Raw genomic sequence first — 57,671 nt, forward strand, 5'->3', positions numbered from 1 at the left:
TCATATACTCCTGTTGAATACTCGTCAGAGTTGTTGTAAAGAACAGCAACACTCTCATATCCCTGATCTACAACAAAATCTGCAATCATCTTTCCCTGAAGAGGATCTGTAAAGCAAAGTCTGAAAACATTAGGATTCTCAGTGATTGCCTTAGCTGAACCTGAAGGTGTAATCTGTAAAATATTATCCTTTGCTGTTAAATCTGTAAGTGCAAGTGATGAACCGCTTGTTACAGCTCCCATAAATACATTGATTCCGCTGTCCATAAGATTGTTATATGCGTTAACAGCCTTATCTTCTTTAGCTTCATCATCCTGGAAATTAAGTGCAAGCTTATATGTCTTATCTCCGACCTTTACTCCGCCTGCCGCATTAATCTCATCAATAGCTATAGTAGCACCGTTCTTAACCGAATTGCCGTAAGATGCCGCACTACCTGTAAGTGGTCCTGTAGTTCCTATTGTAAATACATCACCGTCAACTTTTGCAGCAGCTTCAGTCTCAGCCTTTGATCCTGAATCTGCAGCTTTATCCGAACCTGCGTTTCCGCAAGCTGTCAATGCCAATCCGAATGTCAATGCCATTGCTGACAATAATACTCTTTTCTTCATAATGCCTCCATAAATTAAATTTTATAAAACTCATCTCATTATATTTATTTCATATAATTCTGTCAATAAACACATTTGAAATGCATATATATTTTTTTCATGGCAGGTATAACAAATAGATATAACAAAGCCTTTATAACCGTTAATTTTTACTAATTACGACTATAAAGGCTTCAAATTATTTATATTATTTTATATTTATTTTTCTGAGAGATATTCATGTATTCCTCTTGCTCCGGCTCTTCCGGCCTCCATAGCAAGAATAACCGTAGCGGCACCTGTTACGGCATCGCCGCCTGCGAAAACTCCCTTTCTTGAAGTTTGTCCTGTCTTTTCATCAGCTTCAATACATTTCCATTTGTTGATATCAAGACCTTCTGTTGTTCTTGCAATAAGAGGATTAGGTGAAGTACCGAGTGACATGATAACAGTATCACAGTCAATAACAAATTCGCTACCCTTTACCTCTACAGGTCTTCTTCTACCGCTGGCATCAGGCTCTCCAAGTTCCATTCTGATAACTTTCATTCCCTTTACCCATCCCTTTTCATCTTCAAGGATCTCAACAGGGTTTGTCAAAATATCAAATATGATACCTTCCTGCTTCGCATGATGAACTTCTTCAGCTCTTGCAGGTAATTCGGCTTCACTTCTTCTATATATAACATGTACTTCGGCACCAAGTCTTAGGGCGGTTCTTGCAGCATCCATAGCCACGTTTCCTCCACCTACAATACATACCTTTTTACTCTTTATAATAGGTGTGTGATAGTCGTCTCTGAATGCCTTCATAAGGTTATTTCTTGTAAGATACTCGTTTGCTGAAAATACTCCGTTTGCATTTTCACCCGGAATACCCATAAACATAGGAAGACCTGCACCTGAGCCGATAAATACGGCATCAAATCCCTCTTCTTCCAAAAGTTCATCTATTGTAACGGTTTTTCCGATAATAACGTCTGTCTCAATCTTTACACCAAGGTCTATAACGTTTTGAATTTCAGGTAAAACAACTTCATCCTTAGGTAATCTGAACTCAGGAATTCCGTAAATCAAAACTCCGCCCGGCTCATGCAATGCTTCAAATATAGTAACTTCATATCCGAGTTTTGCAAGGTCACCTGCACAGCTGAGTCCTGCAGGACCCGATCCGATTACAGCCACTTTCTTTCCGTTCTTATTCGGATTTGCCTTTGGCTTAATACCCATCTTTCTTGCAGTATCTGCTACATATCTCTCAAGTTTACCTATTGAAACGGCCTCACCTCTGTTTCCTCTGATACATACACCCTCACACTGTGTCTCCTGTGGACAAACTCTTCCACATACGGCAGGAAGTGAACTTGACTGTGCGATAACATCTGACGCACCTTCAATATCATCCTTTAATATTTCCTGTATAAAAGCGGGAATATTTATAGATACAGGGCAACCCTTTATACATTTTGCATTTTTACAGTTGAAACATCTTGCAGCCTCAGCCATCGCCTCTTCCTTAGTGTATCCAAGGCATACTTCTTCAAAATTTTTAGCTCTTACTTCAGGCTCCTGCTCAGCAACAGCAACTTTCTTCCACATATCCTGTGCCATTATTTGTCACCTCCACATACGCCACATCCGCCATGATGTGTTTCGCCTTCTATAACCTTCAAAAGTTCTTTACCTTCTTCTGTCTTATAAATCTGTAATCTTTGAAGTGCTTCGTTGAAATTAATCTTATGTGCATCAAACTCAGGTCCGTCTACACATGCAAACTTAATTTCATCACCTACAGACAGTCTGCAGGCACCGCACATACCTGTACCGTCCACCATGATTGTATTCATACTTGCGATAGTAGGTATGCCGAGTTCTTTTGTAAGAAGTGATACAAATTTCATCATTATCATAGGACCGATAACTACACAATGGTCATACTTCTTGCCTTCATTTTCAACAAGATCTTTTACCTTATCTGTTACAAGCCCTTTGAATCCGTAAGAACCGTCATCTGTACATACATATAAATTATCCGATACCGACTTAAGCTCGTCCTCAAGAATTACAAAGTCTTTGCTCTTTGCACCTTGAACCACATCAGCCTTAATACCTCTTTCAAAGAGCCATTTAACCTGTGGATATACAGGAGCTGTACCAAGTCCGCCGGCTACGAAAAGAATCTTCTTCTTTTTTAATTCCTCTATGTCTTCACCTATAAGATCACTTGCATTTCCAAGCGGTCCTACAAAGTCCATAAACTCATCGCCTTCGTTGAGCTCATCTGCAATCAGTCTGGTTGAGCCGCCAATAACCTGAATAACTATAGTAACAGTTCCGGCTTCACGGTCATAGTCACAGATTGTAAGCGGAATTCTCTCACCCTGCTTATCCTGCTTTACTATAACAAACTCTCCCGGAAGACATTTTGCTGCTACTCTCTTAGCCAAAACATCAAATAAATAAATGTTTTCAGCTAATTTTCTTTTCTTCACAATAGGAAACATATTGCTTATTCCTCCATATAGATAAAATCTCACCTTTAATATTAACACAAAAAAATAAAAAAAACAAACTAAATAAAAGCAATATATCAGAACAGTTCGTTATTTTTTTAGCTAATTTAACCTTAAATGTTATTATTTGCTACCTGTTCATTTCAGACTTATAGCCGTCAGTCATATTATGGTCTGCAATTATATTGTCGATATCATTCAGATTTGAAGAAGGCACATCGCCCGGTATAGTGTTTTTTACAGTAGAATATGCATTGCCGTAAGCCAACGCTTTTTCACAGTCAAGTCTGTAATGTAAAAGACCGTACAATGCTCCTGCAATATATGCATCTCCGCTTCCTATTCTGTCCACAACATCAATTGCCTTATAAGGTTTTTCTGTATAATACTTATCCTGATAAGCGTTATATATTACAGATCCGAAATCATGTACCTTCGGTGAATGCACCGTTCTTTGTGTAGATGCCACTATTGAGATAGGATACTCCTCGGTAAACGATTTCATAATTTCTCCTACATCTCCTCTCTTTCCGAAGGTAAGTCTGGCTGTATCCTCAGAGCAGAAGAATATATCCACAAACGGCAATATCTTTTCTATAGTGTCTCTTGCCTCTTCGCCGGACCAAAGATTTGCTCTGAAATTCACATCAAATGATATAATCGACCCGTTATCTTTAAATTTCTTTATCATTTCTATTGCGTTTTCTCTGGATTTTTCACAAAGAGCCAATGTTATACCTGTTGTATGAAAACATGTGGTAGACTTATACATATCTTCAGAAAACTCATTTACGCTTATAGTTTCAAAGCAGGAATTTTTTCTGTCATATATTACATTAGGCTTTCTTGGATATGCTCCGTTTTCATAGAAATATATCCCAACTCTGGCATCTTTGTTTGAATCATATATTATATAATCGTCACTGATTCCATAAGATCTGACAGTATTCTTTATATATGCACCCATCTCATGTGAAGGAAGCTTTGTTATAACACCGGTTTTTAACCCTAGAAGCGATGCACCTACAGCAACATTTAGCTCCGCACCTCCTACCTGCCTGATAAGAGTATCTCCTCTTACCAATCTGTCATCTCTTACAGGTGAAAGTCTTAAAAGCGCCTGTCCCAAAGTCAATAAATCAAATTTCTTATCCATTTCTTTGCCTTTCAAAAAATTACCTAAACTCTTTTATACATTCTGAATGTATAAGGTATATCAAAATAAGTCTCTTCCTCTGTTTCAAGTACAAGATTCCATTCTTTATCCAAATCCAAATTCAAAAAATGTCTGTCCGCCGCATACTCATAGTCAATATATGTAACATGGGCAACATTGCAATAGGGCAAGAAATTCCTGTAAACACTTTCTCCCCCTATAACAAAAACATCTTCATCATTTATATTATTTTCTCTAAGGTACTCCAAACATGAATCCAAACTGTTCAATACTGTTGCACCTTTTATTTTTAAGTTATTATCTTTTGATAAAACTATATTTTCTCTTCCCGCAAGCGGCTGAGAACCGGGAAGGGACAATAATGTATTATGTCCCATTATTATCACCTTTCCTATAGTCTCTTCCCTGAAAAGTTTCATATCTTTGGGGATCGAAACCAAGAGTTTCCCTTTATTTCCTATTCCCCATTTTTTATCTACCGAAACAATTATATTCATTCTATTCCTCAGCTATAATCAGTTCATTTGCATAAGGTAATGTCTCTATCCATTCACAAAAACTTCTCCACTCATCAAGTTTATGATGCTTTCTTGATTTATAAATATTAATGAGCGTCTCATAATTTAATGTACAGGTTCTCATTTGATTATAGCTTGAAGGTAAAAGCTGTATAAGGTCATACCAAAGTGACTTATCCTTGGTTTCAATATATTCAAGTCTTATCTTTTCCATTTCATCAACAAGACCTTTTAAAACATTTAAACCGTTTTCAGTCAGATGATCATGTGAAAAATCATCCAACTCAAAAGGCTTTGAATGAATCTTATGCATTGTGGATGTGGAATTTGCAACCGTGGCAACTTTATATGTATCGTATTCTTTCCACCAATACATAGGTGCTGTAATATCAACGGAAAGCATTACCTGTCTTAAATACTTTCTGTGATCGCTTGTCCCGGCATTTCTGAGCCTTTTTGCAAGCGATAAGTCATTCTCTCCTAAAACATATTGACCGTTCTCATCATAATAACTGTCAGATCTCGCCCATGAATTCATCGGATTTCTTGCGCCTCTTATGGCATTTTCCAAATTCATAACATAAACTCTGTTAAAATCTATCATCCCATCTCCCTTTTCTTTTTAATTCCATATACATATTATAGCCTCTTTCAAGCATCATTCTTTCATTTGAAAACTTCAAAAGATGAAAAGATTCATGGTATTTATAATACCCCGAATCAACAAAATATTCTTCTCTTTGCGGTCTTGAAAAATAGCTTTCGGTCTTCATCAAGAACCAATGTACTCTTTTATCAATTATTTCCGTACTTGTGTTAAATGTATAATGGCTGGTTCCTATAAATTGTACTATTTTAGCCTTTGCTCCGGTTTCCTCGTAAACCTCCCTCAGTGCAGTCTGCTCAAATGTTTCACCCGGTTCCACAGTCCCTTTCGGTAAAACCCATCCCTCATATTTATTTTTATAATTTTTAAACAAGGTCAATATCTTTCCATGATATATAACTACACCACCGCAGCTGGTTGCTTCTATCATTCCACACCTCCACTTTAGTGATAACTAAAAGAAGTATAAACCAATGCCGCGCTATAGTAAAGAACATATCACTCTATGCCTCTTTTTAGATGTCCTCTTGTAAAATCCGAAACATTTTCAACATCAAGACCTTTAATAAAATAATCAAAATATTTTCGTATAACAGCCTTTGCCTCTCTCGCATTCTCCGTGGTAAACCAAAGTCTTAAAGTCTCCGGTGCAATCTTTTTTATATCTTTTACCATTCCTATAACCGAAAGCGGCTTTGAATTAAGTATGGTGTTATAACAAAAATCACAATGTGTTTTTACCTGCATATCACTGTTTTTTCTATCCTTTAATACAAGCACTTCCTTCTTATGATCACATCCTTTTGTAGTTTTCTTTAAACATTGTGCCGAAACCATCATAGGTATCTTTCCGTAAGCCACCATTTCATTTCCGGGATTTCCAAGCTGCTTCATCTCATTTAGATTAAGCTCCAAAGGATATGTAAGTCTCTTTACATTAAACTTTTCATTATAAAAATCTATGGTGCTTTTATTATAAGCATAGATATTATAATCAAGTATAATGCTTGCCGAAGCATCTATATTATCATTTATGTAAAATATCTCTTCAAGACTTCTGACTATAAAATTATCAAATTTAAAATCTTTTATATTATCTAAATACTTGTTGAAAAACTTCTTTGCCTCATCTCTGAAAATATGCGGCATATATAAATTGCAAGCACTTGAATAAGACTTTACCGTATTTATTTTTTCAGTGATGCCTTCATATCCAAGCAGTTCACTCTCTATACTTATCTCATCAAATACAATACCTTCCTCCCTTGCAAATTGAATTGCACCGTCTATCTGCTCCATATTCTCGCAAAGTATATTAAGTTTTACTCCCTCAGATTCTTTTTTCTCGCTGCTTATAACATGATTTATAAATCCTTCGTATTCCCTTATATCCGAATCATCTCTTGTATATCTTGTTAAAATTTTTTCTTCAAGCTTATCCAAAGCCTCTCTTCTTATCTCATTTAACGCCTTTAAAGGGATAAACAGATTATCATCCAGCTCTATACTTAAATTCTCAAAGTAAAACCGGCTGTTACCCGTTTTTTTCAGTTGCTTGTCCACATCCTCAAACGAAACGGCCTTGTTCTTTGCAGGCTGAGGTATATCACCGATAATTTCTACAGATAAAAAATTGTCAAATTCTTTATCTCTGCCATAGACCTCATTTAAATTATTTACACTTACATCAAATATTATAGGAGTATTTTCTTTTAATCTGATTGAACCTGAAACGGGAAGCCACTTTTTACCTTCAACAAACGTCTTGTCCAGATAATCAAAATACTCGGAATTCACCTGCTTATTAACCGGCTTTTCATGCAAAGCAATCATATCCTTACCGTTATGTTCCTTATAATATCCGTCGGTCTGTCCTCCTCTGTCAAAAAGGTCAAGTAAAAGCTTTCTGTCAGCCTTATCAACCTTATATCCTGCCCTTCCTTTTTCATTATACAGATCCAAATACTTTCTCCATATACTTACCACACCTGCAGTATATCTTGGCGCTTTCATTCTTCCTTCAATTTTTAAAGAATCTATTCCCGCCTCAATAAGATCCGGCAAAATATCCAAACTGCAAAGGTCCTTACAGCTTAAAAGATTTCTTTCATCGGCTTTATTAAGTTTTTTGTCACCTTCATACACATCATAAGGCAGTCTACATGTTTGAGCACATCTTCCCCTGTTTCCGCTTCTTCCGCCGATCATTGAACTCATAAGGCATTGCCCCGAATACGAGTAGCAAAGCGCGCCATGTACAAAGCACTCTATTTCAATATCACACTTTTTATCTATGTCTCTTATCTCTTCCAAAGATATCTCTCTGGCAGGAACTATTCTGCTTGCACCCTGATTCTTTAAAAATATGGCTCCGTAGCTTCCTGTTATAGTCATCTGAGTACTGGCATGTATAGAAAGCTTCGGAAAATGCTTTCTTATAAATTCAAACACACCGAGATCCTGTACTATAACAGCATCAACACCTGCATTATAGTAAGTCTTTATATAATCAAAAAGCTCTCCGATTTCACTTTCCTTTAAAAGAGTGTTTACAGTCATATAGACATTTACCCCGAAAGTATGAGCGTATTCAATACCTTTTATTAAAATATCCTCTTCCGGATTATCGGCATATGCTCTGGCTGAAAACTTTTTTCCGCCTATATATACCGCATCCGCTCCTGCATTAACCGCCGCCACAAGACTCTCATATGATCCGGCAGGAGCCAAAAGCTCTACATTATTCATTCTTAACCTTTCATTTCAATACCGAGATGGATATATGCATTCTCTGTAGCAACTCTCCCTCCCGGTGTTCTGTTTATAAGTCCGTTCATCAAAAGATAAGGCTCATATACATCTTCCAAAGTACCTGCATCCTCACCCAATGCCGCACTCAAAGTATTAAGTCCCACCGGACCTCCTCCAAACTTTTCTATAATAGTGAGTAAAATCATTCTGTCATTGTTGTCAAGTCCAAGTTTGTCGACATCAAGGATATCCAGTGCATAATCCGCAACCTTTTTATCTATCACACCGTTATACTTTACCTGTGCAAAATCTCTGACACGCTTTAAAAGTCTGTTTGCAAGTCTTGGAGTGCCTCTACTTCTTCTTGCAATTTCCACAGCTCCGCTCTCATCTATTTCCACTCCCAAAACCGTGGAGGAACGCATTACAATTTCTTTCAATTCGTCTGTAGTATAAAATTCAAGCTTTTGCACCACACCGAATCTGTCTCTAAGCGGTGCTGTAAGCAGTCCCGCTCTTGTGGTTGCCCCCACCAAAGTAAACTTCGGCAAATCCAGTCTGATACTTCTTGCACCGGCCTCCTTACCTATTACAATATCTATTGCAAAATCTTCCATTGCAGGATAAAGCACCTCTTCCACCTGACGATTGAGCCTGTGTATCTCGTCCACAAAAAGCACATCACCCTCATTCAGATTATTTAAAATTGCAGCCATATCTCCCGGCTTCTCAATTGCGGGTCCTGAGGTAACCTTTAAGTTTGTACCCATCTCATTTGCGATGATATTACAAAGTGTAGTCTTTCCAAGCCCCGGAGGGCCGTAGAATAGCACATGGTCAAGACTTTCTTTTCTAAGCTTTGCCGCATCTATATAAATTTTAAGGTTTTTTCTTATTTTATCCTGTCCGATATATTCATTTAAAAATTGAGGTCTCAGACTTTTTTCTATCTGCTTATCTTCTTTTGTTATTTCAGTTGAAATTATTCTTCTTTCCATTTATATGCCCACTATATCTTATTCTTAGAATATCGCTATCTTTTTTAAAGCAATTTTCAGTATATCCTCTGTAGTATCTAAATCACCTATCTCAATACTTCTTAACACCTTATAAGCTTCACTGCTTGAATATCCCAAAGAAACCAAAGCCTCTGCAACTTCACTTTGTACTCCGCCGTTTACAGGCTTTTCATTCTCTATGGATGTGATACTTTCAATATCAACCTTTTCTTTTAAATCAAGGATTATTCTCTTTGCAATCTTAGGTCCTATACCCTGAGCCGCACTTATCGCCTTATGATCATCGGAAACTATAGCCATCTTCAAGTCAAATGTACTTAAAGTCGACATTATACTGAGCGCTGCCTTCGGACCGACACCGCTTATTCCTATAAGCTTTTTAAACATATTCAAGTCCGCTCTGTCTAAAAATCCGTATAATGTATGTGCATCTTCTGAAATCTTCAAATATGTATGTATAAAAATGTCTTTTCCCTTTGATATATTTTCCAAATCTCTACCGCAAACAAACACTTCATAACCCAAACCGGCACATTCCACTATTATATTGTCAATATTTTTTTCTGCAACAATTCCTTTTATATATGTAATCATATCTCTTCCCAATATTTTAATCTCAAGACTATAATATCATATAGCAAGATTACAAATCAAACAAAATCGAACACACTTTCGCAAATTATTGATTAAAACATTCGAGGATATTATAATACAGGCATGAAAGAAATAAAAAAGATTTTTAAAAATAATATAAAATATGATTTATCAAAAATAGGAAATCCGCAAAGAGTACTTTTTTTTGATATAGAAACCACAGGACTTAGTCCGAAAAATTCAAAGCTTTATCTTATCGGCTGTATAAGTATTGAAAAAGATAATTTAAACTTTAGGCAATGGTTTTCCGAAAGCATATCCGATGAAACGGCTATGTTGCAGTCCTTTTATGAGTACGCCGCCAAATTCGATACTTTGATTCATTTTAACGGAGACGGCTTTGACCTTCCTTATATAAGAGAATGTGCCAAGCAATACTATCTTTTCAATCCGCTTGATGACTATGTAAGCATTGATATTTACAAGAAAATAAGACATTTAAAGAAACCTCTCGGACTTGAAAGAATGAACCAGAAAACATTGGAGGAATTTCTGGGACTGCATAGAGAGGATATATATACCGGAGGCGAACTTATAGAATTTTACTACAGATATACACAAAATAAAGATTCGGATATTTTACACGCTCTGCTATTACATAACGAAGAAGATCTCCTAGGTATGTTAAAAGTTGTGGATATGCTTTCTTACCTAGATTTTTTCAACTCAACCTTTGTTCTGGAGTCGGTACATGTAAATAATGATATACTGATTTTAAATTACATCTGTAATGAAACTCTACCTCATGATTTGAAACTCACCGACAGTATGTCATTATATATTTCAGGTAATAAAGTGGAAATAAGCATACCTATATTAAAAGACGAATTAAAATTTTTCTTTGAAAATTACAAGGACTACTATTATCTGACAATTGAAGATTATGCCATACATAAAAGTATAGGGGAATTTGTAGACAAAGCGGTGAAGAAAAAAGCCACCAAACAAACCGCCTACATCAGACAGTTTGCCGATTATATATACTGCTTTAATATGTCGGACATTGATGAAATATTTAAAAAAGATTATAAATCAAAAGAAAAATATATAAATTTAGCAAAACTTAATTTTAATGACAAAGAGTTTTTCAGTGAATACTTGGTCGAAATATTCAAACATTTCAAACTATTAAAGCAATAATTAGATTATTCAGAAAATAAATACAAAAAATATTGAAATAGGTTGTAAATTTATAAAGTCCTTATAAATTCTGATTATAAGGACTTTATGTATTAACTCAATATATATTTTCAATTTTTTATATAATTTATAATATAAAATCAATATACATACGGATGTTTTAAAAGCCATCTCATATATGCCAAAGCCTTCTTTTCACCCTCATTCTTATTCATAAGCAGGATTTTTTCAAGCAGTGATCTTGTATCCTTATGTAGATCAATATAATCTTTTCTCTTACTGTAATAATCCCACGGAACATCTGTTGTGTAGCTGTCTCCGGAATAGACCTTTGAAGCCGCAATTCTGTCACAACACATCTCAAGCACGTATTTCAAAGGCATTTTCATGCCCATAAGACCGTCTTTTTCATCAGGACCGTAGTCAATCCAGTACTCAAAATGATGTTTATTTCTTCCCTTATGATGTAGCCACGAGCTTGAATATCCCTTTTCAAGCTTCTCTATGGCATTCGGACTCCTGTCTCCTTGATAGTATTTTATACCTATCAGGAACTCTTCAGGTGAATATTTGCTCAAATCGTGCAGGAATCCCTGCTTAATTAGGCCTATTTTAAAACAAAGGTCCATCACAGTCAGCTTATGTTTATTAATTGTCTTTAAATGCTTAAATACACTGTTATTATGCATAATTATCTATCTCCTCTAATTAAATATTTGACAATATACACATTACGTGATACTATATGATTACAGATAAAAATTACCACTTGAATTTTTCTGTAGTTACACTTTTTTATTTGGAGGCATTATTTATGAACAGAGGTACAGTTAAGTGGTTTAATAACCAAAAAGGTTACGGTTTCATCTCAGATGAAGGCGGAAGTGATGTATTCGTACATTTTTCCGATTTAAACATGGAAGGATTTAAGACTCTTGATGAGGGAATCTCAGTTGAATATGATTTAACCGAGGGTGCTAAGGGTCCGCAGGCTGTAAACGTTACAGTAGTCAGATAATCATAGATATGTTTAAAGAGCTCTTTACAGAGCTCTTTTTTATCGCCTTCTCTTCAATACAACTTAACTATCTTGTTGTAGCTTTTTTCAGCATTTCCTCAAGCTCATTCACATTAAAGTCATATGCCTTATTACAAAAATGACATTTCACTTCTATAGACTTGCCCTCATCTATCATTTCCTGCAATTCTTTTTCTCCGACGCTTATAAGAGCCTTTTCTATTCTCTCCTTATCACAATTGCATTTAAAGAAAAGGTCAAGACTTTCATTAAATTCAAGATCCATATCTCCCAAAATATCCTTAAGTATATCATTTGGAGACATACCCTCACTCAGCATTGTGGTTACCGGTTTGAGATTATTGATTTTAGTTTCAAGCTTATCTATTATCTCATCAGGACAATGTGGCATAAGCTGTATAATAAAGCCCCCTGCAGCATTTATTGTATTATCTTTATTTAACAATACTCCAAGTCCGACACTTGAAGGTGTCTGTTCACTTGTCGCATAGTAATATGTCAAATCTTCAGCTATTTCTCCGGATAAAAGTGCCACCTGACCTACATAAGGTTCCTTCATTCCGGTATCCATTATAACACTCATAAGTCCGACACCTATCGCCTCTGCAACATCAAGTTTACCTTTTGCATTAGGTGGAATAATAACCGTAGGATTAAAAGGATATCCCTTTACTTCACCTTTATTGTTTGCTGTTGCAATCACTCCTCCGAGAGGTCCGTCGCCCTCGATTTTTAATGTAAGAAGATCTTTTTCTCCCTTCATCATACTTCCCATCATTGCCGCAGCGGTAAGCATTCTTCCCAATGCCGCAGTCGCCACCGGTGAAGTATTGTGATCGTTTTTGGCTTCCTCAACCAAATCTTTTGTATTTGCAGCAAAAGCTCTTATATATCCGTTTGCCGCAGTGGCTTTCACCATATAATCTTTCATTTACTTTCCCTTCTCTCTGGCTACAAAAAGTATTCGCTCGGTATTTTCGCTTATATCCCCATAGGTATCCGCATCCATATATTTTTCAAGTACCATATTACTTGAATCTATCGCAGATAATATTTCATCGAAAGTATAAGCTTTTTGTACATGTCTTTCTTCAAACCTTTTGTAATTATCATCTTCAAGCCTTATAAAAAGGTTCAAATCATATTCATTGATTCTTTTATCAATGTCATATGTATTTTCCCATATAAAACTTGCCTGCTCTCTTACCTCAGCAAAAGTATTGTCTCCCAGTATATTTTGATATTTATATTCAGTATTCATATCAAAAATAAAAAGCCCGTTAGGATCCAAATAATTGTTTACCCAGGAAAATACTTCTTTAAGCTCAGATAATTCTCTTATATAATTCAAACTGTCACAACGAGATATTATTGCCCTTACAGTACCGTACAGCTCAAATTCTCTCATATCCTGACAAAGATATAATATATCATTGCCCGAAGCATATTTTTTCTCCATTGCAACATCAAGCATATCATATGAATTGTCTATACCTATCATATCATATCCGAGATTTGCAAGCCTTTCTGTGATTGCTCCGGTACCGCAACCCAGATCACATATCAGTCCGTCTTTTATATTCTCTTTATATAATATATCCTTTATCTGCTCCACCCACTTGTCATAGGGAACATTGTCCATGAACAAATCATATACTTTTGCAAAATTTGTATATTGCTCCATTATTTTTCCTTAAAATTTTAGGTGACGTCAAACCGCCACCTAAAACAATACCCTTATTTAGTTCTTTCCACAGCAGAATTTATATTTCTTTCCGCTTCCGCATGGACACGGATCATTTCTGCCGATTTTCTTTTCTTTTACTACGGTACCGCTCTTTTTCTGAGCCTTGTAGAGTTCTTTTCTCTTTTCTTCATCTAAAAGACTGCCCCACTCAGGTAAGTTATAAAGCCAGTCCGCTTTAGCCTCCACCATGTTGTAATAGAGCTTCTCAAGGTCGATATCAAGACTGATTTCCGTATCTTCCTTCATTTCCTCGATAGGATTAGGCTTATTAAGTGAATCATTTATACCGTCCAAAAAGCCTGTAATTGTTTGTATATCTGTATCAAATTTTGTTGCCAATTCAGCTACAGTGCATTTAATAACATTTTTAGGGTTCTTTAAAATTTTCTCATAGATACCCTTTTCAACTATAAAGTAGTTTTTCCAAATCTCTTCTTTTTGCCTGTCATCTGTTGCATCGCCGTAAGCTTTATTTCTCCAATTTTCCAATAAGGTCATTGTAACTTCCCCTTTTTTCTTAAACTTGATTAAGTATTATATACTAAAACCTGTTCAAAAGCAAGATAGCATGATTGTAGAATATTCTGATTAAAATAAATCATTGTACAAATTGTATATTAAGTAAGGTCGTACTAACTTGTATTTTATTCAATACATGCAAATTTGCTCTTGTTATTTTACATTAAATAGATTAGAATATCATCAAGTAAGAGAAACATATAAATTTTAGGAGGAAATTTCAATGGCATATACAATTACAGATAAGTGCGTTAGTTGCGGAACTTGTGAAGGTGAGTGTCCTGTAAGTGCAATTTCACAGGGAGATACACAGTTCAATATCGACGCTGATGCTTGCATCGATTGCGGTACATGTGCTTCAGTTTGCCCTACAGATGCTATTATAGCTTAATTATTGCTTGCTCAAAGCGATAATACTTATCATACGACCTGCTCATGCAGGTCTTTTTTACTGCCAAAAAATATTTATCTATATAAAAAAGCGAGACAGTTGCCTATCTCGCCATGTTTACAAACTTTGTTATATCAGGTTTCCAAACCAGATTTATTGTTCCTATTGCACCGTTTCTTTGTTTTGCAATAATAACCTCAGCTTCATTCGGATGTTCCGTGTCCTTATTATAATAATCATCTCTGTACAAAAACATTACAACATCGGCATCCTGCTCTATCGCTCCCGACTCTCTCAAATCTGAAAGCATAGGTCTGTGATCGGGTCTCGTCTCACAGGCTCTTGAAAGCTGTGAAAGTGCAATAACAGGCGCTCTCATTTCTCTTGCCAAAGCTTTTAAGCTTCTTGAAATATCGGAGATTTCCTGTTGTCTGCTTATATTTGCCTTTCCACTCCCCGTCATCAGCTGTAAATAATCTATTATAATAATATCAAGCCCTTTTTCAAGCTTCATCTTCCTGCATTTTGACCTTAATTCATTTATGGAAATACCCGGAGTATCGTCAATTGCCAATGTGGAAGATCCTACACTTACCGCACCCTCTATCAAACTGTTCCAATCATTGTCATTAAGATTTCCTGTACGCAGTTTTTGCGAATCCACATTACTCTCCATGCTCAAAAGTCTGTTTACCAACTGCTCGGCACTCATCTCCAAAGAAAAAACCATACATGAAATTTTCTTCTTCATAGTAATATTTTGAACTATATTAAGGACAAATGCGGTCTTGCCCATTGAAGGTCTTGCAGCCACCAAAACAAGGTCTGAAGGCTGAAGTCCGCTGGTCTTAAAATCCAAATCCACAAAACCTGTAGGAATGCCTGTAACGGTATCACTGTTTTTTGATGCAGCTTCTATTTTATCCAAAACATTCAAAACAACATCATTTATCGGTACTATATCTTTGGTTTCTTTGGTCTGAAGCAATTTAAATATTTCATTTTCCGTCTTTGCAAAAAGTTCATCAACTCCCTTTTCGCCAACATAACAATCGTTTACTATTTCCTCAGATATCTTAATAAGCCTTCTGACATTGGACTTGTCCTTAACAATTTTAGAGTAATTTTTTATATTTGCCGATGTCGGAACCGAGTCCATTATCCCTCTGAAAAAATCAAGACTTGTTATATCGGGGGGGACCTGTTTTTCCACAAGCTTATTTTGAATAAGCACCAAATCTATAGGTTTGCCTTCATTAAAGAGTTCAACCATACATTCAAATACAGTGCCGTATGCCTTGCTGTAGAAATCATTTTTATCAAGAACTTCTATAGCACTTGCGACAGCCTCTTTGTCAAGCAGCATAGATCCCAAAACCGCTTTTTCGGCATCTATACTGTTTGGCATCACTCTCTTAACCAGAGCTTCTTCCATTACTCTTCTCCAACTTTTACCTTTAACACAGCTGTGACATCCTTATGCAACTTTACCTTTACTTCATGGTTTCCAAAAGTCTTTATAGGCTCCGCAATTACAAGTTTTTTCTTATCTATTTCAAGTCCAAGCTGACTCTTTATAGCCTCTTCTATTTCCTTTGATGATACGGAACCGAAAGTTCTTCCGTCTTTTCCACCCTTTATTGTCAATGATACACTTGCCTCATTAAGCTTTGCAGCCAACTCCTTTGCAGCCTCAAGCTTTTCCTTTGCTATCTTTTCTTCATTTGCCTTTTGAAGTTTTAAAGTATTTAAATTTTCCTGATTAGCCTCTACACCCTTCTTTTTAGGTATAATAAAGTTTCTTGCATAACCTTCACTTACTTCTACAATATCACCTTTTTTTCCCAATGATTTTACATCTTCCAATAAAACAACTTTCATTATATTTCTCCTTTTTCAGCCATTTCTTTAAGCACTTCTTTCACACGTTTTTTCGCATCTTCTATTGTGCCCTCTTTTATCTGTGCTCCGGCAACGGATCTGTGTCCGCCTCCACCAAGTTTTTCCATAATTGTCTGTACATTTACTTCATCCATGGATCTTGCACTGATATATATTATATTATTATATAATGTCAAAACAAAACTTGCCTTTATACCCTTTATATTTAAAAGGTCATTTGCAGCCTGTGCACATACCAAAGTAGGTGATGCCGTATTCTCGGAATCACATTCACTTATGGCATAGCACTCCTTAAATATCTCGGCATTGTGAATCGCCTCGGCCTTTGCAAGGTAATCAATCGCATCTTCTCTAAACATCTTTCTGACTCTGGTAACATCAGCACCGCATCGCTTCAGAAATGCCGCAGCCTCAAATGTTCTTACACCTGTTTGCACATTAAAGTTTTGCGTATCTATTACTATTCCCGCATACATGGCGTCCGCTTCCACAGTTTTCAACTTAATATCGTCAGATATATATTGTACAATCTCAGATACCATTTCACATGCCGATGATGCAAAAGTCTCCACATAAGATAATGTTGCATTTGTAATTATCTCCGAGCTCTGCCTGTGGTGGTCAAATACCACAATATTTTTAGCCTTCTTTAAAAGCGAAGGTCCCTCTGTAATACTTGGTCTGTTTACATCCACAACAACCACTAAAGACTCGTTTGTAATACTGTTTGCAGCCTTTTCCTCGGAAATAAACAAATCATCCGGATACTCTACAGTCTTAAACTTCTCTATCATAGGCCTTGCCGAAGGATTTACATCCCCCATCAGGATATGAGCTTTTTTATTAAGGCTTGTAGCAATCCTCCATATTCCTATCGCAGCTCCGAAGGCATCCATATCAAGTATTTTATGCCCCATTATAATTACTTTATCTTTATTCTCAAGCAATTCTCTGAATGCATGAGCCTTTACCCTGGCCTTTACTCTGGTCTGCTTTTCAACAGTCTGAGCTTTTCCTCCGAAGTATTTTATCTCTTTTTCAGTCTTTACAACAGCCTGGTCTCCTCCTCTTCCAAGCGCCATATCCATAGCCATTCTTGCCAGTTCATAGTTCCTTGAAAGATTCTCACTTCCATAGCCGATACCGATACTTAGTGTGATACTCATTTCATTACCGATATTTACAGTCTTTACATCCTCCAAAATATCGAATCTTACCTCTATCGCCGAGTTCAAATTTTCTCTCTTTATAACAAAGAAAAATTTATCTTTCTCAAGCTTCTTTACAATACCGTTAAAACTGTTTATATATTGATTTATTTTTCTGTCAATCAACGCTTCAAGAAGTGATTTTCTTACCTCTTCAACACTTTCCATGGCCTCATCATAATTATCCATATAGATAAGTCCTACCACAGGCATAGAATCATCTTTCTTATTTTGTAATTCCACCAAATCGGTTTCATCAAAAAGGCAAATCGTATATACGAAAGACTCCTCAATATATAATCTGGTTATCCTTATACGATATTTTCTACCCTGATATTCACCGTGAAAATCCGCTTTGTCAGTAATTTCCTCAATATCCTTTTCCATGATATTTTCAAACATTGCATGAATATCCTTTTTGGACTTCCTGTCTTTTTGTACAAGCGAATTAAAGGCCCTGTTTCTCCAAGCTACAATACCTTTTTTATCCATCAAGGCATATGGTATATCCAAATCCTGTGAAAATATATTCTGCGTATTTTCGCTTGCCATGGCATACTCCACCATGTAATTTGACAAATTTCTTGAAATCATTATATTCCATCCGATAATATATATTATCCCAAAAAGTGCCAGTAAAAAAATTATTGCACCACAGCCTTTCCCCGGTGCAACAAACAATATTCCAAGCAAAAACACCAAGACTATAAGTGAATACAACAAGTTTTTCCTTAATATTGCCTTTGTATTTTTTTTATTTTTCATTAGCATCTCCATTATTTTAAAAATGGTATTCCGCCACATATATAATATGCAGCAAAATGTCATCGCTTTTATTATAAAAGTTTTAAATGATTATATCAAGAAAAGTATAATCTATCAAGCTTAGCGATATTCTATAAAACCATATCATTATCTAAAAATAATGAACTTAAATAAGGGCTGTTTTCACAGCCCTTAAAAACTTTTCATAATATAAATTTCACACTCACCAAATTATACATTCACATCTGCTGCGTCTTCAAGCAACATTGCTTCATACTTTCCTATGACCGTGTCTGAAATAAGCTCTCTGGTTTGAGAGTTTATAGGATGTGCTATATCTCTATATTCACCGTCAGCCGCCATTCTGCTTGGCATAGCTATAAACAATCCTTTTTCACCTTCGATAACTTTAATATCATGAATAACAAATTCATTATCTAAAGTAATCGATACAACGGCCTTCATCTTACCTTCTTTATCAATTCTTCTAACTCTGACATCAGTAATCTGCATTATTTGAATCCCCCCCTTAATCTCCTTAAAGAGTATATCTTTCGTTTTTTTCTATTACTATTCTGACCTGCTCTGCTGTCCCAATATAAGTCGAATTTGCACGTATTGTATCACGGCTTTCCACAATACAGTTTTCAATGACTGTGTTATCGCCAATGTATACATCATTCAAAATAACAGAATTCCTAATTATACAACCGTTACCTATATACGATTTATTAAAAAGAACTGAGTTTTCAACTGTACCGTTTATGATACAGCCACTTGCAATAAGTGAATTTGACACCTTAGCCCCCGGATTATACTTTGCCGGCGGCAAATCGTCAACCTTAGAATACACACCAGGATATTCTACAAAGAAATGATCTCTCACCTCTTTTTTCAAGAAATCCATATTTGTCTTATAATAAGATTCTACCGAAGCTATATTGCTCCAATAAGAATTAATCTTATATGCGTATATTCTCTTCAAATTTTTGTATCTGATCAAAATATCTTTTACGAAGTCATACCTGTCCTCGGCGATACTTCTTTCAATCAGTTCAATAAGTTGTCTCCTTCTGATAATGTATATCCCGCAGGATATATTTACAGAATCTGTAACTATCGGTTTTTCTTCAAAATTGACTATTCTACCGTCATCATTTATTGAAACCATACCGAATCTAGTCAAATCTTCTGTATCATTTGCTTTCTTGCATACTACAGTAATATCTGCTTTCTTTTCAATATGATACTCCAATACTTTATTATAGTCAAGTTTATAAATACCATCACCTGCACTAATAATAACATACGGCTCATGAGATCTCTTTAAAAACACCAAATTTTGATACAATGCATCGGCAGTACCTCTATACCAATCTGAACTTTCAGCGGTAATAGTCGGTGTGAAAACAAATAAACCACCTTGTTTTCTTCCAAAATCCCACCATTTTGATGAACTTAAATGTTCATTCAACGATCTTGAGTTGTACTGTGTAAATACAGCCACTTTTTGCACATGTGAATTTGACATATTGCTGAGTGCAAAATCTATACTTCTATAACTTCCGGCGATAGGCATTGCTGCAATAGCCCTCTTGTTGGAAAGTTCTTTCATTCTTTTTGAGTTTCCGCCCGCCAACACTATTCCTATTGCTCTCATATCTTGCCACCTACCTTTACAATGAAGTCACCACTTAAAAGTTTGCCATCCACATAGTCATCTATGGTTGTTTTTCCTAAAATAGCTGTATTCTTACCAATAACAACACCGTCAGGGATAGTTGTTTTTTCCCCGATTACTGCAAGATCGCAATTGTAAACTTTCTTATCGTATCTGCTCTCGCAGAATTCAAAAGCTCCAATCTCGCAATTTTTCCCGACTTCGGAATTTTCAGCGATAATAGCTTTGGTAACCTTGGAGTTTGCGCCTATCTTACTGCCCTTCATAATTATGGAGTCGGTAACCACCGCACCCTCTTCAATAACAACTCCGGCACCTATCACCGAATTGTTCACTTCTCCGTAAACTTCCACTCCTTCACCGATAATACTCTTGTTTATGGTGGAAGCCTCCGAAATATATTGTGGAGTAATAATATCGCCTTTGGTATAAATCTTCCAGTATTCTTCATACAGGTTGAATTCAGGTATTATATCAACAAGCTCCATGTTTGCTTCCCAATATGTTTGCAAAGTACCTACATCTTTCCAATATCCGTTAAATTCGTAACTGAAAATTCTACCGCCTTTGTTAAACACATACGGAATAATATGTTTACCAAAATCACATCCGGGCTCATTTGATAATTCAATCAAAGAATCTCTAAGAGTTTTCCATGAGAAAATATAAATTCCCATAGATGCAAGGTTTGATCTCGGAACTTTCGGTTTTTCTTCAAACTCCGTTACCCTGCCGCTCTCATCGGTTATAAGTATTCCAAATCTTGATGCCTCTTCCATCGAAACAGGCATAGCCGCAATGGTTATATCGGCATTGTTCGCCTTGTGGTAATCGAGCATTACCTCATAGTCCATCTTGTATATGTGATCACCCGAAAGTATCAAAACATAATCCGGATTGTAACTCTCCATATACTCAAGATTTTGGTAAATTGCATTGGCAGTACCCGAATACCAGTCACTACCTGCAGCATTTTCATATGGCGGCAATACAGTGACCCCTCCCATATTCCTATCCAAATCCCACGGAATTCCGATTCCTATATGGGTGTTCAGTCTAAGAGGCTGGTACTGAGTCAAGACTCCAACCGTATCAACACTTGAATTGATACAGTTGCTCAACGGAAAATCTATAATCCTGTACTTACCGCCAAATGAAACTGCTGGTTTAGCCACATTATGTGTCAGCACCCCAAGGCGACTGCCTTGTCCTCCCGCCAACAGCATAGCTATCATTTCCTTTTTAATCATGTACACACCTCGTTGCTAATGCTATTTCCTTATGTTTACACTTGAATTATAGCACAAATATACTTGATTGTGAATAAAAGATTTTATTTTAACGCATTTTTTTCTATGTTTTGATGAAATTTAATATCTGCCTTAAATAATCACGATACAATTAATAACATTTACTATATTACATTAAAAATTGCACAAAGTTTTATCTATATTTTTAGTTATTTTCACTAGAGCCCAAATATTGCATAAAACGTAAAATATTATTTGTTCTTAAGTTGTCCAAACAATTAAATGTATGCTATAATTAGATGTTACTAAATTTATGCCTAAACGGTATTAAGGAGGAAATCTAATGAAGCTGACAACAGTAAGAGAAATATACAAAAACACAGCAAAGTATATTGATACTGAAATCACAATAGGAGGATGGGTAAGAAGCAACAGAGATTCAAAGTCTTTCGGCTTTCTTGTTATAAGTGACGGAAGTTATTTTGAGCAGATTCAGGTTGTATACAATGACAGTCTGCCTGATTTTAATAGATTGACAAAGATTAATGTCGGTGCCGCACTTATTATAAAGGGCACACTTGTAGCAACACCGGGTGCAAAGCAACCTTTTGAAATTCAGGCTACACATATTGATATTGAAGGTGAATCAAGTTCCGATTATCCTCTGCAAAAGAAAAGACATACTCTTGAGTATTTGAGAACAATCTCTCACTTACGCCCAAGAACAAATACATTCCAGGCGGTATTCAGAGTGAGATCTCTTATTGCCTATGCTATACATAAGTTCTTTCAGGAAAGAGATTTTGTGTATGTACATACTCCAATCATTACAGGAAGTGATGCCGAGGGTGCAGGTGAGATGTTTAGAGTTACAACAATCGATCCACAAAATCCACCTCTCAAAGATGACGGCAGCATTGATTATTCCAAGGATTTCTTCGGCAAGGAGACAAACCTTACAGTTTCAGGACAGTTAAACGGTGAAACTTTTGCCATGGCATTCAGAGATATTTACACATTCGGACCTACTTTCAGAGCCGAAAATTCAAATACGACCAGACATGCCGCCGAGTTTTGGATGATTGAGCCCGAGTTTGCCTTCGGTGATTTAAACGACAATATGGATCTTGCCGAAAGCATGCTCAAATATATAATAAACTATGTACTTGAAAATGCCGCTCCTGAGCTTGAATTCTTCAATCAGTTTGTAGACAAGGGACTTTTGGACAGACTTAAGAATGTTGTAGAGTCGGACTTCGGCAGAATTACATATACCGAGGCCATTGAAATACTTGAAAAGAATAATGAAAACTTCGAGTACAAAGTTTCATGGGGATGTGACCTTCAAACAGAGCATGAGCGTTACCTCACTGAGCAGGTATTTAAGAAGCCTATATTTGTTACAGATTATCCAAAGGCAATCAAGGCATTCTATATGAAGGAAAATGAAGATAAAAAGACTGTTGCCGCTATGGACTGTCTTGTACCGGGAATAGGTGAGATAATGGGCGGTAGTCAAAGAGAGGATGACTATAACAAGCTATTAGCAAGAATAGAAGAGCTTGGTATGGACACTAAGGACTATGAATTCTATCTTGATCTTAGAAAATACGGTTCAACCAGACATGCAGGTTTCGGTCTCGGATTTGAGAGATGCGTTATGTACCTTACAGGAATGTCAAATATAAGAGATGTACTTCCATTCCCAAGAACTGTAGGAAATTGCGAATTATAATAATAGGGAGGTAAACTTTAGCCATATGAAATTTATACATACAGGTGATATTCATTATGGTATGAAGCCTGATTCAAATAGACCTTGGGGTAAGGAAAGAGCCGATGCGGTAAAATCTTCGCTTCAAAAGATTATTGATGTTGCAAAGAAAAGAGAAGTCGATTTACTTCTCATTGCAGGCGATCTCTTCCACTCCCAGCCCTTCAGTCGTGATTTAAAAGAAGTCAACTTTCTTTTTTCCACAATACCGGATACAAAAGTGGTTATTATTGCCGGCAATCATGACTGTTTAAGAGAAAACAATAATATACTTAGCTTTCCATGGGCAAAAAATGTGGTTTATTTGTCCACCCCGACTATCAGCAGTGTGTATTTCCAGGATATAAACACGGAAATCTACGGATTTTCATATCATGACAGGGAGGTTAAGGAAAATATTGTTTCCGGACTTTCCATTCGTGAAAATGACAGAGTGAAAATTCTTCTTTTACATGGCGGTGATGCAACGCATTTGCCTTTTGATAAAAATGAATTAAACAAGATTTCTTCATCTTATATAGCTCTCGGACATATACATAAGCCTGAAGTACTTTTTGACAGACATATGGCTTACTGTGGCTCCCCTGAACCTCTGGATATGACTGAAACCGGAGACCACGGAATTTTCTATGGTGAGATAGATAATAACACACGTGTCATGAAGGATTTTGAGTTTATAAAAATTTCAAATACTTCATATATCTCACTTACAATAAACGTAACTCCCGAAACTACAAATGCGGAGTTACATACCTCTTTAACGGAAACTATTAATATTAAGGGCAAACAAAATATATACAGATTTAAAATAAAGGGTCTAAGAGATCCGGATATCGAATTTGATTTGGATTCACTCTCATCAACACTTAGAATTGCTGAGATTATAGATGATTCCGAACCAAAATATGATTTTGCAAAACTCTTTGCAGAGCATCCTTCAGATATGATAGGATTTTTTATTCGTGAACTTGACAGGCCTAATATGAGTAAACTTGATAAAAAGGCCCTTTATTACGGCATTAATGCATTACTTAGAACTACTGATGAAAGGGGGAAAACATGAAACTGCTAAGCTTGCATATTGACGGCTTTGGCAAATTCAAAAATAAAGATTTGCAATTTGCTGATAATATGAATATTGTATACGGCTACAATGAAGCCGGAAAATCTACAATATTTATGTTTATCGAAGCAATGTTTTACGGTCTTGAAAGAGCAAAAGGCAGAGCAAGTAAAAGCGATACCTGGACCAAGTTCAAACCTTGGGGCAATGGCGATATATATGGCGGACGCCTGCGTTTTTCTTATCATGACAAAAACTATCGCATAGAGAGAGATTTTACAAAGACCGCAACAACCCCTTTTGCCGTAGTAAATGAAACCGACGGAAGGAATGTTGAAAATCCAGGTGAATTTTTAAAGGAAGCACTTTGCGGACTTTCACAAACCGCATATTCAAACACAGTGAGTATATCACAGCTCAAATCCGCAACTGACGCCAAAATGGTGGTAGAGCTTAAAAACTATATTGCGAATATGAATACCACCGGTAATATGTCTTTAAATATCAATAAAGCATCGGATTTCTTAAAAGAAAAAAAGAAATCGTTTACCGCTTCTTTGGATCCGGATGCGGCAAAGACCTACAACCAGAATTTGACTGAGATAAGAGCTCTTGAAAAGAAAATCTCCTCTCCGGAATTTTCAACTCATTTGAAAACTTTAAAAGAGGCCGATGCCATTACGGAAAAAAGAATTATTGATTTAAATTCTCAAAAAGAGTCCTTAATCGAAAGTATTGCATCCAAGCGTCAGCACCTTTCAGATCTCGGTTTTAATGATAAAAAGACTATTATAGAATTGCAAAATGATCTTAATAAAGGATATAACGATTATCTTTCCGCTTATGAAAATGAGAAGAAATCAATTAATAAGGTTTATTCAACCATATTTCTTGTTTTATCGATAGTCAGTGTAATCCTTGCAGGTTATATCTTTAAAACGGGAAAAAACAATTTTCTTACAACCTCTACAGGTATAAGTTATCAGTTTGCAATGGTCCTTTTTATAATTATATGTCTTGCATCTTTGATCTTTGCAAGTTATGTATATACAATTCATAATAAGGACAACAGGCATTTGACCGAGCTTAAAGTAAATCTTATCGCGATAATGGCAAGAGTAGGCTCATTTGATTCTATAACGGAAGAAAATATCCACCGTGCCAACAAGACGCTCAGTTCAAAGCTGAGAATTTTTGACGAAATGGAAGCCGATATCGCAAAGTGTGAGGCTTTGAGCGTAGATATAGAAAATCTGCGTGCAAAAAAGGCGGCATATGCCAGCGGTATTGATGCCAAAAAGCAAAACGAGTGGGAACTTGAAAAACTAATGGAAAAGCTTGCACAGATGAAGGAAGCAAATACTTCATTAAAAAATATCATTGCGGAGAATGATAAAATCCGCTTTGAAATAGATGCTATAGATCTTGCCACCGAGACCTTGAAAAATCTCTCACAGACTATCAAGAATTCTTTCGGATTGTATCTGAATAAGGATGCTTCCGAGCTTATTGAAGGTATAACAGGCGGTGTGTATGATTCTATATCCATTGACGAGAATTTTAATGTATTCCTTAATACTCCGAACAGACTTGTTCCTATAGAACAGGCCAGCTCAGGTACTATGGATCAGGTGTATCTGGCACTTAGAATAGCAGCCGGCAGACTTATGCAGGGACGCGCTAAAGAATTACCTTTTATATTTGACGACAGTTTTGTAAACTACGATTCGATACGTCTTAGAGCCGCTTTACTTTGGATTGCCAATAATGTGCCGGAACAAATCATTGTATTCAGTTGTCATATGAGAGAAGCTCAGTTAATGACAGCTACTATGCAGGATTTCAATCTAATAGAATTGTAGGGAGTTTATGCGTTTTATCAGACAATTTCTAATCATATTATTTATAAGTTTTTTAGGGGAAGTGTTAAAAGCAATTTTACCGCTTCCCATACCTGCAAGCATATATGGACTTGTCATTATGCTTGCATTACTTGTTTTAAAAGTAGTTAAGCTTGAACAGGTTGAAGGTGCATCTATGTTTTTAATAGATATAATGCCTCTTATGTTCATCCCGGCCTCGGCAGGTCTAATTGATATCTGGCCTACTCTCAAGCCTGTACTTATACCTCTTCTTATTATGACTCTAATTTCCACTGTTTTGGTAATGGTTGTATCAGGTAAGGTAACCGAACTAGTTATAAAACTTGACAATAAAAAGCAAAAGGAGGGCAAATAGATGAGTACTTTTTTAAGTAATTCTATATTTTTCGGAGTTCTCCTATGTTTACTGTCATATCAGGCCGGAGTATTCTTAAGGCAAAAGACAAAAATAGCCGCTTTTAATCCGCTGCTTATTTCCATCATTATAGTAATCTTTGTACTTGTCATGTTTCATATCAAGTTTGAAGATTTTTATAAAGGTTCAAAATATATCAGCTTTTTATTGACTCCGGCAACTGTGGCTCTGGCCATACCGCTATATTCAAAGCTTACTTTGTTAAAGTCAAACTTTAAGGCCATTATGTCCGGACTTATTGCAGGGGTTTTAACATCTTTGATATCAATATTTGTAATGTCTCTGCTCTTTGGTCTGAGTCATGAAAATTATGTATCCATGCTCCCGAAGTCAATAACTACAGCAATAGGTATCGGAGTTTCGGAAGAACTTGGAGGTGTATCCACTATTACCACTGCCGTAATTATTGTAACAGGCGTTTTCGGCAATGTTTCGGCTGATATTGTTTATAAAATTTTCAATATAACAAATCCTATTGCAAAGGGTATAGGTCTTGGCTCATCCGCACATGCCATAGGTACTTCAAAAGCTCTTGAAATGGGCGAGACTGAAGGTGCTATGAGTTCATTATCCATAGCGGTTGCAGGTATTATTACGGTTATATTTGCTTCATTCTTTGCAAAACTTATATAGTGGACATAAAAAAAGCTGTAGCTTTAAAGTTTTAACCTCTAAAGCTACAGCTCCCTTTATTTTATGAAACTGATAAAATTTCATTTATCTGTGATACCAATGTATCACAGTCAATCCCATGTACCATGCAAGCCTCTTCCAAAGTCTCCATCTGTGATGAAGGACATCCAAGGCAATGCATACCTGTTCTCATAAGTATCGGTGCAATCATTTCATTTGTCATTAAAAGTTCACCGATTGTCATATTCTTATTTATTGTCATAATTACTCCTTTACAATATATTATTATTCAGTATAAATCTTTTTGCCGAAATCTTCTATCCCTTTTTTTATCTCTTCAATACTTAGTCCGGCAAAACCTACCAAAACGGTAGATTTTCTTATATTTCTGCCTGTATAAAAAACAGATATGGGATAAAGTTTGATTCCTGCAAGCTTTCCAAAGTTTATTATCTCTCCCTCGCTAAAATGATCCAGTGTAAGTAAAATATGAAGTCCCGAGTTGTTTTCAAAAACCTTTGCCTCGGAAAGATTATTTCTTATACTTTCAATAAGAGCATCTCTTTTTAGCCTGTAGTTGGTTCTCATTCTGTTCAGATGCCTTTCAAAATATCCTTCCTTTATAAATGTTTCAAGAATATTCTGATTGGACCTTGGAACCGTGCATGAGAGAAATTTTAGTTTACTCTCATATTCTTCCATCAACTTTTCAGGAAGAACCATATATGCCACTCTTATCGCCGGTGCTATTGCCTTTGAAAATGTTCCCATATATATAATTTTTGAAGGATCAAGCCCCTGCATAGCAGGTATAGGCTTACCTACAAATCTGAACTCCGAATCATAATCATCTTCTATTATATATCTGTCACTCTTTTCATAGCACCAGGAAATAAGTTCTCTTCTCCTGTTTATAGGCATTATAACACCTGTAGGATATTGATTTGCAGGCATAAGATAGCATATATCCGCATCTGTTGACTCAAGTATATCTATATTTATGCCCTCATCATCCATATCCACACTGAGTACATTCCATAACATTGATTTGAAGATTTCTTTAGCCCTAATGTATCCCGGATTTTCAAGTGCAATATTTCTTTTCCCAAGTAATAATCCAAGAAGCAATATCAAATACTCGCTCCCTGCTCCTACTATTATATTTGAAGGAGAACACACCACTCTTCTTGCAGTATGAAGATAATCGGCTATCTGAGTTCTAAGTCCGAACTCACCCTGCTTATCTCCTGCAATAAAAACATCTTCCTTTTCACTTGAAAACACCTTTCTTGCAATGCTTCTCCAAGATGCGTAAGGAAAACTCTTTGAGTCAATCTTTGTCGGCGAAAAATCAATCTTAGTATCATCTTCCGTCTTAAAATCTTCTCTCTTGGCTTCCCTTTTATATTTCTTTCTTTCAATATTTAAAACATCCAGACGGTTTACAATATAACCGCTGCCGCCCCTTGATTTTAAATATCCTTCAGCCAACAGCTGCTCGTAGGCATTGACCACAGTGGTTCTTGATATCTTCAAACTCTGAGCCAAGCTCCTTGTTGAAGGGAGCTTGGTATCGGGCAAAATTTGCCCGTTTTTTATTTCATTCTTTATAAATTCATAGATTTGCTCATATATCGGGCAATCACTATTTAAATCTATAAGAAGTTGCATCAGTCATTCTTAGGAAGCTTGAATGAGCTCTTAAGTGAAACTATTCTGTTAAATACCAATGCATCAGGCTTAGAATCCTTTGCATCAACACAGAAGAATCCGTTTCTTACAAACTGGAAGCTGTCATATGCCTTTGCATCCTTAAGACATGGCTCCACATAGCAATCCTTTAATACAGTCAATGAATTAGGATTTAGGTTCAGATTTCCGTTCTCGTCAAGCTTACCCTTTTCCTCATCAACTATATTCTCATAAAGTCTCATTTCAGCCTTAAGTGCAGTCTTTGCATTTACCCAATGAATTGTTCCTTTTACCTTTCTCTCTGTAAATCCCGAACCTGACTTTGTCGCAGGATCATATGTGGCATGAACTGCAATAATTTCGCCGTTTTCATCCTTTTCCACAGATGTACAGGTTACAAAGTAAGCTCCCATAAGTCTTACTTCATTTCCCGGGAAGAGTCTGAAGTACTTCTTTGGAGGCACTTCCATAAAGTCCTCTCTCTCAATATAGAGCTCTCTGCCAAATTCTATTTCTCTTTCTCCAAGATCGGGATTCTCAAGATTATTCGGCATTGTACATAATTCAGACTGACCTTCAGGATAATTATCTATTATAAGCTTTATAGGATCAAGTATTGCCATTATTCTTGCCTTCTTAAGCTTAAGATCCTCTCTTATACAATACTCAAGCATTGCAGACTCTATAGAAGAATCTGCCTTTGATACTCCTGCAAGCTTTACAAAGTTTCTTATTGACTCAGGAGTATAACCTCTTCTTCTGAGTGCGGCAATTGAAACAAGTCTCGGATCGTCCCATCCGTCAACTATTCCGTCCTCTACAAGTTTTTTGATATATCTCTTACCTGTTACCACATTTGTAAGATAAAGCTTTGCAAACTCTATCTGTCTTGGAGGATGATCATACTCACATTCTTTTACAACCCAGTCATAAAGCGGTCTGTGATCCTCAAACTCCAGTGTACAAAGACTGTGTGTAATATTTTCTATGGCATCTTCTATCGGATGTGCAAAATCATACATAGGGTAAATACACCACTTATCACCTGTATTGTGATGAGTCATTCTTGCAACTCTGTAGATTACCGGGTCTCTCATATTGATATTAGGTGATGCCATATCAATCTTTGCACGAAGTACACGACTTCCGTCCTCACAAAGTCCGTTCTTCATATCTTCAAACAGCTTTAAGTTTTCTTCAACGGATCTGTTTCTGTATGGACTTTCCTTTCCCGGAGTTTTGAAATCTCCTCTGTACTCTCTGATTTCATCGGCACTTAAATCGCATACAAATGCCTTGCCCTTCTTTATAAGAAGAACCGCCTTCTCATACATCTCCTCAAAATAGTTTGAAGCAAAGAACAATCTGTCCTCAAACTCTCCTCCAAGCCACTTTACATCCTCTAAAATCGAATGTACAAACTCTTCTTTTTCCTTTGTAGGATTTGTATCGTCAAATCTTAAGTTGAACTTTCCGCCATACTCTTTTGCAATATCATTATTTAAAATGATTGACTTTGCATGACCTATATGCAGGTAACCGTTCGGCTCCGGCGGGAATCTGGTCTGCACATGGTCAAATCTGCCGGACTCAAGGTCCTTATCTATCTCTATCTCAATAAAATTCTTTGAAACTGTCTCAGTATTTGTATTTTTAATTTCTTCTGACATAAGTTTCCCCCATCTGTATCGGTTTATTCACTAAGCTATTATTATATCATTGATATATCTCTATCGCAATCCCGCACAAGACTTAATATTACAAAAATACCCCTATTACCATTTGCTGATAATAAGGGTATGAAATATTTTTTATTCTGTAAATAAAGGTGTTGAGAAATATCTGTCTCCGCTGTCAGGTAAAAGAGCAACTATAGTCTTTCCCTCATTCTCAGGCTTTTTAGCCTCCTTAATTGCAGCAAAGAGTGCCGCACCTGAAGATATACCTACAAGGATACCCTCTTTTGATGCTATAAGTCTGCCATACTCAAATGCTTCCTCGTTTTCTACTGTGATAATCTCATCATATATCTTTGTATTGAGTGTATTAGGAATAAATCCGGCTCCGATACCCTGAATCTTATGAGGACCGCTCTTTCCTTCAGAAAGTATTGGAGAACCTGTAGGCTCTACTGCGATTACCTTAACATTTGGCTTCTTCTCCTTTAAGAACTCACCGACACCTGATATAGTACCGCCTGTTCCGATACCTGAAATAAAGATATCTACTTCACCTTCAGTATCATTCCAAATCTCAGGACCTGTTGTAGCCTTGTGAACTGCAGGATTTGCCTTGTTCTCAAACTGTGCAGGTATAAAGCTTCCTTCAATGCTTGCCGCAAGCTCCTCAGCTTTTGCAATAGAACCCTTCATTCCCTTTGATCCTTCTGTAAGCTCTATAGTAGCTCCATATGCCTTAAGGATATTTCTTCTCTCAACGCTCATTGTCTCAGGCATTGTAAGAATAACCTTATATCCCTTTGCTGTACCTACTGATGCAAGTCCGATTCCTGTATTACCTGATGTAGCCTCTATAATGGTAGAACCCGGCTTTAATTTTCCTTCCTTTTCTGCCGCCTCTATCATAGCAAGTGCTATTCTGTCCTTTACTGAACCTGCCGGATTGAGATACTCAAGCTTTACCAAAACTCTTGCTTTAAGTCCAAGCTCCTTTTCAATATTTGAAACCTCTACTAATGGTGTATTACCGATTAACTCACTACTGCTCTTATAAACTCTAGACATACAAACCTCCGTTTTCTGTATTCCTGTTTTCCTACTTGTTTTATAGGTTTATAATAATCTATTTATTTTGCTTTGTCAAGCAATTTTTTATTTTTCTTGAAATTTATATTTTTTCTTTGTATAAAAAGAAAAACACGCTTGCATAATATTCTTTTTTAATGTATATTTATAAATGTATTTCATAGCTTTAAACATTTGATAGGCTATATTTTAATATTTATGCGTATTTTTATACATAGGAGGCTTTATGGCAAAGGAAAAAGTTGTATTGGCATATTCAGGCGGTCTTGATACCACCGCTATTATACCTTGGTTAAAGGAACATTTTAATTATGATGTAATTTGCTGCTGCATAGACTGTGGTCAGGGAAATGAGCTTGACGGTCTTGAAGAACGTGCCAAATTATCGGGTGCGGAAAAACTCTACATTATCGATATGATTGATGAATTCTGTGATGATTATATTGTTCCATGTGTACAGGCCGGTGCAGTATATGAAAACAAGTATCTTCTCGGTACTTCAATGGCAAGGCCCGGTATTGCAAAGGCTCTTGTGGATGTAGCAAGAAAAGAAGGTGCATCTGCAATCTGTCACGGTGCTACAGGAAAAGGAAACGATCAGATACGATTTGAGCTCGGCATCAAGGCTCTTGCACCCGATCTTAAAATTATCGCGCCTTGGCGTATGACTGATATTTGGAAAATGCAGTCTCGTGAGGATGAGATAGCTTACTGTAAGGCACATGGTATTGACTTACCTTTCTCAGCCGATTCAAGTTACAGCCGTGATCGTAACCTTTGGCATATCAGTCATGAGGGTCTTGAGCTTGAAGATCCTTCGCTTGAGCCGAACTATGAGCATGTACTTATGCTTGGCGTAACACCACAAAAAGCTCCTGACAAAGAAACCGAGATTTCTCTAAGCTTTGAAGCGGGTGTTCCTGTAGCTTTAAACGGTGAGAAAATGAAAGTCTCCGAGATTATTACAAAATTAAACGAGCTTGGAGGTGCCAACGGTATCGGTATCATAGATATAGTTGAGAACCGTGTTGTGGGTATGAAATCAAGGGGTGTTTATGAGACTCCGGGCGGAACTATACTTATGGAAGCTCATGACGCACTTGAGGAGCTTGTACTTGACAGGGCCACTTTTGAAGTGAAAAAAGATATGGGAAATAAATTTGCACAGATAGTTTATGAAGGAAAATGGTTTACACCTCTTCGTGAAGCTATTCAAAGCTTTGTAGAGTCTACACAACAGTATGTAACAGGTGAAGTTAAACTTAAACTCTATAAGGGAAATATTATAAAGGCCGGTACAACATCACCATACTCACTCTATTCAGAGTCACTTGCATCATTTACTACAGGTGATTTATATGACCACCACGATGCTGACGGATTTATCACACTATTCGGTCTGCCTCTAAAGGTAAGGGCTATGAAGATGGCTGAAGTTAATAAAGAAATATAAAACTAAAGGGGCTAAAATCAGCCCCTTAATTTTATTTATTTTTATTATTTACATAGTTTACAAGTCCGCCTGCATTTATGATATTTTGCATAAACTCAGGGAAAGCCTGACCTTTATAGGTCTTACCTGTTGTAATATTTGTAATAAGTCCGGTATCAAAGTCTACCTTGACTTCATCACCTGCATTTATCTCTGCTGCAGCCTCAGGGCTTTCAATAATAGGCAAACCTATATTTATAGCATTTCTGTAAAAAATTCTTGCAAATGTATCTGCAATTACCACACTTACTCCGCTTGCCTTGATTGCGAGCGGTGCATGCTCTCTGGATGAACCGCAGCCAAAATTCTTTCTTGCTACAATGATATCTCCCTTTTGAACCTTATTCACAAATTCCTTATCAATATCTTCCATACAATGCTTTGCAAGCTCTTCACCTGTTGTGGCATTAAGATATCTTGCAGGAATTATAACATCGGTGTCTACATTTTCACCGTATTTAAATACATGTCCTCTTGCTTCCATATTAACCTCCCGATCTTTATACTGTAGGTGCCACTATTTTTCCTGCTATCGCACTGGCTGCAGCCACTGCAGGAGAAGCAAGATACACCTCTGATTCAACATGTCCCATTCTTCCGATAAAGTTTCTGTTGGTAGTGGATATACATCTCTCACCTGCCGCCAAAACTCCCATGTATCCACCAAGACAAGGACCGCATGTAGGAGTTGAAACTATTGCACCGGCATCTATGAAAATATCTACCAGTCCTTCTTTTATGGCCTGCTTGTAAATCTCCTGTGTTGCAGGAATTACAATACATCTTACATTCTTTGCAACCTTCTTATCCTTCATCTGTGCAGCAGCACTTCTAAGGTCTGAAATATGTCCGTTTGTACATGAACCGATTACCGCCTGATCAATCTTTATATCACCGAATTCACCGATTACCTTTGTATTTTCAGGTAAATGCGGGAATGCAACTGTAGGTCTTAATGCGGACAAATCAATGTCGATAACCTCATCATATACAGCATCCTCATCAGCTTCAAAAATCTTAGGACTTCTGTTTGAATGCTCCTTGATATAATCCAAAGTTATATCATCTACCGGGAAAATACCGTTTTTTCCACCTGCCTCGATTGCCATATTACAGATAGTAAATCTGTCATCCATAGATAGGGATGCAACACCCTCACCTGCAAACTCCATTGATTTATAAAGTGCACCGTCTACACCTATCTTTCCGATAATATAAAGAATTACATCCTTACCGCATACATCTTTTGAGAGCTTGCCCTTTAAATTAAACTTTATAGCACTGGGTACTTTAAACCATGCTTTACCTGTAACCATTCCGGCAGCCATATCTGTAGAACCTACACCGGTTGAGAATGCTCCAAGCGCACCATAAGTACATGTGTGAGAATCCGCACCTATTATACAGTCACCTGCCACAGTAAGTCCCTGCTCGGGTAAAAGTGCATGTTCAATTCCCATTCTTCCGACATCAAAGAAATTAACTATCTCATTCTCATCTGCAAAATCTCTACATGTCTTACAGTTCTGAGCGGATTTAATATCCTTATTCGGAGCAAAATGGTCCATTACCAGCGCTATCTTCTCACCATTAAATACTTTTTTATTTTCAAACTTCTTTATCTCATTAATTGCAACAGGTGATGTGATATCATTTCCAAGCACAAGATCCAAGTCAGCCTCTATAAGCTGTCCTGCTTCTACGAAGTCCAGTCCTGCATGGGCAGCCAAAATCTTCTGTGTCATTGTCATTCCCATATTTTTTTCCTCTTTTCTTTTAATTACTGTTGATTGTAACATATCAAATGATATAATAGCGATATAAATTTAATATATCAAGTATTACATATAGTTATATTGGTTACAGATTAACTATAATTTTAATATATATAATGTAACCAGGCGGAGGAATATGGAACAGCATTTATCACAATATAGAATATTTTTTGAGGTGGCCAAGGCCGGCAGTATATCAAAAGCCGCAAAGCTATTGTATATCAGCCAGCCTGCCATATCAAAATCAATCCTTCGATTGGAAGAAGGTCTTGAAATTGCACTTTTTGTAAGAACATCAAAGGGTGTCAGTCTTACACCGGAAGGACAGATTTTTTATGAATATTTGCAGAATGCATTTTCGGCTATAGAAGCAGGCGAAAATCATCTTACAAAGATAAAACAATTCAATATAGGTAAAATAACCGTCGGGACAAGTAATACACTTTGTAAATATATTTTACTTCCGTATCTGAACAAATTCATGAAGGAAAATCCACATACCATGGTAAGTATTTTTACTCAGTCTTCCGATGAAACAAGTTTTCTTCTCTCTGAAAATAAAATTGATATCGGTCTTGTTGCCAAGCCTGCCAGAATCAACAATATGTCATATATAAATATAATGGAGATACATGATGTGTTTGTAGCAACTCCGGCATATCTTAACAGTCTGAAACATATATTTAACAACAATTTCAATCCCTTCAGAGACGGAAATATAATGTTATTGGATAAAAACAATGCCACAAGAAAATATATTGACAATTGTATAGAAGATTCCAAACTTCAGCTCAATCAATCCATTGAAACAAGCAATATGGAACTTCTCATAGAATTTGCAAAAACCGGAATAGGCATCGCCTGTGTTATAAAGGAGTTTATACAAAAAGAACTTGAAGAAGGTACTTTGGTAGAGATAGAAATGCCTGAAGGTCTTACAATACCGAAAAGAGAGATTGTATTTTTATATGATGAAAAGAATATCAACCCATCACTTGGCAAATTTTTAAATATTTTAAAAGCATAAAAGCAATTCCGGGCCATATGACCCGGAATATTTTTTATCTTTCTTTTATTATTTCAAGTATTTCACTCGGATTATTTATAATATAATCCGCCTTGTTTTCTCTAAGCTCCTCCTCATCTCTAAATCCCCAGAGCACTCCTATGCTTGTAACTCCGGCTCTAAGAGCGGTTTGCATATCCGTAGCCGTATCTCCGACATATAATATTTCAGGTTTAGAGAGACCAAGCTCCTCTATTATCATATTTAAAGAAGTGGGATCGGGTTTTTTTGGAATACCGGCCCTCTCTCCATATATCAAATCAAATACTCCTGCCCCGAAAATCTCGTTTATATTTTTCTCCACACCAAGTTGTGATTTATTTGATAATACCACAGACTTTATTCCCATTGCTTTTAAAGAATCAAGAAGCTTTGTAATACCTTCATAAGGCTTAACATCCTTTAAACAGTCCACAGCAAATATCTCATCATATACTTTGTAAGCTTCATTTGCAAGTTTTAAGTCCGTATCACCATTGTATATCAGTGCTCTGTCCACGAACTTCTTTGCACCCTCTCCGACAAAATATCTTGTATGCTCTATATCTATTTCTTTCAACCCGAAATGTTTCATTGTTTTACTTATACAAAAAGACAGAGCATTTAATGTATTAAGCAATGTACCGTCCAAATCAAAAATAACAGCCTTTATCATTATTACACCTCAAACAAAAGATCGCCATAGCTTGGCATCGGCCAAAGATCCTTATCTACTATCATTTCCAAAGTATCAATAGGCTTTCTGAGTGCTTCCATTGCAGGAACCACCACCTCATGCATATATTTGGCATGCGCAGTTACATCTGTGATTTCTGCGGCATCATCCATATATTTTTTAAGATTTTCAAGTGCAACTTTTGACTCTTTCAAATGTTCATTCACTTCTATTAAAATAGCATTTTGTGCATAAGGCTCTATACCTGAAACCGCAGATTTTAACTTAATTATAGAATCCGCAAGTCTTGTGGTATATCTTATAACCGCCGGTATAATAGACTTACCTGCAATATCTATCATAGTCTTTGCTTCAATATTTATTGCCTTTGAATATGCTTCGTATTCTATTTCAACTCTTGATTCAAGCTCAGTTCTGGTGAAAACCTCAAACTCTTCAAAAAGCTTTATAGAATTCTCGGATACAAGAGCCGGAATGGCATCTATCATACTTGGAAGATTTGAAAGTCCTCTTCTCTTTGCCTCTTTTACCCATTCCTCAGAATACCCGTTTCCGTTAAATATAATTCTTCTGTGAGCGGTAAACAGTCTCTTAATTATATCGTGAACCGCCTCATCAAAATTACTTGCACTTTCAAGCTCATTTGCAGCCTCTTTAAAACTTTCAGCCACTATTGTATTTAAAACAATATTAGGTGATGCGATAGAGTCTGAAGAGCCTACCATTCTGAATTCGAATTTATTATTGGTGAAAGCAAAAGGTGATGTTCTGTTTCTGTCTGTAGCATCAGTTTCAAAGTCGGGGAGGGTTGCCACACCTGTCTTTAATGTAGCACCCTGAATAGAATGTGTAGCCTCACCGGTAGAGCAAAGCTGATCTATAACATCCTGAAGCTGATCGCCGAGAAACACTGAAATAATAGCAGGCGGTGCCTCATGTGCACCAAGACGGTGATCATTACCTACACAGGCCGCAGACTCTCTCAGCAAATCCGCATGCTTGTCAACCGCCTTTAAAATACATGCAAGTACAAGTAAAAACTGTATATTCTCATGAGGTGTATCTCCCGGATTTAACATATTTATTCCGTCATCTGAAGTCAAAGACCAGTTATTATGCTTTCCGGAACCGTTCACACCTGCAAAAGGCTTCTCATTCAAAAGACATGTAAGTCCATGCCTGCCTGCCACCTTTTTCATAGTCTCCATAGTCACCTGATTGTGATCCACAGCCACATTTACCTGCTCATAAACAGGTGCCAGCTCATGCTGTGCCGGCGCAACCTCATTATGCTGTGTCTTTGCAGGAACTCCAAGCATCCAAAGCTCGTGATTAATATCATTCATATAGGAAGCTATTCTCTCTCTGATAGAGCCGAAATAATGATCCTCAAGCTCCTGTCCTTTTGGAGGCATTGCTCCAAACAACGTTCTTCCTGTATAAATCAAATCCTTTCTTTGCAGATACTTCTCCCTGTCTACAATGAAATACTCCTGCTCGGCACCTACTGAAGGTATTACTCTCTTTGTTGTGGTATTACCGAAAAGTCTGAGTATTCTAAGAGCCTGAGTATTTATAGCCTGCATGGAACGAAGCAGCGGTGTCTTTTTATCAAGTGCTTCACCCCTGTAAGAGCAAAATGCTGTAGGAATATATAATGTAACTCCCAAAGAATCCTTTTTTATAAACGCAGGAGATGTACAATCCCACGCTGTATATCCTCTGGCCTCAAATGTTGCTCTAAGACCGCCTGAAGGGAAACTTGAAGCATCCGACTCTCCCTTTGTAAGCTCCTTGGCGGAAAATTCCATTATAACCTTGCCGTTTTTAGGTGCGGAAATAAAAGAATCATGTTTTTCGGCGGTTACACCTGTCAAAGGCTGAAACCAGTGAGTATAATGAGTAGCCCCTCTGTCAATTGCCCACTCCTTCATCCCGTGAGCTACAGAGTCCGCAATATCATTATCCAGTTCCAGTCCGTCTTCGATAGTCTTTTTTAACTTTTTAAATACCGCCTTCGGCAAATATACCTGCATAGCCTCATCATTGAATACATTAACCCCAAAAATCTCTGTGATTGTATCTCTTTTTTCCATATACACCTTTCAAAATCTAGGCAAAGCCTAATACATAAAATAAACTCTTATGGGAATTTCTCTCCCTGTAAGTTTTCGCAAAAATTATAGCATATAAAATATATTTTTGCATCTTTGAATATAAAAAAGCGACCGGAATTTCAGTCGCTTAATAATATTTAAAATATACTACACTATTCTTTTTTAAATACATGATTTGCAAAACAAAGCGCCGCAAATGCAACTCCGACTATTGCAATTATAATCTCTATATTTACAATCACAGGCATTACAGGTCTGATTTCCGTTTGAATATCCATCTTTGTAATAACCGCGTTAAACTGCTTTGATGCTATCGCACTGATAACAAACGGGAAAGTAATCCCTGCAATACTCGGATAAAATTTAAATTCTTTAGCCTTTGCAAAGCTTGCAAAAAGGTCTGCCGCAACAAATAATCCCAGCAGATATATCACCAATGAGAAAAGGTAAAGTCCGGTCAAAAATGTTATATTCTTTTTTTCAAAAGAACTGATATATCCGGCAACACAGAGACTTGCAGGTGCGGCATAGATACATGCCAGCGCCTTGGCTTCAATCTTCTTATTTCCAAGCTTTATATATCTGAAAGATACATAGAAGAAAAGCGGAATATAAAGAACAAATCCTATGAGGAAGCAAATCTGTCCAAGTGTTATATTATTAAAAGCAGGTGCGGTAACGGAAGCAACCACTATTCCTACATATACGATAAAATAGCTTGCAACAACCTTCATCAAGTCATCAGGTATTTTAATCTTTAATATAAAATTCAAAGTAAAATAAACTATCAGTACAAAATGTAAGATAATAGTCACATACCACAAAATCATTGCAAATGCAGGTACCATAGGCTTTATATACCCTGCAAGAAGCATTAAAGTCATTGTATATGTTCCGGATACACTCGCCATTACCGGATTTTTTATATCTGCCACAAAAGCATCAGGCATAGTCAAATACTTACATGTTACAAACAATATTCCAACAAATACCAAAATCCCGCAAAATATCTTCAAATAAGGACTGTAAGCTGCCAGAAGATTTCCAAGCGCCGCAAGACCCAATGCCACTCCGCATAAAGGTAATGGTACCCTTTTTAAAAAACTCATAACTACCCCTTATAAATCTATATTCTTCAATCCCTTTTCTCTAACAATGATCTCTGCCACCTTCTTTGCGGCAATTCCTGTAAATCTGATGCACTGTTCCTTATGCTCTCCGGCACCCATATCAAATTCTCTTGTAAGAACTCTGCAGCAGTTTGAGTGCTTTCCGTTTGCATCTCTGAAGTAGTCATGTAATTCATGGGTGAGCTCCATGCACTTTACTACTTTCGGATCCTTCGGACCGTTCTGCTCGGTTCTTCCAAAAATCATACCGAGAGCCATAATACCTCCGTTTAGAGCACCGCACATACAACCGCTCCTACCGGCGCCTACAGCCATACCTGATGACATAGCTATGACTTCTCTCGGTACATCAAGTTCAAAATTGTCTACAACTGCCGCCATGAGCGCTTCGCAACAGAAGTATCCGTTTCTGTAATTGTCCTCTGCATCCTGTCTAACCTTGTCCACACTGATTTCACTTTTGATATTCATAATTTCCTCCTGAAACATTTTCTATAATTTTATCACTAAAAAATATTTTTGTATACTAAAAAAAGCATAGATTTTGTACATCTATGCCAAAAAATTCAAAATTTTTTATAGTTTTTATATATTAATCATTATGATTTATTCATTTCATCAATAATGTTATAGGATTTTTAAATATATCTTTGCTATATATTTATAACCCCAATATATGCCTTGCTACAAACACACCGCTTGCAGAAGCATGTGAAAGTGAGTGAGTAACTCCGCTACCGTCACCGATTACATAAAGATCCTTGTGAAGAGTCTCAAGATTTTTATCAAGCTCAACTTCCATGTTGTAGAACTTAACCTCTACACCGTAAAGCAAAGTCTCATCACCTGCAGTTCCCGGTGCAATCTTATCAAGAGCATAAATCATCTCTATGATATCATCAAGAATTCTCTTAGGAATAACCAAAGACAAATCTCCCGGTGTAGCGCTGAGTGTAGGTGTCATAAATGACTTATTAAGTCTTCCCGCACTACTTCTTTGACCTCTTATAAGATCTCCAAATCTTTGAACCATTACACCGCCACCAAGCATGTTTGAAAGTCTTGCTATACTCTCACCATATCCGTTACTGTCTTTGAACGGCTCTGTAAAATGCTTTGATACAAGCAAAGCAAAGTTTGTATTCTCTGTTTGAAGTGCAGGGTCCTCGTAGCTGTGTCCGTTTACTGTAACAATACCGTTTGTATTCTCATTAACAACAGCACCCTTTGGGTTCATACAGAAAGTTCTTACCAAATCCTGGTACTTCTCCGTTCTGTAAACTATCTTACTCTCATAAAGCTCATCTGTAAGATGTCTGAAAATTTCAGCAGGAAGCTCTACTCTCACACCGATATCCACACGGTTTGACTTTGTAGGTATCTTTAATTCCTTACAAATCTGCTCCATCCATTTACTTCCGCTTCTACCTACAGATACTATACATTTATCACCGCTAAATTCTTCACCCTGCTTAGTATATAATTTATAGCCTGCATCCTGCTTTTCTATTTTTACAATAGGGGTGTTAAAGAAAAACTCCACCTTTTCCTTTAAATCCGCATACATATTTTGAAGAACTTCATAATTTATATCAGTTCCCAAATGACGAACACTTGCATCCAATAAATGCAAATTGTTTTGTAAGCAAAGTCTCTTAATATCGGAATTCGCTGTAGAATAAAGCTTTGTCTTTCCGCCGCCGTACTTTACATTGATTCCGTCTACATAGTTCATAAGTTCAATGGCTTTTTTCTTTCCGATATATTCATGCAAAGTACCTCCAAACTCATTGGTAATATTGTACTTTCCGTCAGAAAATGCTCCTGCACCACCAAAACCGTTCATGATTCCGCAGCTCTTACAATTGATGCAAGACTTAATCTTGTCTCCATCTATTGGACAATGTCTTTTCTCAAGCGGATTACCATACTCAAAAACCGCAATTTTCAGTGAGCTGTCTTGATTTATGAGTTCATAAGCCGAGAAAATACCTCCGGGACCTGCCCCGATTATCATTACATCATATTTCATATTTTTCCCTTTCACAAAAGCAATAACCATTACTTACATAAAAATGGCGATATCTCATTTGAAACATCGCATGCAACATTCCCATTATAATATGACTTTTGAATACTAGCAATACACAATTGTATTAAATTATATTATATTATCATTTTAAAATATTCATAATTCTTTACTTTACTATTTTAGACAATAGATGCATAATATAGTAATGAACGCAAAAATTAAAAACTTTAAAAAAATTACTCTAACAATTATTTTAACAATTATAACCATACTCTCTCTCCCTATGCAGTCGTTTGCATATGTTGATTGGCCGGTAGATACAAATGTTTTATCTGAAGGTGCCATACTTATGGATGCCGACTCGGGAGCTGTACTTTATGGTAAGAACATTCATGAACATTACTATCCGGCAAGTATAACCAAAATATTGACCGCACTCTTGGTAGTGGAAAATTGTAATCTTGATGATATGGTTACATTTTCAAAAAATGCCGTATTTAATGTCGAACCCGGCTCATCAAGTGCAGGTATAGATGTGGGAGATACACTTACTGTAAGAGACTGCCTCTATGCAATGCTTTTACAATCGGCAAATGAAGCCGCAAATGCTCTGGCGGAACATACGGCAGGAAGCATTGAAGCATTTGCAAACATGATGAATGAAAAAGCTGCAAGTCTTGGGTGTACAGACTCACACTTTGCAAATCCAAGCGGATTAAATGATCCTGAGCACTATACCAGTGCATATGATTATGCTTTAATAAGCCGAGCGGCTTTTCAAAATCCTACGGTTACGGAAATAGACTCCGCAACATACTACAACTTACCGCCTACGAGCAGAGTCCCTACCGGACAAACTTTGTACAATCATCACTCCATGCTCAGAAAAACCTCCGGTAATTTCTATCAGAACGCAATCTGTGGTAAAACCGGTTATACTTCACTGGCAGGAAATACACTGGTGACATATGCAAGAAATGACAGTATAGGACTTATTACGGTAGTACTTAACGGAAATAAAACACATTATACGGATACTCAGGAATTATTGAACTTCGGCTTTGCAAACTTTAAAAATATAAAGCTGAGTTCTTCAGATATTAACACAAATTTTTCAAGTAATATCTCACTTATACCTGATTTTAACGAGTATATTATAGAACCTGACGATAATGCTTCAATATCATTGCCGAATGATGCCGATATAAATGATATAAAGTCAACAGTAAAATTTGAAGAAAATTCAGGATCATCCGCACTTTGCAAGATTGATTATACTTATAATGACTACCCGATAGGATCCGTAGACATAGTGTCAAAGAGAAATGAAAACTATGTTGCTGATGAGAACAATGTAGAAGAAACTGCTGCTGCAGACAATAATAAAAACAGCTTTCAAAATACCACTAAAAACTTTACAAATATAATATTGAATATTCCGAAGATAAACTATATTATAGTCGGTGCCTGTGTTGGAGGCTTTGTGCTTCTCCTTCTAATTATCTTTTTAATAAAAAAACTTTTAGCAAACAGGAAAAGTGATTTAAGCGAAAGAGAACTTCGAATATATAATCTTTTAAAAAGCGGATGGAGTGCAAAAGACTGTGGAATAAGTGAAGAAGAAGCGAAACATATAATAGAAAAGCACTGATAACGGTGCTTTTTTGTTTTTCTTCAATAAATTGTAATATCTGTTTTTCCAATTCGCTTGAATTATTTTTCATATAGCTATACAATCTATAGACGAATCTTAAATATAACGCAATTTAATTTTAGGGGACATTATGAAAAAAATAAATGAAATATTAAAGAAATACAGACATGCATGGGTTTTCTTATATTCATTCATATATCTACCATGGTATATGTATCTTGAAAGAACTATAACACATGAGTATCATATCCTACATACATGGGTGGACGATATTATCCCGTTCAACGAATATTTTATTATCCCGTACTTTATATGGTTCATATATGTATCATCTGTACTGATTTTCTTCTTCTTTAAAGATGTAGATGAGTTTTACAGATTCGGATTATATCTTGCACTTGGAATGAGTATTTCACTCTTTATTTGCCAGATATTCCCAAACGGAACGGACCTTAGACCTGTGAACCTTGATCCGAACAAGAATATTTTTACACATATGGTAGCATTTATATATAAAACAGATACCAATACAAATGTGTTCCCAAGTATACATGTTTTCAACTCAATCGCTACACATGTAGCCATACTGAGGTCAAGATTCTTCTATAACAATATGAAAGTAAAGGCGATTTCATTCATTATTATGATTTCAATATGCCTTTCAACATTGTTTCTAAAGCAGCATTCATTCCTGGATGTTGTCGGAGCAACAATACTCTCATATGTTATCTATCAACTCATCTACGCTAAGATACCTTGGCCGATCAGCCATGATAATAGAGAGAATATAAGAGTATAAAGAAAAGGACATCGTACCGTTTTTTAGTATGATGTCCTTGTTTTTTATTCTAATCCCTTCCAAACAAATCTCTTGTATATACCTTATCCTTCACATCTTCCAAGCAAGCATCATATCTGTTTGCAATTATTGCATTGCTGTTTTCTTTAAAAATATCAATATCATTTACAACTCTGCTTCCAAAGAACGTCGTATTATCGTCAAGAGTAGGCTCATATATTACAACCTTTGCTCCCTTTGCTTTGATTCTCTTTATAACCCCTTGAATAGAAGATTGTCTGAAATTGTCTGAATTTGACTTCATTGTCAGTCTGTATACACCTATTACAACCTCTTTTTCCATAGTCGGATCAAAGGCACTTCCTTCACCATAGTTATAATACCCTGCTTTTTGTAAGACCTGATCTGCAATAAAATCTTTTCTGGTCTTATTTGACTCCACAATGGCGGAAATCATATTTTGTGGCACATCTTCATAATTTGCCAAAAGCTGCTTAGTATCCTTTGGTAGACAGTATCCACCATATCCAAACGAAGGGTTGTTATAATGTTCTCCGACTCTTGGATCCAGACAAACTCCTCTTATAATTTCCTTTGTATTAAGTCCTTTCATCTCTGCATAAGTATCAAGCTCATTAAAATAAGATACTCTAAGTGCAAGATATGTATTTGCAAAAAGCTTCACAGCCTCCGCCTCTGCAACACCCATAATCAATATTTCTATATCATCTTTGAGTGCACCCTCTTTTAAAAGATTTGCAAATTTAGATGCAGCTTTCATAAGTCTGGCATTCATCGTGTCTGTGCCTACGATAATTCTTGAAGGATAAAGATTGTCATAAAGTGCCTTTGACTCTCTCAAAAACTCGGGAGAGAAAATAATATTGTCACAGTGGAATTTGTTTCTGATACTTTCCGTATAACCTACAGGAATCGTAGATTTTATAATTATAACAGCATCAGGGTTATACTTTATAACCTCTGTGACCACTTCCTCTATTGCCGATGTATCAAAAAAATTCTTTTGAGTATCATAGTTTGTCGGTGCTGCCACTACAACAAAATCAGCATCACTGTAAGCAAGCTTCATGTCCAAAGTAGCAAGCAAATTAAGCTCTTTTTCTTTAAAATACTTCTCGATATACTCATCCTGAATCGGACTAATTCTTTTGTTTATCTTCTCTACCTTCTCCGGAATAATATCCACCGCAACCACTTCATTATTCTGCGCCAGCAAAGTGGCAATTGATAAGCCTACATATCCTGTTCCTGCTATTGCTATTTTCATATGCCCCTCCTATTTTTATAGTAGACTTTATTTATAACAGCACTTTTTATATCTGTCCTAAATCCTAATATATATACCGCTGTTAAGGTACAATATATAAAAGCACCCGCTAATAATTTTAATATTAATCCAAATAATGATATACTAATGACATTATCTATATATTTGATACATAGTAACATTACTCCTCCTATTAAAATAAATGGTATAAGTTCGTTCAATATTTCTTTTATTTTAACAAACTTTCTACACAGAACTATTTGTACTATTAATCCAAATATCTCTGCGGATACAGAACCTACTACGGCGCCGAAAACACCTATTAACGGAATTAAAGATGCACTTAGAATCAAATTAATAATTGCATTAAATATAATACATATATTAAATTGTTTATCCATATGATTAGGTATCATATATTGGGTTCTTATTATATCTCCCGCACCGACAATATAAATAAGTGGTGCCATATATACAATTATTTTGCCACATATTCTAAACGAATCACCATAGTATAAAACTGAAAATACATCTGAAATTCCCATAAGGCCGAACAATGCTGCCATACCCAAAAAAGAAGTAATAAAATATGAATATTTAATATACTTTCTTTGCCCGATAATATTTCCTTCGGCTGCTAATCTACATGCTCTTGGAAACATAACCGTTCCGGTTACCCCTATTATAGTCTTAGGAACACTCACAATCCTATTCGAATATTCATAAAATGCGACACTCTCTTTTGTACTCATTATTCCCAAAAGTGTTTTATCAAATACTGTATACATAAATGATGCAATCACAGATATTGAGAAAACAAGCAATGGTTTTATATGTTCTTTAGCATCATCTTTATTAAATCTAATCGGTCTTACCGCTTTAATAGCTTGTGGAAGCATAATTGCCTGACCAATTAATATAGCGCTTGCATTTATAAATGTATAAATACCCAAATCATTTGGACTTTTTACAAAGATAAATACCAAAGCACATTCAAATATTTTTATTAATGCATTTTTTATTACGACACTTTTAAAATTCTCAAGACCGTAAAATAACCATGTAATATCAAACAACGCTGATGCCACATATAATATTTCCATCCTAAATACTACCCTGTCACTTTTTATAAAAAAGGCTACAAATAGTGAATACAGAATTATCGATATTACAGATACTATAATATGTACTACGAATAAGCTCCAAAATGCTTTTCTCAATTTTATATTATTATTTGCATTTTCCGAAATTATCCTTTGTCCATGTCTTGCAATTCCAAGCATAGATAATGTAACAAAATATGCCGCTATAGAATTCGCATATGAAAATATACCTAGTGCCGTTTCTCTAAGTGTTCTGGACAAATATGGTGCTAAAACCAGTGGAATTACCAATACCAATAGTTGATAAACATATTGGAAAAAAAAATTTTTTGATATACTTTGTTTGTTAATCATTTTTTGTTTTTCCATCTTTATTTTTTGAGAGTTTCCAATAATCTCCAAGGACTTTGTCATATTCTTTGGGGATAATAGGATCTAAACCGCTTCCATTTGTAAAGGTCATTTCACCAAAATATATTTTCCCGTCAACATTGTAAAGGTCAACTCTGACATGAGAAAATCCTTTTGATAATATATTTGCTATGTCTATCATCATATCAAAATTCTTAGGCTTTGGTATATCATAATTTGCAATTCCATATGAAGCTTGAGTCCATGGTTGTAATTTCCAGTTCATGTCAAATACCGTTCTGGTGTGTTTTGAATACCTACCTAAATCAACCCAACAAAAGCATGGCTTTCCGTCAAAGCATAAGAATTTATAGTCCTGCAGTTCTCCTAAGTTTGTTTCCAAATATTTTTCAGCAATTATTTTTCGTTTGATATCCCTATAATGTAGTTGTAAACTGTTTGTAAAAGCATAATCGGTTTTCATCCAATCATCAAACATACGTTTTGCTCTTCGCATATTTATTTTATTTTTATCTTTTACGATTAAATTAGTTCCTGTACCATGATTTGTCTTTAAAACAAATTGCTTAGGCAATAAGTCAAAATCTATGTTGTCAAAAGAGTCCCACACACCTATCAATGGAATCAAATAATCTTTACCGATTTTACCTTCAACCCATTCTCGTACAGCATATTTATCTGTTAAAGTTGTTTTTATCGGATTTTTATTATATATTTTTTCCCATTGCATTTTTTCTGTATATGTTCTTAAATTATTCCAATCTAAAATATTACCAAATACTTTCAGGTATTCTTTTTCTATTAGATTATTATATTTTTCTTCCGGCAGACTTTCTAATCTCTTGGCATTAGCTAATACTTTCATACGTTTCATATGCTGATAGTAATCGTATAGACCCGGAAACCTCTTTTTTAATACATCTAACAAGCTTTTTTCCTCCAACTTTTTAAGCCTTATTTAAATTATATTTCATATCGCTATATTTATTCCTGCTGATAGCCAATAAAAGCCATAAGATAGCGTCAAAAAAATATGATTCAGCAAAACCGTTAATAATTAAGCATATAAGCATTGCTATAAATAAATATGCTTTTTTATGCGTTTTGCATGTACTATAAATGTTTTTCAAAGATTTTTTTATTATTAAAAATAAAGTTAATACTCCAATAATTCCAAGTTCGCCAAAAGCTTCTAAAAATGTATTGTGAGAATGTGCATAATCCCATCCTATCAATGACATTATTACTATACGACTACACTCATGCCCAGGACCATATCCTAACTTCCAATATCCATTTTTTATTATATAAGGAATTAATGAATTATAAATAAGTATTCTGCGTGAACCACCGGATGATATAACATCTGTAACATTAAACCTACCTACATCCAGTCCAAATAATATAAACAGAAAATATATACCGGACAGAATTATAGTTCCTAAAACTGCAAATCTAAGCATAGCTCCTATTAATCTACCATTTATTTTCTCATGCATAATAATTATTATCACATTAGTCAATACAAATGCCAATACTGCCCCTCTTGAGCCGCTTAGAAATGCCAATACAATAATCGCTACACATAAAAGTAAGTTGCTTTTCTTATGTTTTTTATTAAGGAACGAGTCTGTTAATAATACACTACCCAACTGCGCACATGACATGCCAAATGTGTTTGTATTAACAGTATTTGCTATTGTTAATCTTCCTTCTATAATAGAACCGTTAACTAAAACACTAAAAATATAACCGATGATCATTACACTCGCTATTTCCGGTAATATATTACACATTAAATCTATTTTCAGCTTAATAGTATTTCCAAGTATTAAAGATAAAAATAGTAAATATAATAGTCTGACCAATCCATTAAAATAATTAAATTGTGATATAGAATAAGAGCAGCAGGATATTACACTTAATATAACTATAAGGACAACGCTATTCTTATTGAATTCCATTTTACCTTTTTGCATAAACAGAATTCTTATAATTATCAATATCATAAGTATTGTGTATATACTATAAACACCCTCATATGCACCTGTAAAATAATATGATATTGTTGAAAGCATTAAAACTATCACAACATAATGCTCAATAGAATATATAAAAGGAAATGCCATGATAGTGTAAAGGACAAACAACATAATATTGAAATCTTGGCTAAACATTGAAATCAAAAGTATAGTTAATACATACACATATGACCATAAACTCATAAATCGTTTACTTTCAATATTCATCAATCTATTCCTCCGGAATATTATGTTTGTATTTATAATTTAAATATATAATTTTTATTAAAAATACAATATACTTATATAATTACTATACATTACAAAATATTCACTGAAACTTTCTAAAAAATTCTAAAAATCCATTTTTTTCAATCGCTATTTTTATATACATGATTAGCATTGCAACAAATATATATTGTTTTTTTAACAGAATAAATAATATTTTCTGATAACGCCCTAATGATAGCGGCATGACAACTTTTAAAATTTGTGATTTTTCAATTTGCTTTTTAATCCATTTTAATCTCTCTTTTCTATTAAATTTCATTTTGGGTGAATATGATAATTCCAAGGCTTTTATAATATTACAAATATATTCATGCTCTACTATTTCCCTTGTTTTTTTATCCTCATTATTCCATGCTAAAATAGTTTCTTGACGTATCTTATATAAACCTATCACAGCATCTACGTAGTCAACAGGATACTTATCCCATTCTTTTTTTAAATCATTTAAATAATGGCTGTATAAAACATCATTTATAAATCGAATTTCTTTTGTGTGACAGACATAACTACTAATAAACCCTTCATCCTGATGACGTCTCAACTCCGGATATTTTATGGAATATTTTTTTACAATATTTAAGTCAAAAAACTTATTCCAAGGTGCTCCCTGTATACCATATTTTCTGGTTGATAGCACATAGTCCGAATAATCTTTACGAACTTCTTCCCCCTTTTTTATCATATTTGGATATTGTTTCTCCAAGTATATATTTCCCTTTACATCTATACTCTTATATCCAAATACAACCATATCAAAGCTTCCTTTTTTCATTGCCGAAACCAAAATAGAAATAGAGTCTTTTTCAAGCTTATCATCAGCATCAGGAAAATAAATATATCTACCGTTTGCCTTCTCAATCCCTGTATTACGTGCCGGGCCTGACCCTCTATTCTCTGTATGATATACTAAAATTCTACTATCTTTCTTTTTTAACTCATTACATATTTCAAGACTATTATCTGTCGAACCATCATCAATCAGTAAAATCTCTATATTGGAATATGACTGATATAATAATGAATTCACACATCGTTCAAGAGTGTTCCCCATATTATATATAGGTACAACTATACTTACTAATTCTTCTGACATTACCTCTCATTCCTCTTTATAAATTCAGTATTGGTTATATTGATTTAGTCTCATTAACCATTCCGATAAAAGTTTACCATTTTATGCTCTGAATAATTTTTAAAATGGTTTTCTTTAATGCTAACACACAAGCTTTATGGCTCCCAAACAATGCTTTACAATACGCTATACCCCTATAAATTTCACCATTTTTTATACACACATATCCAAGTTCATATTTATGCATTGCAATAACACATTTTCTTTCACTTTTACTTAATAATTCCATCACCGGTTTTATAGATTTGAAAAAATCTTTTTTATATTTTACTAATTTATAAGCATCCGGTCTGTTTTGCATGTCTGAAACATCTACACAATGTAAATATTGATTTACTTCCTTCAACTTATACTTTGATGTAAAATCAACTAATAATTGAAGGTCTTGATGTCTTGACAGTTTTTCATCAAAATATCTTGTTTTATCAAAATAATCATGCCTTAAAAGCAAAGTTCCTGTGGCTACATCTGAGATAAGATTTAAAATATCTTTATATATATACCCATCTCTATATTTTAATGTTTTGCCAATAAGTCTTTCATTTTGATCGTAAAACTTGAATTTACAAGATACTCCCCCCCAACTGTCATCAAGACATTTTAATATTTTTATCTGCTCCTCTAATTTATTTGACTCCCACCAATCATCATCATCTAAAAATGCAATATACTCTCCCTTTGATAATCGTATACCTGTGTTTCTTGCCACTGCTCCATTAATATGCTTATCCTGAATTATAAGGTGTAATCTCTCGTCATTTGTATAACGATTTAATTTTATCTTCAACTCCTGTGTATATTCATCAAATGGATCGTTGTCATTAACCAATAATAATTCCAAATGACTATAAGTCTGATTCAGCACACTATCTATTGCCCTAATTAATTTTTCTGACCTTTTGTATGTAGGCATAATAACACTAACCAATCCCTCTACATACTTCATAATACCTTTTCCCTCGCCAGTTTCCTAAATATAAATCCCCTTATATTGCTTGGCATTAACTTTTGTATTACCAATCTCTTTGCTATATTTTTAATATATAGTGGATACGAAATCATTCCATACTTCAGCATATAATCCTGAATTTTTTTCTCACTTTTAAAATACTTAGAACCTCCACGTCGTTTATACATATCCGTTCCGACACGAACATTAACAAGTACACTTCCGGTATTAGCAAATACTGCATTCTTCATCCACATTCTTATCCATAAGTAGTAGTCTTCATTCCAAAATAAATCCAGGTAGCCTCCCGCTTGCTTTACGGCTTCCTTTTTGTACATAACAGAAACGTGGTTCATTCCACATCTTTCTTTCATAAATTCTCTAATACAGTCATTAGATAATGGAACAACTCTCTTCCCTACAATATTATGTTCTTCACCAATAAATTCTGTAATATCTCCACCTAAAACATCTATTTCAGGGTTTAATTCAAAATATGCTAATTGCTCTTCAAAACGTGTAGGTACTGAAACATCATCACTATCCATTCTGGCAATTAACTCATAAGTTGAATTTTCAATTGCAAACTTTAATGCCTTTCCCAAGCCAACATTTTTTTCCAGTCTGATAACTTTAAATATCACATATTTTTTTGTATATTCACTAATAACATCCTCTATCTCTTTACTTATAGGTCCATCAACAACCAACACAATTTCATTTGGTATAATTGTTTGACTTTCTGTAATACTATCGAGTGCTCTGCTAAAAAACACAGCGTTATCATTTTTATATACTGATATAATTACAGAAAACGGGACATGATTGCGAGAATCTATTTTCCCGATTTCTTCAATAATTCTTTCTTTATTTAAAATCTTTTCTGCTTTAGATTGATTCTTATTATATTCCTCTTCACTCACTTTACCATTTTTAAGTAAATAGTCTCCAAGGTCTTCTGCTGTTGCCATGTTTCCATCTGTAATGCCTTCATTATTAATAATAGCAGTTTTTATAGTCTTTAAAATAATATGTAAATCATCTAAAAAAGAAATATTTTTAATATATTTTAAATCCCAATCCAATTTTTCTTCCCATTTTATTGCATTTCTTCCATTTACCTGTGCCAATCCTGTCAATCCTGGTTTTGCAGTATGACGCATGCGTTGTTCCTTTGTCATAAATGTGACATCTCTAACCAGTTGTGGACGTGGACCACAAATGGACAGTGTCCCATTTAAAATATTAAATACTTCAGGAAGTTCATCTAAACTTGTACTTCTAAGCCACTTACCAAATGAATTCAAACGATCTTTATCCGGTAAAAGCTCTCCTTTTTCATCTTTTTCATCCGTCATTGTGCGGAATTTATATATTCTGAAAATAGATTCTTTTCCATCTTCACCAATTATACCCGGGCGATCTTGTGTAAACAAAATTGGACCTCCTAATTTTATTCTAACTAAAATTGCCACTAATATATAAACAGGGCTAAAAAATACGATTGCCGCTATAGAGCAAATAATATCAATTCCTCTTTTTATGTACTTCTCATACAACCCTCTTTTTCTAACTTTAATTGAGTCGATAATATAGGCTTTGTATGTTGTCTTTTTTTCTGTTTTTTTTGTAATATATAAAATAATTGCTACTAATATGATAGATATTGTAGCTAAAACTCCCATTCTGTTTCTTTTATTCACCACTGTTTACTCCCATTTTCTACTCAAAACAACTCCTTATTACCTCAATTATCCTATCCTGCTCTTCTAGAGTCATCTTATTATCACTTGGCAGGCAGAGTCCTCTTTCAAATATATCCATGCTCACGTCAGGCGCATTACCTGATATATAGGCATTTGTTTTTGCTCTGCCGTTTCCTTCATCTGTAATAAACGGATTCATCCTGTAAATCGGCTGCATATGCATAGGCTTCCATATCGGTCTTCCTTCAGCATTTATTGAAGCTAATGCTTCCAACATTTCAGTAGGACAACTCTTTTTATTTTCTTTGATATAGCAAGTTTCATTCTCGCTTCTTACTTGTTTACACATTGCATCTCTATCTACAAGTAAACATGACAGCCAGAAATTAGGCTCTGAATTATTCTCATCAAAAGGATTCATTGATACAGGCAAACCTTTAAGTCCTGCTTTATATCTTTCGTATATCGCTTTTTTCTGTGCTATATGTTCATCTAAAAATGGCAATTGCCCTCTCACCACTCCTGCAATCACATTACTCATACGATAGTTATATCCAAGTTCTTCATGCTGATACCATGATGCATTTTCTCTGGACTGAGTTGACCATTTGCGAACTTTCTTTGCAGCTTCTTCATCATCTGTAAGTAAGCAACCTCCGCTGCTTCCGGTAATTATTTTATTTCCGTTAAATGATATGATATTGTAATCGCCAAATGTTCCTGTCTCTTTTCTTCTATAGCTTGCACCCATTGATTCTGCCGCATCTTCTATCAAAATAGCATTGTACTTTTTTATAACGGAAATAAGTTCTTCCATCTTACCCGGTGTTCCATACAGATGTGCCATCACAACTATCTTTACATCAGGGTATATTTCAAATGCTTTCTCAAGTGCTTTCGGATCCATATTCCATGTATCGTATTCAGTATCTATAAATACAGGCTCCCCACCTTCATATACAACCGGGTTTACAGTAGCGGCAAATGTCATATCTGAGCAAAAAACCTTCCTCCCCTGTAAAGCCCCTACTCCGGGTTTTGGCATACCGTATGCCTTTAGCCCTGCCAACTTCATTGCCATATGAAGAGCCGCAGTACCTGATGATAATGCTACTGCATGCTTAACTCCTATATATTCTGAAACCTGATTTTCAACTTCGTCAATATTTTTTCCTACTGTCGACATCCAGTTTGTATTATAGGCTTCTGACATATATTCAAGTTCTTTTCCATGCATGGTAGGACTGCTTAGCCACACTCTTTTATCAAATTTTTCATATATTTTATCTGTACTAAACATCTTCCCTCTCTTTTTTATCATATATACTTATGATAACCAATAAACTCAATACAAAGAAAAAAGCCTACAAGACTGCTCCTGTAAGCTTTTTAAGTTGATAAAATCAATTTGCCGCCTGTGGTAAGTCTTCATGATGTAATCCGTCTGCAATTTCATTTTTATTATCAAACAATTCACTATTTATACTTTCAACATGAGCTGTATGATATGTTGTTACTATCTGCTTTATATGTTCACGAATATTTCCGTTATTTTCTCCCATATATACGGATAATAACTTAAGCTGTTTTAAAAACTTATCTTCATTAAAATCAATAGGCTTACCGATACTTATCAGCTTATTCGGTGTAGTCTCCAGGCCTTCCTCGGACATAAGTCTCTCTTCAAAGAGCTTCTCACCCGGGCGAAGTCCTGAGTATTCTATCTTGATATCAATATCCGGGCGAAGCCCTGACAGTCTGATAAGATTTCTTGCCATTGTGTCTATCTTTATCGGTGTACCCATATCCAGGACAAATATCTCTCCGCCCTTTGCATAGTTTCCTGCCTGCAGTACCAATGAAACGGCTTCCGATATTGTCATAAAATATCTGATAATATCAGGATGTGTAACTGTGACGGGTCCTCCTGCTTCTATTTGCTTTTTAAACTTAGGTATTACCGAGCCGTTGCTTCCAAGCACATTTCCAAATCTGACAGCCGCAAACTCTGTAGTAGGATTTTCTACAGCACTGTAGTATTTCTCCATCTCTATGATTCGGTTATCTTTCAAAACTTGTATCGGTCTAAGCTCACTTGCTCTTTTTTCCTTTACTTTCCTTGCAAATGTCTGGATGATCATTTCGCACATTCTCTTGCTGGCTCCCATTACATTTGTAGGGTTTACCGCCTTATCTGTAGAGATAAGTACAAATCTTTTACATCCGTAATGCAGTGCCGCAAGTGCGGTATTGTACGTTCCCATTACATTGTTCTTTATAGCTTCACAAGGACTGTCCTCCATGAGCGGAACATGCTTATGTGCCGCCGCATGGTATACCACATCAGGTTTGAATGTTGCAAATACCTGTTCAAGCTTCCTCAAATCTCTTACAGATCCTATTATTGTATCCAGATTCAACTTCGGATAGTTCATCAAAAGTTCCTGTTCAATCTCATAGGCATTGTTCTCATAAATATCAAATATTATAAGATGCTTAGGTGAATGTGCTGCAATCTGCCTGCAAAGTTCACTTCCTATAGAACCGCCTCCGCCTGTTACCATGATAGTCTTACCGTTTAGATAGTTGAATATCTCATCTAGATCTACTTTAATAGGAGCTCTGCCAAGTAAATCCTCAATATTTACATCTTTTAAATCTTTAACTTGAACTTTACCGTTTGCAAGCTGACACATTCCCGGCAGATTTTTCAGTATACATCCTGATTCCTTGCAGATATTTAATATCTTACTGAGTTCCTCAGGACTGCTTCCGGGTATTGCTACGTATATTTTATCTATTCTGTAGTGCTTTACATTGTCAAGTATTCTGTTTCTTCCGCCCGTTATCGGTATATTGTCAACAGTTCTTCCCCATTTTGACTTGTCGTCATCTATAAAGCAAATCACACTGTCATTATAGTCAACCGATCTTTTGATATCTCTTAAAAGCAATCTTCCCGCATTTCCTGCACCTACTATCATCACTCTTGACATATCTTTTTGTGACTTTTTTACATTTTCTCTGTCTGAACGCAGTAAAAGCACAAATCTATAGGAAAATCGACTTCCAAGAACTGCCAAAAACTGTATCAGAATTCCTAATAAATAGTAAGCTATCGGCATTCTTTCAAACATCAGTGTAATAAGTAAAGTATGTAAAAATCCTGTTATAATGCTTGCATACATTACATGCTTTAATTCTGTATAACTTGCAAACTGCCATATGCTTCTGTACAGCTTTAAAGCAATAAAAGTTATTAAGGTTATGAGGGTATATATAGGAACAAATTTTGACCACGCCAATATATATTTACCCTCAATACGCGAAAACTGTAGGTCAAACCGCAGCCACAGTCCTACAAGATATGACAAATTCACCACGATCATATCATAGATAACAAGCATTATAGCTGCTCCATGTAAGTAATTTAGTTTTAAGTCCCGTTCTTGCATTTCTCCCCCATAGACTTTTTTCTTGCGAATCTTTATTTATATACAACACATATTGTAGATGATCCGTTTATTGAAGTATCCAATGTTTTATCCTGATGATTTATACCGAATACCTCTGTAGGTGCCCAGTTGCCTGTAATATTTGCATAGGCAATAACCTTTATATCCTTGCCTTCTACCATATTCGGTACATATATTCTGACCTTGGTAGGCACATCTGATATTTTACCCTGTGCATCGGTAGTGATTAATGCTAAGGTTTTTCCTACAGCCTTATATTCTGCAAATTCTTTTAATCCTGTAGCTTCACTGATGCTTCCGCCTTCATTAATGCTGTTTATACTTGCTACAACCTTTTCAGGAAGACCTGTTGTTTCACTTCCCGGTGCCGGAACAGTGGCATGTCCATTATCAAGAGCTCCAAAAAATCCTGTTGTTGTGGTTGATGCCTGAGTATTTGTTCCTGTTGTTTTTGTACCTGTCTTAGTTCCACCGGATGTTCCTGTACTTGAACTACCCCTACTGCTGCTTCTGCTACGGCTTCCACCGCCGCTACGACTTCCGCCGCCACCACCGCTTCTTCCGGTCTGACCGGAGTTCTGGTTTCCTCCTTGAATACTGGGTGCCGCAAAATTTGTTCCTACCATTGATATAGCCAATATACAAGACAATATCGCAATAATTCTTTTCTTCATATCCCTATCCCTTCCTTTAGCGTTTCTTTACTCTGCTGTGTAAAACAGATCAATAATTTTATTCATTACCTTATCCCTGTCCATATAAAACTCATCATAAATTTCCGTTTTTTTGTTTTCTCCCTCCAATACATACATTCTGTCTCCGTTAAAGTCTTTATCCGTCATGGCACAGGCGGCAAGTTTTAAAAGCATATCTTTTTGCATATCAGTATAATAATA

Annotated in this window: 54 protein-coding genes (2 of these 54 cut by a window edge); 12 read left to right on the plus strand and 42 right to left on the minus strand. The window is 35.7% G+C overall.

What is annotated here, in order from left to right:
- From EHV10_RS00260 to ruvA, 10 genes are all read right to left on the minus strand, one after another.
- Positions 1-611 carry the 5' portion of an ABC transporter substrate-binding protein gene (locus EHV10_RS00260; RefSeq protein ID WP_128672865.1) on the minus strand. Its footprint begins 571 nt before the window's first position, so the window shows 611 of its 1,182 coding nt (coding positions 1-611); it begins with the start codon at positions 609-611; its stop codon lies off the left edge, out of view.
- Positions 612-809: 198 nt separating this feature from the next.
- On the minus strand, positions 810-2,201 hold the full coding sequence (gene gltA, locus EHV10_RS00265) for an NADPH-dependent glutamate synthase (protein ID WP_128672867.1): 1,392 nt from the start codon (positions 2,199-2,201) through the stop codon (positions 810-812).
- Positions 2,201-3,094, minus strand: a complete 894-nt coding sequence (locus EHV10_RS00270; protein ID WP_128672869.1) for a sulfide/dihydroorotate dehydrogenase-like FAD/NAD-binding protein — start codon at positions 3,092-3,094, stop codon at positions 2,201-2,203. Before EHV10_RS00270 ends, gltA begins: the two co-directional genes overlap by 1 nt.
- A gap of 139 nt (positions 3,095-3,233) precedes the next feature.
- Positions 3,234-4,259 carry a sugar kinase gene (locus EHV10_RS00275; RefSeq protein ID WP_128672871.1) on the minus strand — a complete coding sequence of 342 codons (1,026 nt, stop codon included), beginning with the start codon at positions 4,257-4,259 and terminating at the stop codon, positions 3,234-3,236.
- A gap of 23 nt (positions 4,260-4,282) precedes the next feature.
- On the minus strand, positions 4,283-4,777 hold the full coding sequence (locus EHV10_RS00280; protein ID WP_128672873.1) for a dihydrofolate reductase: 495 nt from the start codon (positions 4,775-4,777) through the stop codon (positions 4,283-4,285).
- A gap of 1 nt (position 4,778) precedes the next feature.
- Positions 4,779-5,402: a hypothetical protein gene (locus EHV10_RS00285; RefSeq protein ID WP_128672875.1), complete on the minus strand. Its 624-nt coding sequence runs from the start codon at positions 5,400-5,402 to the stop codon at positions 4,779-4,781.
- Complete coding sequence (locus EHV10_RS00290; protein WP_128672877.1) at positions 5,389-5,835, minus strand: NUDIX hydrolase; 447 nt, start codon at positions 5,833-5,835, stop codon at positions 5,389-5,391. The genes EHV10_RS00285 and EHV10_RS00290 overlap by 14 nt, the downstream gene beginning before the upstream one ends.
- Positions 5,836-5,903: 68 nt before the next feature.
- Complete coding sequence (locus tag EHV10_RS00295; RefSeq protein WP_128672879.1) at positions 5,904-8,153, minus strand: U32 family peptidase; 2,250 nt, start codon at positions 8,151-8,153, stop codon at positions 5,904-5,906.
- Positions 8,154-8,155: 2 nt separating this feature from the next.
- Positions 8,156-9,154: a Holliday junction branch migration DNA helicase RuvB gene (gene ruvB / locus EHV10_RS00300; protein WP_128672881.1), complete on the minus strand. Its 999-nt coding sequence runs from the start codon at positions 9,152-9,154 to the stop codon at positions 8,156-8,158.
- Positions 9,155-9,178: 24 nt separating this feature from the next.
- Positions 9,179-9,769 carry a Holliday junction branch migration protein RuvA gene (ruvA, locus tag EHV10_RS00305; protein WP_128672883.1) on the minus strand — a complete coding sequence of 197 codons (591 nt, stop codon included), beginning with the start codon at positions 9,767-9,769 and terminating at the stop codon, positions 9,179-9,181.
- Between the two features lie 123 nt (positions 9,770-9,892).
- On the opposite strand from ruvA, the gene EHV10_RS00310 reads away from it, so the two are divergent.
- A complete protein-coding gene (locus EHV10_RS00310; RefSeq protein ID WP_128672885.1) occupies positions 9,893-10,969 on the plus strand; it encodes a ribonuclease H-like domain-containing protein in 1,077 nt (358 codons plus the stop codon).
- Between the two features lie 140 nt (positions 10,970-11,109).
- On the opposite strand, the gene EHV10_RS00315 is transcribed toward EHV10_RS00310, so the two are convergent.
- A complete protein-coding gene (locus EHV10_RS00315) occupies positions 11,110-11,658 on the minus strand; it encodes a DUF5662 family protein (protein ID WP_128672887.1) in 549 nt (182 codons plus the stop codon).
- Positions 11,659-11,783: 125 nt separating this feature from the next.
- Here EHV10_RS00315 and EHV10_RS00320 point away from each other — a divergent pair, with 125 nt between their 5' ends.
- On the plus strand, positions 11,784-11,987 hold the full coding sequence (locus tag EHV10_RS00320; protein ID WP_007592698.1) for a cold-shock protein: 204 nt from the start codon (positions 11,784-11,786) through the stop codon (positions 11,985-11,987).
- A gap of 67 nt (positions 11,988-12,054) precedes the next feature.
- Here the strand turns inward: EHV10_RS00320 and hslO are convergent, their stop codons facing one another.
- The 3 genes from hslO to EHV10_RS00335 are packed head-to-tail and all read right to left on the minus strand — an operon-like array spanning position 12,055 to position 14,253.
- Complete coding sequence (gene hslO, locus EHV10_RS00325) at positions 12,055-12,939, minus strand: Hsp33 family molecular chaperone HslO (RefSeq protein ID WP_128672889.1); 885 nt, start codon at positions 12,937-12,939, stop codon at positions 12,055-12,057.
- Positions 12,940-13,692, minus strand: coding sequence for a class I SAM-dependent DNA methyltransferase (locus EHV10_RS00330; RefSeq protein WP_128672891.1), 753 nt, complete (start codon positions 13,690-13,692; stop codon positions 12,940-12,942).
- 57 nt (positions 13,693-13,749) lie between these two features.
- Complete coding sequence (locus EHV10_RS00335; protein ID WP_128672893.1) at positions 13,750-14,253, minus strand: SEC-C metal-binding domain-containing protein; 504 nt, start codon at positions 14,251-14,253, stop codon at positions 13,750-13,752.
- A 244-nt stretch (positions 14,254-14,497) separates the two neighbouring features.
- Between EHV10_RS00335 and EHV10_RS00340 the strand changes: the two genes are divergently transcribed.
- Complete coding sequence (locus EHV10_RS00340; RefSeq protein ID WP_007592708.1) at positions 14,498-14,665, plus strand: DUF362 domain-containing protein; 168 nt, start codon at positions 14,498-14,500, stop codon at positions 14,663-14,665.
- A gap of 103 nt (positions 14,666-14,768) precedes the next feature.
- Here the strand turns inward: EHV10_RS00340 and dnaB are convergent, their stop codons facing one another.
- From dnaB to EHV10_RS00370, 6 genes are all read right to left on the minus strand, one after another.
- Positions 14,769-16,100: a replicative DNA helicase gene (gene dnaB / locus EHV10_RS00345; RefSeq protein ID WP_128672895.1), complete on the minus strand. Its 1,332-nt coding sequence runs from the start codon at positions 16,098-16,100 to the stop codon at positions 14,769-14,771.
- Positions 16,100-16,546 carry a 50S ribosomal protein L9 gene (gene rplI, locus EHV10_RS00350; protein WP_128672897.1) on the minus strand — a complete coding sequence of 149 codons (447 nt, stop codon included), beginning with the start codon at positions 16,544-16,546 and terminating at the stop codon, positions 16,100-16,102. Before rplI ends, dnaB begins: the two co-directional genes overlap by 1 nt.
- Positions 16,546-18,540 carry a DHH family phosphoesterase gene (locus EHV10_RS00355; protein WP_128672900.1) on the minus strand — a complete coding sequence of 665 codons (1,995 nt, stop codon included), beginning with the start codon at positions 18,538-18,540 and terminating at the stop codon, positions 16,546-16,548. Before EHV10_RS00355 ends, rplI begins: the two co-directional genes overlap by 1 nt.
- 231 nt (positions 18,541-18,771) lie before the next feature.
- A complete protein-coding gene (spoVG, locus tag EHV10_RS00360) occupies positions 18,772-19,053 on the minus strand; it encodes a septation regulator SpoVG (RefSeq protein ID WP_007592713.1) in 282 nt (93 codons plus the stop codon).
- A 25-nt stretch (positions 19,054-19,078) separates the two neighbouring features.
- The gene (glgD, locus tag EHV10_RS00365) at positions 19,079-20,200 is read right to left on the minus strand and encodes a glucose-1-phosphate adenylyltransferase subunit GlgD (protein ID WP_007592716.1); all 1,122 of its coding nucleotides are present in this window, start codon (positions 20,198-20,200) and stop codon (positions 19,079-19,081) included.
- Complete coding sequence (locus tag EHV10_RS00370) at positions 20,197-21,471, minus strand: glucose-1-phosphate adenylyltransferase (protein WP_128672902.1); 1,275 nt, start codon at positions 21,469-21,471, stop codon at positions 20,197-20,199. Before EHV10_RS00370 ends, glgD begins: the two co-directional genes overlap by 4 nt.
- Before the next feature lie 343 nt (positions 21,472-21,814).
- Here EHV10_RS00370 and asnS point away from each other — a divergent pair, with 343 nt between their 5' ends.
- Genes asnS through EHV10_RS00395 form a run of 5 tightly spaced genes read left to right on the plus strand, consistent with a single transcriptional unit; the run spans position 21,815 to position 27,239 of the window.
- Positions 21,815-23,206 (plus strand): asparagine--tRNA ligase, encoded by a 1,392-nt coding sequence (gene asnS / locus EHV10_RS00375; RefSeq protein ID WP_128672904.1) that lies wholly within the window; start codon positions 21,815-21,817, stop codon positions 23,204-23,206.
- A gap of 25 nt (positions 23,207-23,231) precedes the next feature.
- Complete coding sequence (locus tag EHV10_RS00380) at positions 23,232-24,308, plus strand: metallophosphoesterase family protein (protein ID WP_128672905.1); 1,077 nt, start codon at positions 23,232-23,234, stop codon at positions 24,306-24,308.
- Complete coding sequence (locus tag EHV10_RS00385) at positions 24,305-26,170, plus strand: ATP-binding protein (protein ID WP_128672906.1); 1,866 nt, start codon at positions 24,305-24,307, stop codon at positions 26,168-26,170. The genes EHV10_RS00380 and EHV10_RS00385 overlap by 4 nt, the downstream gene beginning before the upstream one ends.
- Before the next feature lie 7 nt (positions 26,171-26,177).
- Entirely contained in the window at positions 26,178-26,546 is a 369-nt protein-coding gene (locus tag EHV10_RS00390; RefSeq protein ID WP_128672907.1) for a CidA/LrgA family protein, read from the plus strand.
- Positions 26,547-27,239, plus strand: coding sequence for an LrgB family protein (locus EHV10_RS00395; protein ID WP_128672908.1), 693 nt, complete (start codon positions 26,547-26,549; stop codon positions 27,237-27,239).
- Between the two features lie 61 nt (positions 27,240-27,300).
- On the opposite strand, the gene EHV10_RS00400 is transcribed toward EHV10_RS00395, so the two are convergent.
- The 4 genes from EHV10_RS00400 to cysK form a co-directional block, all read right to left on the minus strand.
- Positions 27,301-27,501: a DUF1858 domain-containing protein gene (locus EHV10_RS00400; RefSeq protein ID WP_007592737.1), complete on the minus strand. Its 201-nt coding sequence runs from the start codon at positions 27,499-27,501 to the stop codon at positions 27,301-27,303.
- Between the two features lie 23 nt (positions 27,502-27,524).
- Positions 27,525-28,910, minus strand: a complete 1,386-nt coding sequence (gene pdxR / locus EHV10_RS00405; protein ID WP_128672909.1) for a MocR-like pyridoxine biosynthesis transcription factor PdxR — start codon at positions 28,908-28,910, stop codon at positions 27,525-27,527.
- Positions 28,910-30,601 carry a glutamine--tRNA ligase/YqeY domain fusion protein gene (locus EHV10_RS00410; protein WP_128672910.1) on the minus strand — a complete coding sequence of 564 codons (1,692 nt, stop codon included), beginning with the start codon at positions 30,599-30,601 and terminating at the stop codon, positions 28,910-28,912. Before EHV10_RS00410 ends, pdxR begins: the two co-directional genes overlap by 1 nt.
- A gap of 141 nt (positions 30,602-30,742) precedes the next feature.
- Positions 30,743-31,675 (minus strand): cysteine synthase A, encoded by a 933-nt coding sequence (gene cysK / locus EHV10_RS00415; RefSeq protein ID WP_128672911.1) that lies wholly within the window; start codon positions 31,673-31,675, stop codon positions 30,743-30,745.
- A 247-nt stretch (positions 31,676-31,922) separates the two neighbouring features.
- Here cysK and EHV10_RS00420 point away from each other — a divergent pair, with 247 nt between their 5' ends.
- Positions 31,923-33,149, plus strand: a complete 1,227-nt coding sequence (locus tag EHV10_RS00420) for an argininosuccinate synthase (protein ID WP_128672912.1) — start codon at positions 31,923-31,925, stop codon at positions 33,147-33,149.
- A gap of 31 nt (positions 33,150-33,180) precedes the next feature.
- On the opposite strand, the gene leuD is transcribed toward EHV10_RS00420, so the two are convergent.
- Positions 33,181-33,672, minus strand: coding sequence for a 3-isopropylmalate dehydratase small subunit (gene leuD, locus EHV10_RS00425; RefSeq protein WP_128672913.1), 492 nt, complete (start codon positions 33,670-33,672; stop codon positions 33,181-33,183).
- 16 nt (positions 33,673-33,688) lie between these two features.
- The gene (gene leuC, locus EHV10_RS00430) at positions 33,689-34,945 is read right to left on the minus strand and encodes a 3-isopropylmalate dehydratase large subunit (protein ID WP_128672914.1); all 1,257 of its coding nucleotides are present in this window, start codon (positions 34,943-34,945) and stop codon (positions 33,689-33,691) included.
- Between the two features lie 154 nt (positions 34,946-35,099).
- Here leuC and EHV10_RS00435 point away from each other — a divergent pair, with 154 nt between their 5' ends.
- Entirely contained in the window at positions 35,100-35,990 is an 891-nt protein-coding gene (locus EHV10_RS00435) for a LysR family transcriptional regulator (RefSeq protein ID WP_128672915.1), read from the plus strand.
- 34 nt (positions 35,991-36,024) lie between these two features.
- Here EHV10_RS00435 and EHV10_RS00440 read toward each other — a convergent pair whose 3' ends face one another.
- From EHV10_RS00440 to EHV10_RS00460, 5 genes are all read right to left on the minus strand, one after another.
- Positions 36,025-36,684, minus strand: a complete 660-nt coding sequence (locus EHV10_RS00440) for an HAD family hydrolase (protein WP_128672916.1) — start codon at positions 36,682-36,684, stop codon at positions 36,025-36,027.
- Between the two features lie 2 nt (positions 36,685-36,686).
- A complete protein-coding gene (locus EHV10_RS00445) occupies positions 36,687-38,801 on the minus strand; it encodes a glutamine synthetase III family protein (protein WP_128672917.1) in 2,115 nt (704 codons plus the stop codon).
- A gap of 173 nt (positions 38,802-38,974) precedes the next feature.
- Positions 38,975-39,931, minus strand: a complete 957-nt coding sequence (locus EHV10_RS00450; RefSeq protein WP_128672918.1) for a TDT family transporter — start codon at positions 39,929-39,931, stop codon at positions 38,975-38,977.
- 9 nt (positions 39,932-39,940) lie between these two features.
- Positions 39,941-40,423 carry a C-GCAxxG-C-C family protein gene (locus EHV10_RS00455; RefSeq protein ID WP_128672919.1) on the minus strand — a complete coding sequence of 161 codons (483 nt, stop codon included), beginning with the start codon at positions 40,421-40,423 and terminating at the stop codon, positions 39,941-39,943.
- 190 nt (positions 40,424-40,613) lie between these two features.
- On the minus strand, positions 40,614-41,984 hold the full coding sequence (locus EHV10_RS00460) for an NAD(P)/FAD-dependent oxidoreductase (protein WP_207667108.1): 1,371 nt from the start codon (positions 41,982-41,984) through the stop codon (positions 40,614-40,616).
- A 190-nt stretch (positions 41,985-42,174) separates the two neighbouring features.
- Here EHV10_RS00460 and EHV10_RS00465 point away from each other — a divergent pair, with 190 nt between their 5' ends.
- Complete coding sequence (locus EHV10_RS00465; RefSeq protein WP_243116026.1) at positions 42,175-43,635, plus strand: D-alanyl-D-alanine carboxypeptidase family protein; 1,461 nt, start codon at positions 42,175-42,177, stop codon at positions 43,633-43,635.
- A 133-nt stretch (positions 43,636-43,768) separates the two neighbouring features.
- On the plus strand, positions 43,769-44,437 hold the full coding sequence (locus tag EHV10_RS00470) for a phosphatase PAP2 family protein (protein ID WP_128672922.1): 669 nt from the start codon (positions 43,769-43,771) through the stop codon (positions 44,435-44,437).
- Between the two features lie 49 nt (positions 44,438-44,486).
- Here the strand turns inward: EHV10_RS00470 and EHV10_RS00475 are convergent, their stop codons facing one another.
- The 11 genes from EHV10_RS00475 to EHV10_RS00525 form a co-directional block, all read right to left on the minus strand.
- Positions 44,487-45,725, minus strand: a complete 1,239-nt coding sequence (locus tag EHV10_RS00475; RefSeq protein ID WP_128672923.1) for a nucleotide sugar dehydrogenase — start codon at positions 45,723-45,725, stop codon at positions 44,487-44,489.
- The gene (locus EHV10_RS00480) at positions 45,722-47,230 is read right to left on the minus strand and encodes an oligosaccharide flippase family protein (RefSeq protein ID WP_243116027.1); all 1,509 of its coding nucleotides are present in this window, start codon (positions 47,228-47,230) and stop codon (positions 45,722-45,724) included. Before EHV10_RS00480 ends, EHV10_RS00475 begins: the two co-directional genes overlap by 4 nt.
- Positions 47,175-48,128: an ATP-grasp fold amidoligase family protein gene (locus tag EHV10_RS00485; protein WP_128672924.1), complete on the minus strand. Its 954-nt coding sequence runs from the start codon at positions 48,126-48,128 to the stop codon at positions 47,175-47,177. The genes EHV10_RS00480 and EHV10_RS00485 overlap by 56 nt, the downstream gene beginning before the upstream one ends.
- Positions 48,129-48,147: 19 nt before the next feature.
- The gene (locus EHV10_RS00490) at positions 48,148-49,449 is read right to left on the minus strand and encodes an O-antigen ligase family protein (protein WP_128672925.1); all 1,302 of its coding nucleotides are present in this window, start codon (positions 49,447-49,449) and stop codon (positions 48,148-48,150) included.
- 103 nt (positions 49,450-49,552) lie between these two features.
- Entirely contained in the window at positions 49,553-50,605 is a 1,053-nt protein-coding gene (locus EHV10_RS00495; RefSeq protein WP_128672926.1) for a glycosyltransferase family 2 protein, read from the minus strand.
- A gap of 73 nt (positions 50,606-50,678) precedes the next feature.
- A complete protein-coding gene (locus EHV10_RS00500) occupies positions 50,679-51,590 on the minus strand; it encodes a glycosyltransferase family 2 protein (protein WP_128672927.1) in 912 nt (303 codons plus the stop codon).
- Entirely contained in the window at positions 51,587-53,296 is a 1,710-nt protein-coding gene (locus EHV10_RS15080) for a sugar transferase (RefSeq protein ID WP_279221769.1), read from the minus strand. The genes EHV10_RS00500 and EHV10_RS15080 overlap by 4 nt, the downstream gene beginning before the upstream one ends.
- Before the next feature lie 19 nt (positions 53,297-53,315).
- On the minus strand, positions 53,316-54,599 hold the full coding sequence (locus EHV10_RS00510) for a DegT/DnrJ/EryC1/StrS family aminotransferase (protein WP_128672929.1): 1,284 nt from the start codon (positions 54,597-54,599) through the stop codon (positions 53,316-53,318).
- Between the two features lie 103 nt (positions 54,600-54,702).
- Positions 54,703-56,754: a polysaccharide biosynthesis protein gene (locus EHV10_RS00515; protein WP_128672930.1), complete on the minus strand. Its 2,052-nt coding sequence runs from the start codon at positions 56,752-56,754 to the stop codon at positions 54,703-54,705.
- A gap of 32 nt (positions 56,755-56,786) precedes the next feature.
- Positions 56,787-57,449: a preprotein translocase gene (locus EHV10_RS00520; RefSeq protein WP_128672931.1), complete on the minus strand. Its 663-nt coding sequence runs from the start codon at positions 57,447-57,449 to the stop codon at positions 56,787-56,789.
- Positions 57,450-57,476: 27 nt separating this feature from the next.
- A protein-coding gene (locus tag EHV10_RS00525) for an LCP family protein (RefSeq protein ID WP_128672932.1) crosses the window boundary here: on the minus strand, positions 57,477-57,671 show its end. Its footprint extends 798 nt past the window's final position; 195 of the gene's 993 nt are visible here — the last part of the coding sequence; the start codon falls outside the window, past its right edge; it ends in the stop codon at positions 57,477-57,479.

This window comes from Lachnoanaerobaculum gingivalis (assembly GCF_003862475.1).
Lineage (GTDB): Bacteria > Bacillota > Clostridia > Lachnospirales > Lachnospiraceae > Lachnoanaerobaculum > Lachnoanaerobaculum gingivalis.

Excerpts from the sequence above, each read along its gene's own strand:
- EHV10_RS00315 (WP_128672887.1), bottom strand. The coding sequence starts at position 11,658 with ATGCATAATAACAGTGTATTTAAGCATTTAAAGACAATTAATAAACAT.
- EHV10_RS00410 (WP_128672910.1), bottom strand. The coding sequence starts at position 30,601 with ATGTCAGAAGAAATTAAAAATACAAATACTGAGACAGTTTCAAAGAAT.
- EHV10_RS00445 (WP_128672917.1), bottom strand. The coding sequence starts at position 38,801 with ATGGAAAAAAGAGATACAATCACAGAGATTTTTGGGGTTAATGTATTC.
- spoVG (WP_007592713.1), bottom strand. The coding sequence starts at position 19,053 with ATGCAGATTACTGATGTCAGAGTTAGAAGAATTGATAAAGAAGGTAAG.
- EHV10_RS00495 (WP_128672926.1), bottom strand. The coding sequence starts at position 50,605 with ATGTCAGAAGAATTAGTAAGTATAGTTGTACCTATATATAATATGGGG.
- glgD (WP_007592716.1), bottom strand. The coding sequence starts at position 20,200 with ATGAGAGCAATAGGAATAGTGTTGGCGGGCGGAAACTCAAAAAGAATG.
- EHV10_RS00470 (WP_128672922.1), top strand. The coding sequence starts at position 43,769 with ATGAAAAAAATAAATGAAATATTAAAGAAATACAGACATGCATGGGTT.
- EHV10_RS00440 (WP_128672916.1), bottom strand. The coding sequence starts at position 36,684 with ATGATAAAGGCTGTTATTTTTGATTTGGACGGTACATTGCTTAATACA.
- EHV10_RS00295 (WP_128672879.1), bottom strand. The coding sequence starts at position 8,153 with ATGAATAATGTAGAGCTTTTGGCTCCTGCCGGATCATATGAGAGTCTT.
- ruvA (WP_128672883.1), bottom strand. The coding sequence starts at position 9,769 with ATGATTACATATATAAAAGGAATTGTTGCAGAAAAAAATATTGACAAT.
- EHV10_RS00310 (WP_128672885.1), top strand. The coding sequence starts at position 9,893 with ATGAAAGAAATAAAAAAGATTTTTAAAAATAATATAAAATATGATTTA.
- rplI (WP_128672897.1), bottom strand. The coding sequence starts at position 16,546 with ATGAAAGTTGTTTTATTGGAAGATGTAAAATCATTGGGAAAAAAAGGT.
- leuC (WP_128672914.1), bottom strand. The coding sequence starts at position 34,945 with ATGGGAATGACAATGACACAGAAGATTTTGGCTGCCCATGCAGGACTG.
- EHV10_RS00335 (WP_128672893.1), bottom strand. The coding sequence starts at position 14,253 with ATGACCTTATTGGAAAATTGGAGAAATAAAGCTTACGGCGATGCAACA.
- dnaB (WP_128672895.1), bottom strand. The coding sequence starts at position 16,100 with ATGGAAGAAGCTCTGGTTAAGAGAGTGATGCCAAACAGTATAGATGCC.
- EHV10_RS00340 (WP_007592708.1), top strand. The coding sequence starts at position 14,498 with ATGGCATATACAATTACAGATAAGTGCGTTAGTTGCGGAACTTGTGAA.
- EHV10_RS00385 (WP_128672906.1), top strand. The coding sequence starts at position 24,305 with ATGAAACTGCTAAGCTTGCATATTGACGGCTTTGGCAAATTCAAAAAT.
- cysK (WP_128672911.1), bottom strand. The coding sequence starts at position 31,675 with ATGTCTAGAGTTTATAAGAGCAGTAGTGAGTTAATCGGTAATACACCA.
- EHV10_RS00420 (WP_128672912.1), top strand. The coding sequence starts at position 31,923 with ATGGCAAAGGAAAAAGTTGTATTGGCATATTCAGGCGGTCTTGATACC.
- EHV10_RS00400 (WP_007592737.1), bottom strand. The coding sequence starts at position 27,501 with ATGACAATAAATAAGAATATGACAATCGGTGAACTTTTAATGACAAAT.
- EHV10_RS00270 (WP_128672869.1), bottom strand. The coding sequence starts at position 3,094 with ATGTTTCCTATTGTGAAGAAAAGAAAATTAGCTGAAAACATTTATTTA.
- ruvB (WP_128672881.1), bottom strand. The coding sequence starts at position 9,154 with ATGGAAAGAAGAATAATTTCAACTGAAATAACAAAAGAAGATAAGCAG.
- EHV10_RS00290 (WP_128672877.1), bottom strand. The coding sequence starts at position 5,835 with ATGATAGAAGCAACCAGCTGCGGTGGTGTAGTTATATATCATGGAAAG.
- EHV10_RS00355 (WP_128672900.1), bottom strand. The coding sequence starts at position 18,540 with ATGAAAAATAAAAAAAATACAAAGGCAATATTAAGGAAAAACTTGTTG.
- EHV10_RS00395 (WP_128672908.1), top strand. The coding sequence starts at position 26,547 with ATGAGTACTTTTTTAAGTAATTCTATATTTTTCGGAGTTCTCCTATGT.
- asnS (WP_128672904.1), top strand. The coding sequence starts at position 21,815 with ATGAAGCTGACAACAGTAAGAGAAATATACAAAAACACAGCAAAGTAT.
- EHV10_RS00490 (WP_128672925.1), bottom strand. The coding sequence starts at position 49,449 with ATGAATATTGAAAGTAAACGATTTATGAGTTTATGGTCATATGTGTAT.
- EHV10_RS00455 (WP_128672919.1), bottom strand. The coding sequence starts at position 40,423 with ATGAATATCAAAAGTGAAATCAGTGTGGACAAGGTTAGACAGGATGCA.
- EHV10_RS00510 (WP_128672929.1), bottom strand. The coding sequence starts at position 54,599 with ATGTTTAGTACAGATAAAATATATGAAAAATTTGATAAAAGAGTGTGG.
- EHV10_RS00280 (WP_128672873.1), bottom strand. The coding sequence starts at position 4,777 with ATGAATATAATTGTTTCGGTAGATAAAAAATGGGGAATAGGAAATAAA.
- EHV10_RS00390 (WP_128672907.1), top strand. The coding sequence starts at position 26,178 with ATGCGTTTTATCAGACAATTTCTAATCATATTATTTATAAGTTTTTTA.
- hslO (WP_128672889.1), bottom strand. The coding sequence starts at position 12,939 with ATGAAAGATTATATGGTGAAAGCCACTGCGGCAAACGGATATATAAGA.
- EHV10_RS00515 (WP_128672930.1), bottom strand. The coding sequence starts at position 56,754 with ATGCAAGAACGGGACTTAAAACTAAATTACTTACATGGAGCAGCTATA.
- EHV10_RS00370 (WP_128672902.1), bottom strand. The coding sequence starts at position 21,471 with ATGATTAAAAAGGAAATGATAGCTATGCTGTTGGCGGGAGGACAAGGC.
- gltA (WP_128672867.1), bottom strand. The coding sequence starts at position 2,201 with ATGGCACAGGATATGTGGAAGAAAGTTGCTGTTGCTGAGCAGGAGCCT.
- leuD (WP_128672913.1), bottom strand. The coding sequence starts at position 33,672 with ATGGAAGCAAGAGGACATGTATTTAAATACGGTGAAAATGTAGACACC.
- EHV10_RS00500 (WP_128672927.1), bottom strand. The coding sequence starts at position 51,590 with ATGAAGTATGTAGAGGGATTGGTTAGTGTTATTATGCCTACATACAAA.
- pdxR (WP_128672909.1), bottom strand. The coding sequence starts at position 28,910 with ATGCAACTTCTTATAGATTTAAATAGTGATTGCCCGATATATGAGCAA.
- EHV10_RS00465 (WP_243116026.1), top strand. The coding sequence starts at position 42,175 with ATGCATAATATAGTAATGAACGCAAAAATTAAAAACTTTAAAAAAATT.
- EHV10_RS00330 (WP_128672891.1), bottom strand. The coding sequence starts at position 13,692 with ATGGAGCAATATACAAATTTTGCAAAAGTATATGATTTGTTCATGGAC.
- EHV10_RS00460 (WP_207667108.1), bottom strand. The coding sequence starts at position 41,984 with ATGAAATATGATGTAATGATAATCGGGGCAGGTCCCGGAGGTATTTTC.
- EHV10_RS00275 (WP_128672871.1), bottom strand. The coding sequence starts at position 4,259 with ATGGATAAGAAATTTGATTTATTGACTTTGGGACAGGCGCTTTTAAGA.
- EHV10_RS00380 (WP_128672905.1), top strand. The coding sequence starts at position 23,232 with ATGAAATTTATACATACAGGTGATATTCATTATGGTATGAAGCCTGAT.
- EHV10_RS00475 (WP_128672923.1), bottom strand. The coding sequence starts at position 45,725 with ATGAAAATAGCAATAGCAGGAACAGGATATGTAGGCTTATCAATTGCC.
- EHV10_RS00450 (WP_128672918.1), bottom strand. The coding sequence starts at position 39,931 with ATGAGTTTTTTAAAAAGGGTACCATTACCTTTATGCGGAGTGGCATTG.
- EHV10_RS00435 (WP_128672915.1), top strand. The coding sequence starts at position 35,100 with ATGGAACAGCATTTATCACAATATAGAATATTTTTTGAGGTGGCCAAG.
- EHV10_RS00285 (WP_128672875.1), bottom strand. The coding sequence starts at position 5,402 with ATGATAGATTTTAACAGAGTTTATGTTATGAATTTGGAAAATGCCATA.
- EHV10_RS00320 (WP_007592698.1), top strand. The coding sequence starts at position 11,784 with ATGAACAGAGGTACAGTTAAGTGGTTTAATAACCAAAAAGGTTACGGT.
- EHV10_RS00520 (WP_128672931.1), bottom strand. The coding sequence starts at position 57,449 with ATGAAGAAAAGAATTATTGCGATATTGTCTTGTATATTGGCTATATCA.